Raw genomic sequence first — 57,671 nt, 5'->3', positions numbered from 1 at the left:
CTAAACCTACCGCTAATTGACGGCGATTGGGTGCAATTTCGTCAAATGCACCGATGGCAATCAATGGTTCAATATTTTCAACTTTCAACCACTTGCGGTCAATTCGCAAAAGAAACTCATCGAACGTTTTGTACGGTCCATTTTCTCGGCGTTCATTTAAAATATTTTGAATGAAATCTCGGCGGATTCCTTTTAAAGAACTAAAACCAAATAAAATTTGCTGTTGCTGATTTAGGTAAAAGCTGTAGTGACTTTGGTTAATTGACGGCTGCAAAATCGTCTGCTTGTTTTTTCTAGCTTCGCCAATATATTCTTTAATTTTTGTTGGATTATGACGAACAGAATGCAACAATGCGACATAAAAAGCACTCGGATAATGAACCTTCAAGTAAGCCATTTGAAAACCAATAAAGGAATAGGCAAATGCATGCGAGCGGTTAAAGCCATAATTAGCAAAGCGCTCAATATAATCGTACACTTGGTTAGCTGTCTCTTGGGGATAGCCTTGTTGTAGCGCACCATTAACAAAATGATTTCGTTCTTCATCTAGCACGTCTTTTTTCTTTTTACTAATAGCCCGACGTAAAATGTCGGCTTGCCCTAAAGAGAAGCCTGCCATTTTCGCAGCAACTTGCATAATCTGCTCTTGGTAAACAATAATTCCGTACGTATTTTCTAAAATAGGGGCGAGACTAGGCTCTGGATAACTAATTTGTTCCAAGTCTTTTTTCCGGCGGATGAAAACATCAATATTCTGCATCGGACCAGGACGATACAGAGCATTGACAGCAGCAATATCTTCAATGCTAGTTGGTCCTAATTTTCTTAATACATTCCGAATTCCAGCAGATTCAAACTGGAAAACGCCACTTGTTTCCCCTTTTCTAAACAAAGCCAGCGTTGTTTCGTCATCTAATGGAATCTGATTCAAACGAATGGTTTGATTATAGACGCGTTTAACAGCTGTGAGGGTGTCATCAATAATGGATAAATTTCTTAAGCCCAAGAAATCCATTTTCAGAAGACCAATTTTTTCAACATCATTCATAGTAAATTGGGTCAATAAAATTTCATTCGATCCTGGTTGTAACGGAACCAAATTCAAAAGATTTTCATCACTAATTACCACACCTGCTGCATGCGTAGAAACATGGCGAGGCAATCCTTCTAGCTGAACAGCTGTTTTATAGAGCAATTGATTATTCGGTGAAAAATTGACCAATTCTTGCATCCGTTTCGACTCTTGGTACGCTTCTTCTAACGTGATTTTCAGCTTGTTGGGAACAGCTGCTGACCACCGATTCGCTTCACTCTGGGACAACCCGAAAACACGTGCAACGTCCCGTAAAACCATTTTCGCAGCCATCGTACCAAACGTGGCAATTTGCGCCATGTGATAATGACCATATTTTTGACTGACATATGCTAAAACTTCCTCCCGCCGATTATCAGGAATATCTAAATCAATATCGGGCATCGTATAGCGTTCTGGATTCAAAAAACGTTCAAAAAGCAAATCATATTTGATTGGATCTACATCTGTAATTGATAATACATAGGACACTAAAGAACCCGCAGCCGAGCCCCGACCAGCGCCTGTAACAATTTGATTGTTATGACAGAAGTCCATCACATCCCAAACGATTAAAAAGTAATCATCAAAGCCCATATTGTGAATGATGGTTAACTCTTTTTCTAAGCGTTTTTGGTAGACTTCATTTAGATGAGGCACTCTTTCTGGTAATTTTTCTAAACACAATGTGCGTAAATAAGAACCTGCTGTTTGATTATCAGGCACAGGAAAATGCGGTAATAATTTTTGATGTAAAGGAATGTCAACTCGGCAATTTTCAGCTAACTGAATCGTATTCTGGACCACTTCTGCACCAGCTATTTGAAGCAGCTGTTCCATCGTTGTCTCTGCTTCACGCAAGTAATTCAGACCTTCAATTTCCGGTGTTTGGCTTGTAATATTTAATTGATTATTTTCTTTGATACTCTCAAGAACAGTTACAGCGAAGCCTTCTTCTCTTGTTAAATGACGCACCTCTTGCAAAGCCACGCCAGGCAATTGTTCTCGTTGGTAAAAAGAAAAGAGTGCTGGATTGCGTTGTTGATTCATTGAAAAAGAATGCTCAACAAATAATGACTGGGGATCAAAATATGAAGCAAGTTGTTGGAAAGCGTGAACCGCTTGTTGTTCATCTTCAAAAAATGTTTGGGCAACTTCTCCTCTTGCTGACAAAGTCACGGCAAATAAATCACTTAATAAGGATTGATGTTCCGCTAAGTAAAAGGGACCCTCTGTCGTCATTTTGCTGCTAGATAGTTGCATTAGTTGCTGATAACCTTTTAAGTTTTTAGCAAATAAAAGCAACTCGGAATGCCCTTCTTTTTCTACTGGGGTATATTCTAATCTTAAACCGATAATTGGTTGAATTCCCGCTTCTTGGCATGCTTCATAAAATTCAACCGCCCCATGCAAGACATTGATATCGGTAATCGCTAATGTTTGATAACCTAACGCTTTCGCTTGTTCTACATAGGAACGAATCCTAACCGTACTAGATAAAAGCGAATAGGAAGTAACGGTATGTAATTGTGGAAATGACATTGGACAGCTCCTTTTTGAATCCTTGCTATTTTTTCCTCTTCTCTTATTTTCCTATTGCGGATTCTTTACTTTTAAAGAAAATATGCTAAACTAAGAGCTAGAAAAGAGGTGCTCATATGCGTTATCTTGTTGTATTTTTCTGGACCTTCGCATTAGGCCAAGTCGTTGGATATATCGGCGGTGCGTTATCTGGTGGTTCATACGACTTTAAAATGACAACGATTCTATCGTTGGCAACAGCCGTGATTATTTTATTAATTGCACACTTTGCAGTACCGAAAGAAACCAAACCTGTTAAATAAGAAAAAACCAGTTACTAAAGTTATTGTAACTGGTTTTTTTATCTTTTCAACTGTTTATAGCTTTTTATTTAAAACTTTTCGGAAATTAAAGAAGGACAACCCAATGTTTCCTAAAACGAAACAAGCGGTTACCAGAAAAACAGAAGAATAGCCAAAACCATGGGCAACTGTCGACCCTACCATTGGTCCTAAAACTTGACCGAAATTACTACACATCTGATTGTAACTATAAACTCTACTTACGCCCTCCGTTGGCGTTATTTTACTAATTAACGTATTGATTGATGGCATTAAAGCGCCGGTTGAAAAACCTAAAAGGAACCGCAAAACGCCTAACTGAAAAGGTGTTTGCACAAACGCCATGGGAATGTAACAAATAAAAGAAAGAATTAATCCGCCTAATAAAACTTTTTGGTTCCCGATGCGGTCCCCAATTTTCCCCAAAGTTGGAGAAGAAATAATTGCTGAAACGCCGGCAATCGAAACAATCAAACCACTAACAAATAATACATTCTCTGTATCGCCACTTAAAGAGCGAATATATAGCGTTAAGATTGGGCTGATACTTGTAATTCCTAATTGTAAAATTAACGTAGTCACAAACAAACCAATCAACACTGAAACATGATCCATCTTACTAAAAATTTCTTTAGTCGTTAATAAATCCTTTTTCTCAACTGGTTGAAAATCTTCTTTAACTAAAAAGATCGTCAGCAATGTTGTAATGAATAAAATAACACCAGTAATAATAAAGACATTTTCCATTCCAAACCACTGTGCCAACGCACCGCCAATCGATGGCGCAATTAACGTTCCAGCAATTGCACCTGTTGATAATGTCCCTAGAGCCCAGCCGTTTTTTTCTTTTGGTGCCTGCGATGCAATCATCGCTGTTGCGTTAGGAATATAGCCGGATAAAATCCCGTTCATAAAACGCATAATCAACAACCAATATACATTAGGAACAAACGCTAAAGCCCCCATTGTGATTGTCATTCCTGCTGCAGCCCGAATCATCATAATTTTCCGACCTTTTCGATCAGCTAAATTTCCCCAAATCGGTGCAACAATCGCAGCAGCAAATGCCGTGACAGAAATTGCCAATCCAGAAAACAGCTCTACTTGACTCTTAGGCGTCCCTAATTGTTCAACGTATACTGGAATAAACGGCATAACTAAACTAATACTCGCCCCTGTAAAAAAGCAACCAATCCATGCGACTAATAAATTCTGCTTCCATTTTATTTTCATACTTTTATCCACCTTATCACCTCTTCACCTACCACTATACTCTAAAAAAGTGAATCTCTCAAAAGAAAATTCTTTTTAAAAAAAGTCTGGAAGAGCAGTCAAAACGACCAATCTTCCAGACTCCTTAACGTTTAAGCTTAAAATAAATAGCTGAACAAATACAACACCTTCGAAGCTAACCGCTGTTATCTCAGCCTCACTTCTGTTTACTATAAAATAGCTAAGATTACAAAGTTTAAGATAAACAACGCATCAATGACCCAAATAATTGGTGAAACTTCTTTGGCTTTTCCTTTGACTACTTTCACCACTGCATAAAAGATGAACCCAGCAGCAATCCCATAAGAGATGCTATAACATAATCCCATGAAAATTGAAGCAAAAAATGCTGGAATCGCATCTTCTAAATCCGTCCAATTGATGTCTTTGAAAGAAGCTAACATCATAATTCCCACTAAAATTAACGCTGGTGCCGTAGCTTGTGCTGGCACAATAGCAATAAGGGGTGAAAAAAGACTACTTAGGGCAAATAGAATTGCTACCACTACCGATGTCAAACCTGTTCGACCACCCGCACCGATTCCTGCTGCACTTTCTACATAAGTTGTCGTATTCGATGTACCAAAAATCGCACCGATAGATGTTGCAATAGCATCTGCAAATAGAGCTTTGTCCATTTTAGTGCTGAAGCCCTTACTATCTTCTAAAGCTAATTCATCTTCTTTAGAGAAGATCCCTGTTCGACGACCCGTACCGATAAATGTTCCAATTGTATCAAACGTATCTGATAAACTGAAGGCAATAATGGTCATTAAGACTTGAGGAATTTTTGAAGAATCACTAAACAATGACTTTAAGCCCTCAGCACCAAAAGCAGCGCCAAAAGTTGTACCTAATTCTTTAAATGAATTGCCCAGCGAATTAGCATGCCAATCAACCGAAGCAGTATCTACCACTCCCATTGGAATTGCGATTAACGTAGTAACCACAATACCAATTAAAATCGCGCCGCGAACATTTGTGACAACTAAAATCGTTGTTAAAACTAACCCAATCACCGCCAATATAATGGCTGGATGATCAAAATTTCCTAAAGCAGGCACGATACTCGAACCATTCACAACACCATTTTGAGGTTCTGCTTGTACTGTGAAACTCAGTAAGCCAGCATTTTTCAGCCCCACATAAGCGACGAAAATTCCAATTCCACCACCAATAGCATGTTGTAAACTCTCTGGAATTGCTTTAATAATCATTTTGCGAATTTTTGTCACTGTAATCAAAATATTAATCAAACCACAAACAAAAACCATCGCTAATGCTTGTTGCCATGTATACCCCATCCCAAAAACGACCGTAAACGTAAAGAAAGCATTGAGTCCCATTCCTGGTGCTTGAGCGTAAGGCACATTAGCAAACAGCCCCATAATTAATGTACCAATGATTGAAGCAATAATAGTCGCTAAAAAAACAGCCTGAAAAGGCATCCCTGTTTCTGAAAGAATGGACGGATTAACAAATAAAATATAACTCATTGCAAAAAAGGTTGTAATCCCCGCCATTATTTCAGTCGACACCGTTGTCTTGTTTTCCTTTAATTTGAAAAACGTATTCATAATTGCACTTCTCTCCCTTAAACTCCATGTTTTCGAATAATTACTCTTTAATTATATGAGAATCGCTGTCTTTTTACAACAAAATATTAACTATTATACAACTTTTTCTATATAATGTTCGTGTTTTCCAGATATAAAAAAAGAAAAAGCTTTAAATTGCTTCTTCTTTTCCTAATAATTGGATTAGCCCAAACAACAGCATCTGTAGAAACATCATTAATAAAATAAACATTAATTTTTGAAGGGACCAATCAAAAAAGATAATTTTCACTGTTTCAATTGGACTCATAAAAAGATAGACACTGTGTAATCGATCAAAACGTCCAACATAAATCGCCAAACCAGACAAGAAATGAAGGACGGCTTGAAAGACTACAATTGTTCTATAGCCGCAATAACTTTGCAATTTCTGACTAACAATTGTTACTGTTTTCATCCCTAAAAGTCCATATATAACAATCCCGCTAGTTAAGCAAACAAACGCCCACCAATCACCAATTTGGTTTGCAAAAATCGTATTAAAGCCTTGATAAATAGATAGCGTTTCTAAATGAAAAAAATCCGTAAATAGGTACGGCGCATTAGGATAAAAAATTAACCAAGCAAAACCTATCAACCAATCCCTTTTACGTTTTCCTGCGTTTAAAAGATAACTAAGTTCAATTGGAATATAGGCTAACAACACGTTCAACGCCATAAAATGAAAATGCGTAGCAAATAACCACATATAGATACAATAGATTAAGGTGATCACTCGTAAATAATTTCTAGAATTTCTCAAGATACTCTGCGCTCCTTTTCCAAACGGTTTATTTTAGTGTAGCATACTTCTTAAGCTTTTTTTTAAACCTTATAAATGAACATGCTTCTCCCCTTGATAATCTTCGGTTTTATGCTAGACTGAGTAAAAGGCATTTAGGAGGAATTTTTACTTGAAAAAATTAATTGCTATTGATTTAGACGGCACAACATTAAATGCACAGTCTTTAATCAGTCCAAAAACCGAACAAACACTAAAAAAAGCGATTGACAACGGTCATTACGTCAGTATTGCTACTGGACGTCCCTATAGAATGAGTCATCAATTTTACCAACAACTTGGCCTAACGACCCCTATGGTTAACTTTAACGGCGCTTTAGTCCACATTCCAGAGAAAAAGTGGGACTTGGAAAGCGAAGCCAATATTGAACGTGACCTAGTCTTTGACATTTTGGCACAGAAAAAAGAATTACAATTAGATTTTGTTGCTGCTGAAAACAAAGAAACATTTTATATTGATACGTTAGATGGATTCGATCCGAAATTTTTTGCTTCAAAAGCAACCTTAGATAATTTACTTACTGCTAAAAATTTACGAACAAATCCTACCTCAATGATGGTTCGGACCACACCAAACCAAGCTGAAAAAGTTGCTGATACATTGACAAAACAATATGGCGATTATATTGATGTCCGTACCTGGGGCGGTCCAATGCCTATTTTAGAAATGGTCGCAAAAGGAATTCAAAAAGCCCATGGCGTTGACCAAGTGGCAAACTTTTTATCTGTCAAACCAGCTGATATCATTGCTTTTGGCGATGAACATAATGACGAAGAAATGTTAAGTTATGCTGGTTGGGGTGTTGCTATGAACAATGCCACGGATAAAATTAAATCCGTAGCCAACGATGTCACTGAAAAAACAAATGATCAAGATGGTTTAGCAGATTACTTAGAAAATTATTTAGATCTATAAAAGGCTAAGACAATAGTATTTCTTTAAAAAGAACTCGCTTTGGTTTAGCTGTTAATCTTAAGATGACGAAAGTGGGGCATAAGTCGAAACGACTTATGCCCCACTTTCGTTTTTTTATTCCTTCAATGAATTTTGAAAAGTGCTGATTTTTTCAGCCAATCTTTGATAAGTAGTAAAAGACGGATGCTGTAGCTCTTGTTCTTCGTTAACGGATAAAGTTTGTTGTGTCGTAATGGCCTTTGTTAGTGCATCTACAAAATGAATAAAAGAATTGTTGGTTTGTTTATTGTATCCTGGTGAATAATATTTCGATTGACGATAAAAAGGACGCAGGGCTGTTTCTGTGATTTTTTCCTGTTCATCCGAAAAGTATTCATCATAGCTGACATGTTTTATTTTCTGCTCTTCTGTTATCACTTGAAGTCGACCGATTAGGCCATTACCTAAATCTTCTGCGTAACCGATATACGTTTCTTTCGATGGCTCTTTTAGCCAAGTATCCATCTCTGCTGCTAAAGGCATTAATCCTTCACGCGCAGAAGTTGATGAACCACGTACAGTATAAAAATTACCTGTGACACGATTTTCGTCACGCATTTGTTTTTCTACATAAGTAATACCATTAACAACGGTGACTAACGTATCGTCTGTGCGCGTGTTGCTTGCTTGAAATTCAGGATAATCCGACAGGCGTTTGTTGACACCCGAATAGCGTGTGTCATAATAAGGGTCACTAGCAAACTCTGTAAACTCAACATTCAGAATCCGTTGCGTTTCAGGTTCCGTAATAATCTCTACAATGCCGTAATTTCCGCCAGTAAATACACCTTCATTTTTATAATAGTTACCCGTCATTAATCCCAAAGGCGGTTGATTGGACCAAAACATTTTTTCCTTTTTTTCTTCTGGTGTATATTTTGCTGGTGGGGTTGTCCCAAAGGTCGTTTGCGTGGCACCTGTAACCACTTCGTACGTGTATTCATGAGAATCAAAAGTCAATTGATTAGCAATCAGTTCGTCATTTTTAGTCGGCGCTTGTTTTTCCACCGCAGAAGTTGTTTGATTGGTGACGGTAACTTGCTTCACTTGCTTTGTCTCTTGCGGACCACTTGTGGTTTGTTTCGTTGGCTCTTGATCTGGCGCACAACCAACCAAAATAAATAATCCGATAAAAACCAACATTCCTTTAATATGTTTCATTCACTTCTCTCCTTTTTATAAACGCTTAATTTCCTCTTATTTCAGTGTAGCAAACATTTATAAACCAAAACTAACGGAAAAATGAATAAATAATAAACAAAAACGCTAAGCCTCCTGCATCTTAAGAGACTTAGCGTTTTTTTATTTAATGGCTTGGCGCTTTTGGCTCAACCACTCTTCTTTGATGTGTTCAGAAAGGCGAATCATTCGTTTACCAACTTCACTATATTGGTTAGTCGCTAAATTGGCTAAAGAAATTCGAACTGACCATTTGTCACTCCCGAAAGCATCCGCTTTTAAAAGCATTAATTTTTCTTTTTCTGCTAACGAGGTTAATACTTTTGTAATCGTCCACGATTTCGTTAAATAACTTGAAAATTCTGGGCCATAACGTTTTTCTGTCCAGTCTCTAAAGTTAATTTCACAATAGTATGCTGTATTTAAACTTGCTAAAGGCTCTTCAATACCTAAGGTGCGGAACAAGAGCTTTTCACGCGTATGACAAATATCCATCACTTCGTCTTTATATGCTTGACCGTCTTTTAACAAAGCATACAAACTAAATAAAGCCATCATCGCTTGCTGAATAGAAGAAAGTCCCGCTGCATGGTTCAACGCAATATCGCGGCTGTCTGCGACTAAGCGACTGATAAAATTAATTTGGCTTGTGTCTGCATTCAATGTAGCATAACGTGCCTGTAATTCCATTTTTCGAGCCACTGGCAATTCTTTTAATAATTGGTCAAAGATGTTCTCTTGGCTGACCGCAATGGTCCCCACACGCCAACCGGTAGCACCAAAGTATTTAGAATAAGAATAGATACAGGCTGTATTATAAGGTAACTCCGTAAATAGTGAACGGAAAGCTGGCACAAAGGTTCCGTAAACGTCATCTGTTAAAATCATTAACTTAGGGTTATCCACTGCAACGATTTGTTTGATTTGTTCAATGGTAGGTTTTCCCATAGCATTGGCAGTTGGATTGCTGGGATTTACGACAAAAACCGCTTTGATGGACGGGTCTTTTAGTTTATCAATTTCCTTGTTTGAGTATTGATACGTCGTTTTTCCATCAATAATCATTTGCTCTGCTTTGATTTTAACCACGTCAAAATCATAACGTGGTAGTTCTGGAATTTCTAGATAAGGAGCAAACGTTGGCAATAACAACGCAATACGATCACCTTTTTCTAGTAAATAATTATTTGCCAACGTATCAAACAAGTAACAAATCCCTGCTGTACCACCTTCAACGGCAAAAATATCAAACGGTTGTGCTTCGCTGGAAAATAATTCTTGATTTAAATATGCTTTAATCGGTTGTTCACACGCCTTCAAGCAACGAACAGGATTCGGATAATTATCCCCAATCACATAGTCTAACATGGCATCTAACCACATTTCCTTATCCATCCCAAAATAGTTATGCTCTGCTGTCCAAATTTCTTGTAAGAAGGTTGCCCCTTTGCTAGGATTTTCTGCTAAAAAGTTTAAGAAGCGTTGCGTTCTACCAAAACTTGGCTGAATCATACCAGCCGTTTGTTCGCTCCCCTCTCTTAACGTTTCTTTTGTAGCAAATTGACCTAATAAAAAAAAGGCTTCCCTTGGTGTTGGCGCTGTCCAATTAGGATTGCCTCGCCCTGCATTTAGCAATGTTTCTAAATTATGATTTTCTTCATGTAATTTTTTCTCTAAAAATAGACTTAATTCAAACGGACTAAGGTTTTCTGTCAATTCATCACTGGTTATCATTTTATCCTCCTGAAACACATGCAGTCATTTAGTATGTAGTCTATACTACTCTTCTACCTCCAAATGTCAACCATTTAAGTGGAATATTCTGACAATTAATAAAAAAGAAACAATCCTTTATAAAAAATAAAGAATTGTTTCTTTTTTGCTGATTAACCAAAGAACCGTTGCATTTCAATTTTTGCTGATTGAACAGAGTCAGAAGCATGGATTAAATTTTTGGTGACTGACAACCCATAATCCGCTCGTAAGGTGCCACTTTCAGCATCTAACGGATTCGTTGCTCCAACTAATTTACGTACTTTTTTAACCACATTGTCCCCTACAACGACCATCACAACCACTGGGCCACTTGTCATATAGGCTAATAATTCAGGAAAAAATAGTTCATCTTTTAAATGCTCATAATGTTCCTTCACTGTTTCTACTGTCAGTCGTTCGAATTTAAGGTGCAATAAGTCAATACCTTTATCTTCAAAACGTTGAATGATTTTGCCAACTAACTTCCGTTCAACGCCATCTGGCTTAATAATTACTAAACTTGTTTCCTTCATTTTTTTCATCCCTTTCAAAACTTCCTTTTGCCCCTTCCCAAGGGGTAGCTACAGAATAAAATGAAAGCGGATACTTTGTCAATGATAAATTTTCTTTTCCTTTTGATTAAATAAAAAATTAAAGATTATGCACAAGGTTTGTGAATTGTTCTTTCAGTTCTGTATTACTTGTTTCTTTTAAAAGAAGATAAGGTTGCTCCGCTACTGGCTGTTCTTTACTCACATAGACTTTGGCTTCACCATTAACTAAAGTAAATAAATAGACATGCTTCTGGGCAACTTGTGTCGCACTGTCAGAGTATGCTGCCACTAGACAATAACCATCTTCGCTGCCTGTTTCTGACCAATTTAACCAAATGGGATTGTTCCCAATAGCTGGTTGTATTTTAGGTTCATAACTCAATAAATCATCAGGCACTTGAATCGTGTAAAAAGCTACAGAGTGACCTGGTTGGTATGCTTGATAGTTCTGATTGCGTTCTTGGCCCCAGGTTTCCATGTATTGTCCTAACTGTTTTGCTTTTTGCTGATTCCAAATCGTCCCTTCTTCTGTAACTAATTCAGTTAATTCTTGCGTTTGCGTTGTTTGCTCTAATTCCAACGCCGTGGTTTGACTAACTTTGGTTGCTGAAATCGCTCTTGTTTCTTCAGTATTTACATTGTGTGTTTGTACTTTCTGTGATTCTTCTTTTGATTTTTGCCAACCACAGCTAGATAAAACGCTTCCAACAACTACTATCATAATAATCCCGTTTAGTTTCATTCCTTAAACTCCTGTTTTTATTTTTATTCTATCGAAACAAGCCTAAAATCTCAATCCCTTTCTTTGGATAGTTGAAAACCATTTGGGAACTAGTAATTCTCCACAATTATAGTCCTCTAGTAAAGATCTCTTGATTTTTGGTAACTTTAAATCCGTTGACCAACCACGGTGAATAGCTTCAACTTTTTGCCATTGCTGAAACTCTGGAATCTTCTCAAACGCCCTCATTGCTTTCGCCTCATTTCTCTCTTGGTTTTAGTATACCAAAGAAAAAAAGCTGGAGACAATTTATTCCAAATTGTCTCCAGCCTTCACTGGTTATTGTTTTCTAGTTCTTCTTATATAAATCGTTCCACTCGTTACTAAGAAAGCTCCCCCTAAAACAATCCAGAAAGTACTCGGTACTTCTGCACCTGCTTTGGGTAATAATTTTTTGGGAAGCTGGTCTTGTTTCCCAACCATGCTTTTATTAGAAAAAGCATGCGTACTCTCTGTTGATTTGGTCCCCTGTTTTGCTGATGATTTCAGCGAATTATCTAAGGATGACTCACTAGTAGTTTTTCCAGCTTTGTCTGGGTTTTGGTTTTGGTTTTGGTTTTGGTTTTGGTTTTGGTTTTGGTCTTTTCCTTCGATTGGTCCTTCACTTGTTTTTGTTTCTTTGCCTTTATCTGGTTCGCCACTTGCATTTGGCCCTTTGTCTTTTTCTGGTTCGCCACTTGCATTTGACCCTTTGTCTTTTTCTGGTTCGCCACTTGCATTTGACCCTTTGTCTTTTTCTGGTTCGCCACTTGCATTTGGCCCTTTGTCTTTTTCTGGTTCGCCACTTGCATCTGGCTCTTTGTCTTTTTCTGGTTCGCCACTTGCATCTGGCTCTTTGTCTTTTTCTGGGTCTTCTACATGTGGTTGATTTATCTTGTGGTTATTTTCAAATAAAGCACCTAATTGTAGCAATGTTCTGTCTTCATTTAATGCACTATTAAATTGAATCCCCAAAGGCAGTCCTTCTTTTGAAACGTAAGTTGGTACACTTAATGCTGGATGTCCAAATAAATTTGCTTGTTGTGTAAACGGTGTATATGTGAACGCCGTCAGCCATTGGTCATAAATCAATTGTTTTTGTTCTGCTGGTGACAATTGATCAATTCTTTCCATCTGTGCTGCATGTTCTGGTTTTAGTAACGGATTATCAATACTAGGTGCCGTGGCAGCTGTCGTTGGTGTTAATAAGATAGGATACTGTTGATAAAATTCGTCCATCTTTTGTGCTTGTAAAGCAATATCTGTCCAAGCCGCAGTTGTCTCTTCACTCGTTATATTTTTTCCTGTTTGAAAAAGCGCCCATGTTAACAGTTCTACATCATTTCGTTCAAGCGGTCTTTTCAATTTCTGCCGCGCCATAAAATCGGCAATTCCTGCTGAGCCAGCAGCTACAGTATAATAATTTTTCATTAAACGCTCCCCATCAACAGGGTGCTTCACTTCAACCAATGTGTACCCTTGGTCTTTTAAAAAAGCAACAGCTTCAGCGACCGCCTCTTTTGCTTCGGCACTTACAGGGGTTCCAGCAGGGGATTCTGTTGTATAAGCAATGGGTTGCGCTTGACTTAAATGTCCCACAGGAAGATCTTTTTTGGTTAATAAAGTTTCAAATAATGCATTTGTATCCGCCACGGTTCGACTTAAACCAAAGTGAACAGTTTGACCTTTTGCACTATTAGAATTACCAATGATCACTCCTCTAGAAGGCTTCAAACCTACGGTGCCTGTCCAAGAAGCAGGGATACGGATAGAGCCGCCAGCATCACTTCCAGAAGCAACAGGAACAAATGCCGCGGCGACACTAGCCCCCGCTCCGCCTGAAGAACCGCCTGAATAATGGTTAGGAATCCAAGGGTTGACGGAAACGCCATATAACTTTGAATCTGAGATGTTCTTCCAACCTAATTCTGGATAATTCGTTTGACCAATGATTATGAATCCAGCATTTTGTAGCGCTTTAACAAAGGTCGACGTCCCACCAGCTACTTGGTCTTGGAGAAAACCAAAACCGTTCGTGTTGCTTTCACCTTTCAAGGATTGTCCTAACCCTTTCAGTAAGAGCGGCACGCCTAGAAATGGTTGACCTGTATCTTGTAAAGCTTTTGCTTCTGTCAAAGCCGCTTCTTCTCGTAAAGTAATGACCGCATTTAATGTAGGATTTTCACGTTTAGTGATGGCCAACGCAATTTTTACTAATTCTTCGCTCGTCACCTTTTTTTCTCTTACTAAAGTTGCTAATTCCAGCGCAGTTGCTTGTTTATAGTCTGTTTCTGAAAAAACATTCTCTGCAGAAACAGCTTTTTCAGCTGTATCACTATTTTGTATCTCATTTGTGGTTTCAGTGGTTACTGCAACCACACTTTTGCTACTGCTTTCCGCGATGGACGAAGCGGATTCTTTTTCCTGTATCACCGCTTGGCTAGTAGTTTCAGATTCCAAGCTAGCTACAGTCTCGCTGGTTTCTGTTGTTGCTGGTTTCGTCTCTGTTTGAATGGTTGTTTCTAATATACTTTCTTGTGCCAGCATTGGTACCCCTACCAGTGTTTGGCTAATTAATAAAATAATCCCTAACTTTTTGAACAAAATTGACTTCTTCATAAGTCACATCCTTTATCTATTAACACAGATAAAAAATCTGTATTACTCATAGCATAAATGAAAGCGATTAAAAAGTAAAGTTCTCTTATAAATTTCTGTAGTCAACTTTTAGGTTAGGTTCTTTTTATATGATAAAATAGAACAGAAACGGAGGTTTTTAAATGGAATGGATTAAAATTAAGCACGCAACACAAAATAATTTGAAGGATATCTCTGTCAATATTCCTAAAAAGCAACTAACTGTTGTTACTGGACTATCTGGTTCGGGAAAGTCCTCCTTAGTATTTGACACATTAGCCGCTGAATCGCGTCGCGAATTAAATGATACATTTAGTTCATTTGTTCAAAATTATTTACCCAAATATGGTCGTCCAGAAGTTGAAAAAATCGAGAATCTTCCTGTCGCAATCGTGATTGACCAGAAAAAAGTAGCAGGCAATTCTCGTTCGACAGTGGGAACGTATACAGATATTTATACGTTTTTACGTTTGTTGTTCTCACGAGCAGGTTCTCCATTTGTTGGTTATTCAGATACTTTTTCGTTTAATCATCCGGATGGAAAATGTCCCACATGTGATGGCTTAGGAAAGATTACCAAAATCAATCTTCATCAGCTAGTTGATTTTGACAAATCATTAAACGAAGGCCCTATCGATTTCCCAACATTTACAGTTGGCAACTGGCGGTGGAAACGCTATGCCCATAGTGGTCTATTTGATTTAGATAAAAAAATCAAGGACTATTCCCCTGAAGAGTTAGCATTATTTTTATATGCTCCACAACAAAAACTGGCTACGCCCCCCAAAGAATGGCCTCATACAGCTTTGTATGAAGGAATCGTCCCGCGCATGCAACGTAGCATATTGCATACAGACGAGGGTAAACGTCATCAAAAATACCTTAATCACTTTGTTACCGTAAAAAGATGTCCTGATTGTTTAGGAAGTAGAGTCAATGAACGTGTTCGTAGCTGTAAAATTAATCAGAAAAGTATTGCTGATGCTGTTGACATGCCACTCAATGAATTACATTCTTTTATTCGTTCAATGGACCTATCGTTAATAAAAAATATTCAAGAAGAGCTGCTTGTACGTCTAGAAGCATTAATTAATATCGGTCTCTCCTACCTTACATTAGGACGAGCAACTGAAACACTTTCTGGTGGTGAAGCACAGCGGATTAAAATTGCTAAATATGTAAACAGCGCCTTAAATGATATTATGTATATTTTAGATGAACCAAGTGCTGGCTTACACCCAAAGGACATCGAACGGATCAGTCGCGCATTGCTCAATTTAAAAAATAAAGGAAACACCGTGGTTCTGGTGGAACACAATCCACAATTAATTAGAGAAGCTGATTTTATTGTCGATATAGGACCTTTTGCAGGCGAAAATGGTGGCCATGTCCAGTTTTCAGGAACGTATGACGCATTTTTAGCCTCCAAAACCTTAACTAGTCAAGCGCTTCAAGAGCCGCTCCCTTTAAACGACCAACCAAGAAAAGCAATGAAGTCTTTAACAATCGAACATGCGACACTGCATAATTTAAAAGATCTATCTGTCGAAGTTCCTTTAGGTGTTTTGACTGTTATCTGTGGTGTCGCTGGTTCAGGTAAATCATCATTAGCGGAAGAAATTTATCAAAAAGCACAAGCTGATAACCAAGAAATTATTCATCTTTCACAAAAAAGCATTACTGCAAATTTACGCTCCACGCCAATGACCTATCTCAATATTTTTGATAAGGTCCGCAAGCTATTTGCTGAAGAAAATCATGTTAGTCCAGCTTTATTTAGCTATAATTCCAAAGGCGCCTGTCCTACTTGCAAGGGCAAAGGAATAATTGTCTCCGATATGTCTTTTATGGAGGATGTTACTAGCGTTTGCGAAACCTGTCACGGAACGCGTTACAAAGAAGAGGTGCTTCAGTATCTATATAAAGGAAAAAATATCGTTGAAGTACTAGCTTTAAGCGTTAAAGATGGCTATGATTTTTTCAAAGACCAGGCTTTTGCTCTTTCATTAAAAAATTTACTGGAAGTTGGTTTAAGCTACCTTAAACTCAATCAATCGCTCTCAACATTATCCGGCGGCGAATTGCAAAGGGTAAAATTAGCAGACACACTTCACCAAAAAAAGGTTATCTATTTAATGGATGAACCTACAGATGGTTTACACTTAATTGATATCCAACAAAGTATTCAACTTTTCAATCGAATGGTAGAAGAAGGAAACAGCTTAATTTTATTAGAACATCACATTGATGTGATTAAAAGTGCCGACTGGTTAATTGAAATAGGTCCCGAAGGTGGAGAAAAAGGCGGACAGCTTCTCTTTACAGGAACGCCAGCAAATATGCTAAATTCCACTCATTCTATTACTAAAGGCTATCTGTAAAATAAAAAGTACAAATGGTGCAAACAACAAGCACCGTTTGTACTTTTTCTATTTCAACCCAACTTCCATCTTCACAGGTTGGTGATCTGTATATTTAAATTGTTCGTCCTTTGTTTTCACGCTATGAACAGCCACGTTATCAGAAACAATAAAGCCATCAATTACATACACTTGGGATGTTTCATAAGAGCCAGTGTAAGGTTTGTTAAGCACCCGCACAGTCGGCTGTTGATCATCATAAGCAAGTGAAAAATGTTTGGGTAAGTCTGCAGGATCAATTTCTCCTGGTACCCAACCAGCTTCCCCTAGGTTAGGATATCGATGACTGCCTTTGAAAACTTGATTAAAGTCACCTCCAGCAATTACGTAGTTTCCTTTAGCGTATTCTTGGGATAATACGTCCGCTAACTTTTTACTTTGAGCAATCTTCCCTTCCCCATTGTCATAGGCTTCCAAATGTAAGTTAAAAACCACTAATTCTTTCTCTGTGCCTTCAATTGGAAAACGCGTTTCTAGAAGCGCTCGTTTTAAGTTACTAATGCTAACGGGCCAACGAAAGGGATTGGGTAAAGCAATTCGTTTAGCCTCTGTTATTTTTTCATTGGTTAATGTTAATAAACCACTTTCTACTCGTCCAATCGGCGGCCAAGGAATGGGCACATAATCTACCTTAAAATTATAAGCAAATACGCTGTTCAGCTGCAGTTTTTTTTGTAATTCTTGCTCTTGATTGACTTCATAGGAACGCTGCGAACGACGATCGACTTCTTGTAATAAGTAAATCATCGCTGGTAATTCTTTTAAGGTTTCTTCAATGCCTGTTAAATTCTGTTGGACCATTGCCTTATTAACTGGTTGGACAGTTTTGCCACCATCCATAAAAAAATCTTCTGTTTGTCCTAGACCAGCATAGCCTATGTTATACGTGACTAAAGAGATGGGTTGTTTTTTTTCAATGGTTTTTTCTGAAAAATTTTTATTTATAGCAACTGGTTCAACCGCTCGTGGTCGAAACTCTCGGAAGGTTAAATATCCTATCAAAATTAAAGCTATGCTTAGAAGAAGGACAATCAAGCTACCGAGATATTTAAAAAACTTTTTCATTGGTTCCGATGTTCCTTTCCGATTATGTCAAACCAAAAGTAGCAATTATCTTCGTTGCTACTTCTTCTGGTGTCATGTTTGAATTATTTACTTTCGTTATTTTTACATTTGGAAATGTACTTTCTAGTTCACCTTCGTGGCTTACTAACCGATGTTCTTTGAAGGTATTGAGTAATTCTTTTCGAGAAAAATCGACATCGCGTTTTGAAGGTTTTGCCTCTAGCCGCTCTGGATGAACATTTCGTTCTAGGCGGATTTCTGTTGAAGAGACGAGTTCGACGAAATAGACGGATTCATGTTTATTAAGAAAAATTTCTGATATTTCTTCTAAAAATTGAAAATCCTGTTCTTGATCAAAAGCAATCACCACTGTAAAAATAATGTTTTTTGTTGTATTTGTGGCTGGATTTTCTACAAAGGCATGAAAAAGTTCCTTTCTAACGGAATCAGACAATTGAAACGCACGTTCCGTATACCCAAGATAGTTTGCAAATAAGTCAATGGTTTGATGATTAAATAGTAATTTAGCATCTAACTGCTTTTCTAAAGCCTTGCCAACGGTCATTTTCCCGACAGCTTGGGCACCAATTAAAACGATTAAAGACATCAACTTTCCCTCCTCTAGCCTAATTTTCAGGTGACTATCTTCTACTATATCACACTATATTACAGCACCTTACAAAACTGTTCGGAAAATTTTCTGTTTTTTATTACAAAAAAAAGACAAAAGACTCTATAATGAGAGAGGACTCGATTGATTATAGATGAGATAGGTGACGGAGAATGGCAATAGAAAAATATTTTCAAACAATAGATGGCAGTCAAATTTTTTATCAAATTTTTGGCAAAAAAACAAATTACCCCCTTGTGTTACTTCATGGTAATGGCAATGATCATACTTTTTTTAATTATCAAATTTCTTATTTCTCCAAGGAGTATCAAGTTATTGCGGTGGATACCCGCGGACATGGACGTTCCACCAATACACAAAGTCAATTAACTTTTCCGCTTTTGGCAGAAGATTTAGCTGGGATTATTCAACAAGAACACTTAGCAAAAATTAATTTATTGGGCTTTAGTGACGGAGCAAATATTGCCATGGTTTTTACCCATTTATATCCTGATTTCGTCAACAAACTCGTCTTAAATTCTGGAAATGTCACTATGTCTGGTCTAAAAAAATATGTAACAATCGCCACCTATTTTCAATATTGGTTTAGTCGTATTGGTGCTTTCTTTTCAAAAAAATTGCGCGCACGGCTCCCTATCGTGGCTCTGTTATTTGAAGATACTGGACTGACAAAAGAAGATTTAGAACACATCCCCTGTCCTACTCTTGTTATTACGGGCAGTCGAGATTTAATTGCACTTTCCCATTCACGTGCGATTGCTGATGCCATTCCTGCTGGCAAATTGGTCTTGGTAAATAAACAGGGCCATTTATTTGCCAAAAACTCACCAGATATTTTTAATAAAACAATCGAAAAATTCTTGAAGGAAATGAAGGTGTCTAAATGAAACAAATTATTCATTGGATCAAAACACATACAGGATTACTAAAAACACTGTTTGTTATTGCGGTCTCAATTATTGTTGTTGCCCAACTTTTATCAATTGGTAAGACAATCTCATTTGAACAATTAAAACAGATTTTTGATGAGATTCCGCTATGGAAATTGTTATTGATGATGGTTATCGGTTTAGTTTCCGTTACTCCGATGCTAAATTATGACTTAACATTAAATCGCATTTTAAACTTGAAAGTCTCAAAACGGGAACTCCTTGAATCTAGCTGGATTGTCAATACAATTAATAATGTTGGTGGGTTCGGTGGTTTGGTCAGCATGGGACTTCGTTCTGAATTTTATGGAAATAAAACAGAGGAAAAGAAAATTTTACCTGCGTTAACCCATATTTTACTTTTTGTGTTATCCGGTCTATCTATTTATAGTATTCTGTGCTTTTTCCTTGTTCAGTTCGATCCAAAGATGGCTTATTTACAGCAATATTGGATTTGGTTATTAGGTGGTGGTCTTTATTTCCCATTACTTTATCTTATTTTACATTTCCAAAAAAATAGTTCCTTTGGTAACCTCGATGCTAAAAATCGCTTATCTTTAGTTGTTTCTTCGTTTTTAGAATGGACAGGTGTTTTAATTACCTTTATTAGTATTGGTTACTTATTGGATGTGCCGATTCCTTTAATTGATATTGTTCCTTTATATGTAGCAGCTTCGATTATTGGGATTGCTTCGATGATTCCAGGGGCTTTAGGTAGTTTTGATGTTATGATGATTTTAGGACTAAGCAACTTAGGTGTCGATCGTGAAATTATTGTTTTGTGGTTATTGCTCTATCGCTTATTCTATTATATTATTCCTTTCTTAATTGGCTGTTTGTTCTTTACAAAACACTTGAGCCAAAAGTTAGATACTCATTATCGTCAATTATTGAAACAAATTACTTTGGAAATTGCCCACAAGCTAGAAGTGATTTTACTTTATTTTTCAGGAATTATGATGGTGCTCTTAGCCACTATTCCAGAAGCCTTCACGCAAGTGCATTGGTTAAGAGATATTAACCCCTTCCGTTCACATATTATTATTCAAATTCCGAGTATTGTGCTAGGCTTTGCATTATTAATTATGGGACGTGGGATTGCTGATCGTGTTAAAAGAGCCTATTATCCAACGATTATTTTATTAATTGGTGCTATCTTGTATTCATTTGTGGTTGACTTTAGTATGTTTTCCATTTTCTATTTAGCTATTTTATTATTTATCGTTATTTTTTCAAAATCAGAATTGTACCGTGAACAACTGGTTTACTCTTGGGAGTGGATGACGATTGATGGGTTTATTTTTGGCTTGTTGACCTTGTTATACCTAGTCATTGGTGTTTATAATTTACCGAACTTCCCACATCATCGTCATCATTTTGTGGAATTTTTCTTGTTCCCTTCAGAGCGGATCTGGTTGTCAGGATTTATTGCTATCCTCTTAGTTATGAGTTTTAACTTTCTATTTGTTCGCTACCTTCAAGGGAAAAAACACCAAGTTGGTGAGTTTCCAGAAGATAGTATCTTGCATAATATCCTAACAACTTATGGCGGGAATATTGACAGTGAACTTGTCTTTCTTCATGATAAACAGGTTTTCTTATATCCCAAAGAAGAACCGACTGTCTTTTTACAATTCAACACCATTAATAATAAATGTGTTGTGATGGGCAACCCTTCTGGGAACAAAGAAGATTTTCCTGCGGCAATTGATGCATTCCTTAAAGAAACAGATCATTTCGGCTATGTACCCGTCTTTTACGAAACCAATGAAGACAGCGTGATGTTATTACACGAATACGGCTACGAATTTATCAAAATGGGCGAAGAAGCCTTAGTTAATCTAGAAACATTTACGATGTCTGGGAAAAAATTCAAAGGTACCCGCGCAGTGTTTAATAAAATTACCAAAGCCGGCTATTCATTTGACGTACTCCAACCTCCTTTTAGTGCCGAACAAATGCACGAATTAAAAGCCATTTCGGATAGTTGGTTAAACAATCGAAAAGAAAAAGGCTTTTCACTGGGATTTTTCGATGAAGCTTATCTTCAAAGAAACCCAATTGCTGTTGTCCGAAATGCCGAAGGAGAAATGGTTTCTTTCGCTAACATCATTCCTAGTTACACAAATGAAGTTGGTACCATCGACTTGATGCGTCACCATAAAGAAAAAGCCCCTTCTGGAAGTATGGATTTCTTGTTTATTCATTTATTTGAATATATGAAAACAGAAAATATTCATTATTTCAATTTAGGGATGGCTCCGTTAGCCAACGTTGGTCAATCAAGAAAAAGTTTTATTCAAGAACGAATTGCAGCGTTAATTTATGAATTTGGCTCGGAAATTTACTCCTTCCAAGGATTACGCGAGTACAAGGAAAAATTTGCTAGCAAATGGCAACCACGCTATACACTTTATTCTAAAAGTAGCTGGATTGTCTACGTGATGATTGCTTTACTCATTGTCGATCAAAAAAATATTGACTAACAAAAAGAATCCCAATTAAGTATGAAAAGCTTGGCAACCTCACTACATTTCAGTGAAGTTGCCAAGCTTTTTAATTTCTTTCATCTAGTTTTTCTTTAATTAAAAAGGCTGTTTCTTCGACAGATTTTGCGGTTACATCAATCACTGGGATGTCATACTTCGCAAAAATTTCTTCGGCATAGGCTAATTCTTGTTCAATCCGTTCAACATTGGTATAGCTGGTCTCATTACCTAAACCTAAGGAAGCCAACCGACTGCTACGAATCTGTCCTAATGTTTCTGGTGAACAAACTAAACCAATCATTTTTTGTGGATCCATTTCTTCCAATATTGTCGGCAATGGAACTTCTGGAATTAATGGTAAGTTAGAAACGCGGTAGCCTTGATTCGCTAAATACATGCTGACTGGCGTTTTTGAGGTCCGCGAAACGCCTAACAACAATACATCGGAATCTAGAAACCCTTGAGGATTTTTGCCATCATCATATTTTACAGCAAATTCAATCGCTGAGATTTTATCAAAGTAAGCACGATCTAGTTGGTGGCGTCGTCCAGGTTCTTCAATAGGATCTACTCCAGCTTTCGCTCTAATTAATTCAAAAAATGGCGCCATTAAATCTAAATATAACAACCCTGTTCGTTCACTAAAATCTTTGGCCGCTGTAATTAGTTGTTTACTTACTAATGTACTGACAACTAAGGCTTTATCTTTTAAGGCATCTTTTAAAATCTCCAATAATTCTTCTTCTGTTGTAACAAAAGAAAAATTGTAACGATTAAGAAAAGAAATATCTGGATATTGTGCACTTGCTGCAGCTAACAATTTTTGTGATGTTTCTCCAAGTGAATCGGAAATAGTATAAACAATGATTTCTTTTTTCATAATTAAGCTCCTTTATCTGTTTTGTGCGGCTTCTTTCGCTTGTTGCGTAATATAGGTTAAAATTTTCGTTTTCGTAATTTTTCCAATAACTTTTTTAGGATTTTCTTTTTCAACGACTGGCAAAGAATCCACTTCGTATTTTTGCAAAGTGTCAGCAGCTTCAAGAATAGTAAATTCTGGTGTGCAGGTTTTCACATGTGGCACTCTTGTCATACAAACAGCAACAGGTGTGCCATCAATATTTGTATTTAAAGAGGCCCGCAATAAATCTTTTCGTGACAAAACCCCTAATAATTCTTTTGCTTCATCCATGACATAAAGAGAACCGACATCATACATAAACAAGTTGGTAATCGCATCTCGAATTGAGGTGTCTTGAGCAACCATCAATGGTGGACTCATAATCTCCTGAACTTTTGTTTGAAAAACATCAAAAAAGAAAAAAGCCTCCATATTATCACTTTCGTAAGTATAGCCAACTTTCGGACTTGCTTTTAAAATTCCTGAAAGTGTTAAAAAAGACAAATCAGAACGCAATGTCGCACGTGATACGGCTAGAATATCTGAAATGCGTTCACCGCTAACTGGCTGATGCTCTTTTACAACAGCGATAATTTGCTCTTGTCGTTTACTTAATTTCATCATTTCCTCCTCAATTCCTCTTAAATAAATTGTGCATTCGCTTACAATTATACACATATTTATTGTTTTTTCAACATATTGACAGGAAACTTTTTCTATTGACAAACTTATTCCCGTCTATTATGATGTTTATTGAACATATAAGACACATATTAAACGGAGGTCACTCATGAAAAAGTTTATTTATTCTTTTAACGAAACACACAATGAAGGAAAAGAAACCCTTGGTGGTAAAGGAGCGAACTTGGCAGAAATGACTCGCTTAGGTTTGCCGATTCCGCAAGGGTTCACGATCACAACCCGTTGCTGTATGGACTATTTGGCAGATGCTACTTTCTTTGAAGAACACTTACAATCAGAAATTTTGAAAGCGGTTAAAAACCTAGAAGCTGAAACAGGAAAATCTTTTACCGCGGACAATGAGATTCTCTTAGTTTCTGTTCGCAGTGGTGCTGCCTTCTCGATGCCTGGTATGATGGATACTATTTTAAATTTGGGTTTAAATGATCAACGTGTGAAAAAATTTGCGACCTTAACCTCTCCTGGTTTTGCTTTTGATTGTTATCGCCGACTTATTCAAATGTTTGGAGACGTCGTCTATCACATTCCCAAAGAATTATTTGACCAACAAAAAGAGCGCTTGGAACAAGAGCTAAACAAAAAAATTACCGCTTTTCAAGAAGAAGATCATTTCGCCTTGATTATCCGCTACCAAGAAGTTTTTGAACAACATCATGTGGTCTTCCCGCAAGACCCTGTCGCACAACTTTTCGAAGCAATCAAAGCTGTTTTTGATTCATGGAACAATCAACGTGCGGTGGTTTATCGAAACTTGCATCATATTGCGCATGATTTAGGTACGGCTGTCAATATTCAAGAAATGGTTTTCGGCAATCGTGGACTAGACAGTGGCACTGGCGTTGTTTTCACTAAAAATCCGGTCACAGGGGAAAATCAATTGTTTGGAGAGTTTCTTTTGAACGCGCAAGGAGAAGATGTAGTGGCTGGTATTCGGACGCCAGAACCAATTCATCGTTTACGTTTGAGTATGCCAAAAGTTTATCAAGATTTTCGCCATTACGCAGAGCTTTTAGAATATCATTATCGTGACATGCAAGATATTGAATTTACCATTGAAAATGAAAAATTATATATTTTACAAACAAGAAATGGGAAACGAACCGCCGCAGCTACGGTTAAAATTGCTTTAGACTTAGCCAAAGAAAATCGCATCACTAAACAAGAAGCACTGTTGCGTGTGACACCTGATACGATTGATCAATTAATTCATCCCGTGTTTGATCAAGAGAAACGACAACACATGGAACGCTTAGCTATAGGACTTCCTGCTAGTCCTGGTGCAGCAAGTGGCCAAATTGTTTTTACAGCAGAAAAAGCCAAAGAACTGACCAATCTAGGAAAGAAAGTCATTCTTGTTCGTCAAGAAACTTCACCAGAAGATATTGAAGGCATGGTTGTAAGCGAAGCAATTGTAACCAGTCGTGGCGGAATGACTTCTCATGCCGCCGTGGTCGCACGAGGAATGGGAACTTGCTGTGTGACTGGTTGCGAAAGTTTAACCGTCAATGAAGAAACCAAGCAACTACACTGCGGACCACAAGTCATTTTAGAAGGAACAATCATTTCCGTCGATGGCTCAACGGGAGAAATTTATCTTGGTGAAATTCCCACAATTTCTGCTGACAATAATGATGACCTTCAAGAGCTCTTGTCTTGGGCAGATGAGTACGCTGATTTAACTGTTCGTGCCAATGCAGAAACTACACAAGATTTAGAGACTGCCATCCGTTTTGGCGCAGCGGGGATTGGTTTAGCGCGAACAGAGCATATGTTTTTCGGTGAAGAGCGTGTCTTGGAAATGCGTCGCTTGATTTTAGCAGAGTCTGAAAAGGAAGCAACCTATGCGTTGGAACAACTTCTACATTTTCAACAGGAAGACTTTTATCAAATGCTGAAAGTAGTCCAAGACAAGCCCATGGTGGTCCGCTTATTAGATCCGCCGATGCATGAGTTTTTACCTCATGAAAAGAATGATATTCAATTATTAGCGAAGCAACTACAACGGTTCCCAGTGACCATCGCCAAACAAATTGAACGGTTACAAGAAACCAATCCAATGTTGGGCCATCGGGGTTGTCGCTTAGGTGTGACCCAACCACAAATATACAAAATGCAAGTTACAGCCTTATTTACTAGTGCCATTCGATTAGTCAAAGAAGGAATTACTGTTTATCCAGAAGTGATGATTCCTCTAATCGCCGAAAAAGAAGAACTTCTCTATCTCAAACGCATTTTAAAAGAAACGATTGACGGTCTCTTTGAAGAATATAAAATGACTCCTTTCCCTTACGAAATCGGGACAATGATTGAGCTACCTAGAGCTTGTCTGATTGCGGATCAGTTAGCAGAAGAAGCAGACTTTTTCAGCTTTGGAACAAATGATTTAACACAAATGACCTATGGTTTTTCTCGTGATGATATCGGTAAATTCATTAATACGTATCGGGAAAAGAAAATCATTACCCAAGATCCGTTTCAATCACTAGATCAAACAGGTGTTGGTCAACTGATTCAATTAGCTGTAGAGAAAGCGCGTCACACTAAACCAAACATGAGTATTGGCGTATGTGGAGAAGTCGGTGGTGATCCGCAATCCATCACATTTTTCCAAACACTTGGCCTAAACTACATCTCTTGCTCACCTTATCGGGTACCAATTGCGAAACTCGCAGCCGCCCAAGCCAAAATTTTAACCGAACCGGCTGTGACTGAAGAACAAATGGTCCTTCTTTAATTTAACGTATGTAACAAATGATTCATCCTTACAAGATAAAAAGTGCTAGGAACATCAGTCGCAACGACTGATGTTCCTAGCACTTTATTTTAAGATTAATGCTTGTACTCTGGTTATTTTCTTATAAATGCGGCATCTTTTGTCAAGGGGTCTGTTATATCTGATACATATCTTTCTACTTTCATATGCAAATCATATTTTTCTCTAAGTTCCGTAATACAGGCCATCATTGGAGAAGCGTGGTGTTTGTCTAATGCTTCCTGATCTGTCCAACTATCAATCAGCAGAACTGTTTCTTCATCGTCCATTGGAAAAAAGTATTCATAGCGGCTATTCCCTTTTTCTGCACGAATCGCCTCTACAATTCCGCTGGCAATCATTTCTTTGGCAAATTCTCTTGCACGTCCATTTGTTCCACTATAATAAATGTTTATGGTAATCGCCATCTGTCTCCCCCCTAAATTTGCTTGCCTTTTTACGTTCCCGACTGGAATTGAACCAGCGACCTACCGCTTAGGAGGCGGTTGCTCTATCCTACTGAGCTACGAGAACAATCTGTTTTAATTTTAGAAGTCTTCACTACATCTGTCAATAGACAAAAAGAAAGTATCTCGCATAATTGTTTATGCGAGATACTTTCTTTAAGTGAAACACATCGTTCTTTTATCTATTATTTTTTTGCCGCCGATCAAGAATCATTTTCCCTAAATAATAAAGTCCTGTCGCAATAGCTATATATTGCCCAATTTTATTATTGCGTGCAACTTTTTCTTGTTTCGTTTTCGCCATTGTCCCCATCACCTTTCTAAAATAATTCTTTTTACATTTTTATTATAGTAGGTTCTGTCATTTTTTGCGAATAAACACACTTTTAAAAATAATCTTCTAAAATTGGCATGCCTTTGACTAAACGTTGGCCTAAACGTTGAACTGTCGTTGCGTCTCCTTGCAAGCGTTCATAAAAAGATAACGTCTCTGCTGAACGATAGCCCAAGAATAGTTGGGTCCACGTTTGGATATCTGCTTTCAAATCAGCAGTCCCTTCTTTTTCCACAGCACCTTTAATAACTGTCGCTTTTCCTTGTTCGTCAATTGTTATTGTCCAAACGCCTTCATTCCATGGCCCATAGGAATCTTCAATCTCTAAAGAATACGTTTCTTTTTCTCCTGATTGAAATGGATACTTTTCCAGAAATGTTTGTAACTCAACGATTCGTGCCATCATGTAAGGTAAAATTTTTACAGAAGCTGCTGGCGTTGGCATTAAATCATTTAAATCTTTTCCAGCAAAACCATTAATCCAATGGAACGATTGAACGGAACCACTATGTGAGCCAATAAACCCAGCTAACGCTTTAAAAGCTGTATTAGTTAAATAGTTCCATTCTACGATTTCAAAGGTTCCGGCAGCTATCCGATAAATCACATAACCTTCCGCTTTCCCTTCTGGTGAATAATAAATCGCTTGATTATTTGGTTTACTTGCACGATTCAGCGTATAATCCAGCCACCAAGTTTCACGGATCACACCACCAGAGTGCGCTCTTTGATTTTCAAGGTATACGTCTTTAATGACCTCTTTACCGTCAGTCCAAGAAACTCGTTTAATGGTACCCGGAACTCGTTTAATACGTGGCCAATCTTCCGTTTTAATTGTATACTCTGCTTGTTCAAATGTTTGTTCATAGCCATATTGACGATAAAATGGATATGAAAACGGTGCTAAGTAAGAAAGGGCAACCTTTTGTTTCGCTAAATCAGCCAACATTTCTTTCATAATAGCAGAAATGCCGCCTTCACCACGATATTCTGGATAAGATGCCACATAGCCAATTCCAGCCATGGGATAGCGGACACCATGAAAATTTACTTGAAAAGGCGTCGCCATCACTTGACTTGTTAATTGCTCATCAATTAGGAAGCCATAGCTTTGAGTATGTGACAACAATTTTTCAAAACGTTCTTGGCGTTCCGCCGTGGGTTCCTGATTAAAAGCATAGATGACAAGATTAAACATCTCTTTCATTTCTTCTTTGCCCATTTTTTTGACTCTTTTAGTTGTCATTTTCTTTCCTCCTCGCACATTGTATCAATTCATTTTATCACAGAAACGGTTCTCTTTCTAAAAGCCGTTATTTGCTGTCATTTCTTTGAACCAACGACCGCTTTTCTTAATGGTCCGTTTCGCATCATCTTCTAAATCCACAGCGATAAAGCCGTAACGATTTTTATAGGCATTAAGCCAAGACCAGTTATCCATGCACGTCCACATATGATATCCTTGAACATTACTACCTTCTTGAATCGCTTGGTGGACCCATTTCAAGTGATCTTGCACAAATTCAATTCGATAATCATCTTCAATGACTCCTTGTTCATTGACAAAGCGTTCTTCTCCTTCTACGCCCATGCCATTTTCTGAAATGTAGCAGCGAATGTTGCCATAATTTTCTTTTAGATTCATTAATGTATCATAAATGCCTTTTTCGTAGATTTCCCAGCCACGGTAAGGATTCATTTTTTTGCCAGGCATATCATAGACATCATAAAAATCTTCTGGAAGTAAGCCTTCTGGTCGTGTTTCAACAGGTGTTTCTTTTGCTTTGGCACGACGTGGTTGATAGTAGTTTACCCCTAATAAGTCTACAGTATTTTCAGCAATTATTGCTAAATCTTCTGGCGTAGTTTCTGGCAACAAGTCATTTGCTTTCGCCCAGGCAACCATATCTTCTGGAAAATGGCCTTTAACAGCCGGATCTAAAAACGAACGGTTAAAGAAACCATCGACAAATTTAGCCGCATTTACATCGGCTTCATTGTGCTCATCACGAGGATAAGTCGGCGTTAAGTTTAAAATAATGCCAATTTCACCTGATAAGTTCATAGAATGATAGACGGCAATTGCTTTGGCACTAGCTAAAGCTTCATGATAGAGTACTTGAATCCCTTCTTTTAGATTCACTTTATCAGGATAATGCCAGCCATAGAGATAACCACCTTCAACTGGTACAATTGGTTCATTGTGCGTAAACCATTTTTTCACGCGATCGCCAAACAATTCAAAACAGGTTTTGGCAAAGTCAACATACAAATCAACCACTTCACGGCTTTCCCAACCGCCTTTTTCTTGAAGTACCATCGGCATATCAAAATGATACAAGTTCATAAAGGGCTCAATCCCGTGTTCTAATAAATCATCAATCACTTGATTATAAAAATCAACTGCTGTTTGATTGACTTTTCCTGTTGTAGGATCTGGAATTAAACGGCTCCATTGAATGGATGTTCGAAAGGAGTTATGTCCTGTTTCTTTCATTAACTGAATATCTTCTTGGTATTTTTTATAAAATTGTGAGGTCTTATCTGGACCGACTTGTTGAAAAAATTTTTCTGGCGCTTCTTGATACCAAAAATCCCAAATATTTTGACCTTTACCATCACCTTCAAAAACGCCTTCTGTTTGAGGACCGCTGGCTGCAGAACCCCACCAAAAATTTTCTGGAAATTGATATTTCATGTTGTTTGCTCCTTTACGATTTAATCATTAAAAAAAGGATTGAACCCTCCGTAAGAGTCCGGACGATTCAATCCTTCGATTTTTTACTCAGCTGCTTCTGCGGCTGCTTCTTGTTTCAAGTATTGATCTGTTGCTACTTTTACGAAAGGCATGTAGATCAAAATAGAAATCAATAAGTTAACAGCTGCTAAAACTCCGCCGGCGATACTCTTCGTTGCTAAAAATCCGCCAATAATTGGTGGTGTTACCCAAGGTGGCATAAAGGTTGCAGCTGGCACTAAACCAGTTGCTGTCGCCACATACGCAACAGTTACAAGAACCATTGGGACTAAAATGAATGGGATAAACATAATTGGGTTTAAAACAATTGGTAAACCGAACATGACTGGTTCATTAATATTAAATAGTCCTGGTGCTAAACTTAAGTTTGTAATGACTTTGTATGGTTTGTTACGACGACCTACGATAAAGATAGCAATTAACAGACCTAATGTTGCCCCTGTTCCACCTAAGTTTACAAATGAATCAAAGAAAGGTTTGTTTACAATGTAAGGAATTGCTTTACCTGCTTCTAAAGCTTTAATGTTCGCATCAATCGCTGGTACATTGATTGTTTGCATTAATGGGTCAACCATGTTGGCACCATGTAAACCAAAGAACCATAAGAATGGTGTAATGAAAGCTAACAATAATGCTGATGGGTAGCTGTTTGCAAGTCCCATAAATGGTTGTTGAACTGCTTCATAGAATGAAATAACGATATTGTCAATTCCTAAAGCAAATAGAATTGATGTAATTAAACTAAATAAACTGATTGTAATCATTGCTGGTAATAATGCCGCAAATGATTTTGCTACTGCTGGTGGTACACCATCAGGCATTTTGATAACTAATTTAGGATTGCCAGATAAACGTTGGAATAGTTCTCCTGAAATAAGTGCAATAATCAAAGCAATAAATAATCCAGTTGCGCCCATGCCTTCTAAGCCGCCAACTGCGAAGAATGAAGCTACAGAAACTGTACCGGCTGCAATGCCGTCTTTTCCATAAGATTTAACTAAATTGTGTGCTACTAAAAAGGCTACTAAAACGGCAAAGATTGCGAATGTGCCGTTCCAAATGTTGCCACCAAAGCTTTTCCAAATTGGTGCATCGTTATACATCATTGGGAAAATTTTGTTTAAAAAGTCCTCATATCCTGGAATTGGAATATTATTAATTAATACCGCCAAAGCCCCTAAAATCATTAATGGCATCGTTACGACAAACGCGTCACGAATTGCTACCAAGTGCCGTTGCGCTGCGATTACTGACGCTTTCGGCATAAAGTGTTTCTCCATCCATTGAACAAATCCGTCCATTGTTATTCCTCCTAATTAACGCTTTCTCAAGCGCGTTTTTCTTATAAGACGTATTGACAACGAGATTACTCGTTATCAATACGGCGATAAAGATCGATAATTTCTTTTGCTAAATCTGTAAATGCAATCGCAGTCATTAAATGATCTTGACTGTGCACTGTTAACAATGTTACTTGCATGTTATTGCCTTTTGCTTCTTCTGTTAACATTCCTGTTTGCGAATGATGTGCATGTACAAGTGATTCTTCTGCATCTGCAATTTTTTTGTCTGCTAATTCAAAATCCCCCGATTTTGCTGCGGCAATCGCTTCCATTGCATCGCTTTTAGCATTTCCGCCATACATGATTAAACCCATGATTGCTTCTAAGTTCTGTTGTCCGTCCATTACCTCTACCCCATTTTCTGCTCTAGTTTGATGATCCCATTAATGAAATTGCTTGATCTAAAACTTTTTCGCCATTCATCATGCCATAATCTGCCATGTTAATGACATCTAAAGGAATCCCTTTTGGTTGTAATTTTTGTTCAAATTGCCCTTTCATGAAACGAACTTGTGGGCCTAATAGTAAAACATTTACCTCTTTATTTTCCAAGTTTGTATCTGCTTCAGAAGCCGATACTGCAAAGATGTCTGCTTCCATACCACGATCTTCTGCTGCTTTTTGCATTTTTGTTACTAATAAACTCGTGCTCATTCCTGCGGAACAAACTAACATAATTGTTTTTTTTGCCATTTTCCTTCATCTCCTAAATTCTCTTTGTTTTGCTTTACACCTTTATATAAGCAAGAAGCGTGCCAAGTTTTAACATATTAAAAACCTTGATAAGACAACGTTTCTTGATATAGAAAGCGTGTACACACTAAAAATAAAACGATTACACACAGCTTTTTTGTGTGCGTTTCCAAAATAATATGCAACAAAAGAAAGTGAGCGATAAGTCGAAACGACTCATCGCTCACTTTCTAAAGCTGAAGAGAATCAACTGGACAAAAGCCGCTTTTTCCCTTTAAGCAGTTTCCATCATTTTAAGCATTTTATAAAACTGCTTCTTTTTAAAATAACTTAAAAAGATACCTAATACTGCATCATTCAGTTTTTGTAACGCCCCATAAGAAACCATTGTTTCTGTATAACGCAGTTCACAGCTTTTTTCATCAATTGGCTGGAGCTCATACCGCACCGAGAAATCATTTTTAGTTGTGGATGTTCGAAATTGATAGGTCTTATTTTCTACAGCTTCTTCAATAACTATTTTCGCGCGACTATTTTTACTATATTCTTTGATGTATTCAAACTTACGCAACTGCTTTCTTGTAAGAGTTTTGCCTGTTTGCTTACGGATATCAAAAATAACAGAATTCATTAATTGCGTGTAAAATTCATCTGCTGAAATAGTTAATGTTTTCGTAATTTCCATTACCGTTTCACCTCATCCTTTGTCGCCTCTTCTTCAGCAACTTTTTTTCCTTTAAAAAACAGGTAACCACCAAGTCCAATGAAAAAAATCCCCGTTGTCAGACTTAATAAATCATAGTTTAAGGAGCTGGGATTCAACGAATACAAAACAATCAAGAAGCCAATACTACATAAAAATAATCCATTTCTAATCATTTTCATCCATCCTATCTTTTTAGACTACCGTTGCTTGGAAGTATAAAACGCCACCCCAAGGTTGTTCCTTAATCAGCTGTTTTGCAACTTGTGCAGCAGTTTCAGGGTCTCCTTCAACTTCAAAAAATAACTTAATACCATTCTTTTCTTTAAAAGTAAATGTTTCATTTTCCCCTTGATATGCCTCTAATAAAGTAATAATTTCCTCTTGCTTCATTGCACTTGCAATCGAAATCATGCCGCTCGCTCCTTTCTATACAAGTAATTGCTGTTTTTATTGCCTATTGCTCACTTTCGCCTAACGCAGGATCCATTTTGTTAGCAGCGATAACAAACGGTGTCCAAATCAAGAAAGTGACTACCATACATACCAACGCTACGATTGGTGCGCGCCAGTCGGCACCTGTCGCTAAGAAAGATAATAGCAACGGCGGTGTCACCCATGCGACTTGTTGAGAAACTGGAGCTACAAACCCAAGATACGTTGCAACCCAGCCAATGGTAGTAGCAACTAATGGCGCAATTACAAATGGAATAAACATAATTGGATTCAGAACAACTGGTAAACCAAACATAATCGGTTCATTGATATTAAAGATTCCGGGTCCTAATGATAATTTACCGACTGTTAAATAATCTGCTCGTTTGGAGAATAACAAGATTGCAATAATTAGGACGATTGTACCGCCTGAACCACCAAACCAAGCAAAAGCATCAAACGAACCACGGACCCACATGTAGGCTTTACCGTCGTCAATAGCGGCTAAAACCGCAGCTGTTCCTGTTTTTCCTTCATAACCTTTTTGGAAAATATCAATATTGATTAATTGTGCTTGTCCCCAAATTCCTTCAAGAACTGGTGCCAAAACGTTTGGCCCATGAATACCAAAGAACCAGAAAATTTGAACAAAAACTGTTACGATTAACACAGCGCCTAGTCCTTGTGATAACCCAAGAAACGGTTCCGCAATATATTTTTGAATTAAGTCAATTAATAATTGACCGCCTGAAAGTTTTGAGACAGTAAAGTTAATAATTGCTACGACATACAACGCGATTGTTGCTGGTAAAATTGCCGCAAACGCTTTTGAAACTGCTGGCGGAACAGAATCAGGCATTTTTATTGTTAAATCTGCTTGCATTAATTTACAAAAAATAATGGTTGATAAAGCGCCCATAATCATCACTGTAAAGAAAGCGTTACCATTTAAATGATTGAGATTTAACCAACCCCATGGATTGACAGTCAATTGATTATTAGCAATTGACGCACCAATTTCTGCACCATTAATTGCGTTGGCAATCTTTTCTGGCACTTTTACAGCTAATTCAGCTGTGTTATTTGGTGCAAAAGCAACACCTGAAATTAAGGTAGCTAAACTGACAATCCCACCAGCTAGCTCATTCACATTGTATGCTTTCGCTAAGTTATAGCCCCAAGAAAAAGCGAAAATCAAACCAGCGATAGCCAATGTACCATTCCAAACAAAACCATTAATCCCAATGATGACATTCAATACTGCAAAAATACCTTTGTCTGCTTCCAAACTTGCCGCATAAGTTGAGACAAACTCTTGGGGAAGATCTCGAATAATTGCGTTAATCATTACGGCGACTGATCCAGCCATTGTCGCAGGTAATGTACCAATAAAAGCATCCCTTAGTGCCACCAGATGTTTCTGTGCACCAATTTTTGCGGCAGTTGGTAAGATATATTTTTCCATCCATGCCATTAATCCGTTCATTTTTATTCCTCCTGTATCCATTTATATTTATTAAAAAGGCAGTAGCCTCATTAAACGAATGAATCGAGCGTACAAAATAAAACCTTTGGTAACATGCACTATCCTTATTTGCTATTCACTTTTCTTAAACGTTTTAATTTCTTATCCCATTAATGAAATTGCTTGATCTAAAACTTTTTCGCCATTCATCATGCCATAGTCCGCCATGTTAATTACATCTAAAGGAATCCCTTTTGGTTGTAATTTTTGTTCAAATTGCCCTTTCATGAAACGAACTTGTGGACCTAAAAGTAAAACATTCACCTCTTTATTTTCCAAGTTTGTATCTGCTTCAGAAGCCGATACTGCAAAGATGTCTGCTTCCATGCCACGATCTTCTGCTGCTTTTTGCATTTTTGTTACTAATAAACTCGTGCTCATTCCTGCGGAACAAACTAACATAATTGTTTTTTTTGCCATTTTTTCTTCATCTCCTTAAAAGTTATGACGTTATACACTTTATTTATAGCAATAATTGTGCCAAGTTTTTTCCTCATTAAAATACTGATATAACAGCTTTTGTCATCGAAAAAAGCGTGCACACACTAAAAGAAAACGCTTACACACATGAATTTGTGTGTAAGTTACCAAAAGAAAACATCAAGAAAAAAGAGAGCGTTTTCTCATTTCTTGATGTTTTTTTATTTATTATTGTTTACTTTTAATTTCATTTTCTAAAAACATTTGGGTAACATGCGCAACTTCTGCTTCCGGGATCGTCACACGATACGCCCGTTCAATTAACATAAAATTCGTGCGTACGACATCGATTTCTAAACGATGTGTTTTAACATATTCCGCTAAGTTTGGAAAAGTTCTTGCTTCTTCTCCTTTAATTAAAGCATCTACCAGAAAAGCCAAATGAATCATGATTCCGGCATCCACCCCTGGTTCAACAATAATATGCATGTCTGTTTGTATTTGATGAACTGTTTTTTGTAACATGAGAATTAATTTTTGTAAGGAGTCCACAGAAGTAATAACGCCACTTAGTGAATGAACAATTGTATCAATCGCCACTTCATCACTAGCAATCCGTTTCAGTACATTTAATTTTTCATCATCAAAAATATCATAGACAGAAAAGAATGGAATATTTTGATATTCAACATCCACAGTTCCCGCAATGGCCTTAATTTCATATTCTTCCATCAAGTTGTCGATATGCTTTTTAAACGTTTCTCGTTCAATAAATTGCATTTGAATCAGTTCCACTTTTGTTTCATCAATAACTGGTAAGATTCGTTGGTATAGTTTTGCGGCAACCCCTTCTCCTGTAAAGCACGTCACGATTACTGCTTTTTTAACGTTTTGACGTTTTTGCAGACTAGAGCGAAATTGTTCTCTCACAACGCTTTCAAAAGAAAGTTGAATATTTTGGTAAATGTCCTCTAAACTTCGTCCCACGCTTGCCATTCGAATAGCTTCTAAGACAATCATTGTGCTCGTCATTGTAATCGCCTTCGTTCGGATACCTGTTTCTTCAAACAACATATTTCCAAACGAATTTAATGAACCCATATCCGTCAGTAACAAAATCCCATTATTTAACGATTCTTTTTGCGCAATTACTTGGTTTCGTAATTGTTCATACATCGTTTGAACTTCCATCGTTAACGGCATATTCATCGCTGTTCCGATTGATGTTCCTAAAAGTTCTTGGGCGGTTTTCAACATACTTGAGGCAGTAGAATCCCCATGCATTAAGACGAACACACCAACATTATTTTCTGGAGTTCTTTCTTCTTTACCGACATTAATAGATAAAAACATACTAATAAAGCCAATTTCATCGAAAGGAATCTCTATGTTGTTCTCTTCTTCAATAATAGAAGATAAATCTAAGGCTACTTGAAATTCTTTTTTCATATTTTTACGGACATTATTTAAATCAGGATGAACAATCACATGACCTTCTTTGACACGTTCAATCGTACTTTGTAAATGAAGTGCAAAGGCAAAGCGCGCTGTTTCATTGTACGTGTGTTCCAAACGCTCTTCTGCGATATCATAAAGACGATTCGTTAAGTCCCAAATAGCTTCTGGTAGTAACTCCTTATGTAAAGAATGTTGGGTTAATTCTTCGACATAATTTTTAAAATACGCATTCATATCTTTAGAAATCAATTCTTCTAAATCAACATTTTCTAGGTCAGCTTCGGACAAGTCAGCGACTTTTTCTTCAATTTCATTGTACACTTGCATGTCTCTAGCTGGATCTTGCGACCAAACAATTTTGTTGGTACCAGGCTGAAAAGATAAATAATTACTTTTACTATCGACAAATTGATCTAAGCGCTCAGGTACTTCTTTAATTTTTAATAATCCTTTTTGGACAGGTAACGATAAATCCCGTTTACGGATAACCAAGTGTTCTAAATTGTGCGTCCGATAATAAAGAAATGACTTAGCACAAACTAATTTTAAGTCCCGCTTCACCTGACCAATATTTCCTTCTGCATCGTATAACATGAACGCCAACACTGCTTCGCGTTCGATATCAATTTGTTGGCCCAAACGTGTTGCCTCTTGCTGAATAAATAACGAAATGATGGCATAACGCTCATCTAGCGTCCGTGCATCTAAAGATGGCAATGTAATCGACATCGGAATCCGCCGATTAAAAGTGGTTAAAAAGTTTTCTGATGATTCCGTTGTCGCACCAATAATTTGAACAGAGGCTTCATAGGTTTGGCCACTTTCTCCTAATGGACGGTACACGCCTTTATCAATAAAAGTAAAGAGCATTTCTTGACCTTCTGGCGGTAAGCGATGAATTTCATCTAAAAAGAGAATCCCGCCATCTGCTTTTGCCATTAAGCCTGGACTATCTTCATTCGCACCAGTATAGGCACCTTTTTTTACACCAAAGATATGACCAAATAATAATTGTGGGTTTTGCGCATAATCAGCACAATTAAAAGAGACAAAAGGGGCATCTTCATCTAAGGTTTTTGAATCAATTGCAAAACGGTACATACATTCAGCAAAAAGAGATTTCCCTGTTCCTGTTTTCCCAAAAATAATCGTATGCAAACCTCTTGGTGGATATAAAATAGCCGCCTTAGCCTGCTGAATACTCACTTTTAAAGAATCATTGGCACCTACTAATGTATCAAAACTAACAGCTGTGGACTCATCCACATGGACTTGTTCCCCTTCATTGATTGTTGGCACTGAATAGATGACAGGACGTCCAGTACTTCTAGTAATTTTCTTTTCTTTGAATAATTCATTTAAATAACGGCTGGCATTACTACGGTCAATCATTAACTGTTCTGCTACCGCTCCTGCCGTTAAGCCAGTTTCATTTTTTTGAAGTAACGCTAAGATTTCTTCCTTCCGAGATTTCATGGAATCCTCCTCGATACAACGTTCTGCTTGAAGCTCGTAAAGCGTTATTTCTTCGCTTTACGAGCTCCTTTGTTTTTCGTGTTTTTCTTTTTGTTTTTCTTCTTTTTACGTGTTTCTTGCGGTTCTTTGACGCCATGATTTACTGTTTCTGGTTTTCTTTCTTTCGTACTCTTTTTTTCTGAATACGTATCTTTGGCTACGTTCTTTTTTTCTAATTCATCTTTGGCTTTTGGCTGCTCATGAAGTGCACCATCATATAAAAAGATTTCCTGATAGGGAATGGCTAATTGTTTCATTAAACGTTGATAATCTCTTTTAGTGCCGTCATTGATAAACGTAATCACTGCCCCTTGTGCACCCATCCGTCCAACGCGACCAGCGCGATGAATATAGCTCTCTTCAGTTAAAGGAACATCTACGTTTACGACGTAAGGGACCCCTGTGAAATCTAAGCCCCGTGCCGCAATATCCGTGGTTAGTAACAACTTCACTCGTTCTGCTTTAAATTGATCGATTGCCAATTTACGCAACTGTTTACTTTGATCTGAAGCCAGACCAATAGCTGGCACATTCTCGTAAACTAATTTTTCTTCTGCTGCACCTAAATCAGCAACTTGATTGAAGAAGACCATACTTCTGAATGCTTCTGTATGTGCCAAACGACGTAAGTAATCGGCTTTTTTTCTTGGCGCTAACCGAATAAAATAGTGGGCGACTTGACCTGCTGAAGTATCTTCTTCCGTCACATCAATCACCTGTAATTTTTGACTTAAAGATTGCGCTTGATTCACAACACGGTCAGCGGTAGCTGAATAAAAAACAAGTTGGTATTCGGTTGGTGTGTGTGTCAAAATTTGTTTGGTTAAACTTAGCTCTTCCTCTTGGAAAAGTTGATCAACTTCATCCATTACGATTGTTTTTAACAACTGAGCTTTGACTTTTTTATTCTTCATTAACTCTAAAATCCGACCCGGTGTTCCGATTAACACTTCGGGGCGTTTTTTTAACTTGTCAATCTGGCGTGAAACATTGGCCCCACCGATTAACGTTTGAACCGTTAATTGAAGTGGCTTAGCCCAAGTCCGAGCAACCTCAGCAATTTGCATAGCTAATTCTTGAGACGGAGCAATAATCAACAATTGATTTCCCTGTCCTTTTTCAACAGTTAAGAGTAAAGGCAGCATGTAAGCAAGTGTTTTTCCAGTTCCTGTCGGCGAAATTCCTAAAACATTTTCTCCTTCGCGAAGGGGCGTAAAACTTTTTTCTTGAATCGTTGATGGTTCGTTAAAGCCAGAAGCTTGCCACTGTTCTTGCCAAGCCTCTGGAAGTTGTTCTAAAAATCTCATATTGTTCCTTTCCTATCGCTTAATTCTTATTTATCAGCATCAAAAATAATGCCGGCACTATGACGTAAATCAGTGACTACTTTATTGACATTTCGAGCAAGCTCAACCCATTCTTCATACTTGGTGCCCCAATACTTATCTGTTGGGTTATTTAAAACTGCTGCAAAATCACGAGCTTCTTCAATCATTGGATTATCGGCTACTTGAATATCTAAGACATCACGTTCTTCATGTGCGCGATCATGGTACTCAGCCGAAGAAATAGCATTGACACTATCTAAAATCAAGGTCCCGTTTTCAAAGTAAATTTCGGATGGCGCAAAAGAATCACTAATTTTCCCAGTGTTTAACGTCACGTCAAACTGATCATAACGTAAAATAATTGTTCCTAAGCCATCGACACCTGTCGCAATTTTACTAGCAAAATAATGGCTTTCGTTTGGTACGCCAAACCAGCCCAAGGCTGCATAAACTAAATAAACGCCTAAATCTGCTAAGGCTCCCCCAGAAAAATGAGGAGAAAAAATATTTGGCTCTTTGCCTTCTAATACTTGATCATAGCGAGAAGAATATTTCATATACGTAAAATTCGCACCTAAAATTTGGTTTTTTAATGGCAATAATTCAGCAATTTTTTGGAAACTTTGCTCATGAATATTACGGGCCGCTTCAAAGAAATACACACGATTTTTATTCGCTAATTCAATAATTTCTGCCATCTCATCAGGCGTTGAAAAAGCTGGTTTTTCAACAATTACATTTTTTTTCGCTAAAATTGCTTGTTTCGCTTGTTCAAAATGTAATGAATTTGGTGAGGCAATATAAACCGTATCCATATGTGCAATACCAAAAAACGTCTCTAAATCAATTGCATATTCCACATCCCCATAGCGAGAACCAAATTCTTGTGCCGTTGCTAGTTTCCGAGAATAAACAGCCGTTAAATCATACGCACCCGTTTCTAAAGCTGCTGCAACAAATTGATGACTAATCCAATTGGTACCAATTACGCCTAAATGTATCATAATCAAAAACCTCCATTTTTTGTTTATTTACTCTCTTTATAATAGTAATCTCTCGTACAAAAGTCACGTAATTACCCTGCCTTAAAGTGCTAGGAGTTCTTCAAGTTATTTATTAGGATCATCAAATGCCTGTAATAAATCAAAGGTTACCTGTGACTTAAGTTCAATCGTTGCTGGTGTTACGTGGCAATTGTAAGCAAGGACTTGCACACCTTGATCAATTGCAGCACCCACATTTTCAGCAAAGGCGGGTTGCATCTCTTGGTGAATCGTTGCTTGCTTAATTTCTTCAAATTGGACCACAAACAAAATGTAACAGCGGTAACCCGCTTTAGTTGCAGCCATTAGTTCAGTGACATGCTTCAAGCCACGAAGTGTTGGCGCGTCAGGAAAAGCACCAACGCCTTTGTTTTCTAAAGTCATGCCTTTCACTTCGACAAAAGCTTGTTCGTCTGCATCCGTTTCCACGAGAAAATCAAATTTTGAATGTGCAAATCGTTGCTCACGTTTAACAGTTTGGATCGTACCAACTAAACCAGGAAGCACAATTTGACCATTTTTTAACGCTTCATTGACTAATGTATTCGGTACTTGGCTATCAATATTAATCCAAAAAGAACCTTTTTTTACTGCAATCAAATCGTAATCTGTTTTTCTTTTAGGCGATGGTTGATAACTAAGCGCCACAATAGCACCTGGTAAAAAGACTTCTTTCCCTCTGCCAGTATTTTTGACATGTGTGACCACTTCTTCATTCGTCTCCATTTAACGACAGTGTGCAATAAACCGATTGGGTCGTTCGATAAAATAAGCGAGTTGGACATTCGGGTACTTCATACACAGACTTCCTTTCTTACACACTATACCATAAAAAAACAAGGAAAAGTATAGACCAAAACCAACAATTTTACTATCTTGTGTCAATCATTAAATATTTGTCAATTCTCAGCGATTTAGTCGAATATTTTAGACAAGTTCTATATAATAAAAGTAACGAAGACGAATAAATGAAAATGAAGGTTAGGAGGAATTTCTTTGAAAAAACATTGGACTTTCTTGGTTGGTGCATCTTTACTTACTGGATTAGCAGGCTCTATCCTCTGGAAAAAAAACAAACAGCTCCCTTCCCCACAGGAGCTTCAACACAATTATACTGGGCATTGGTGGTTTGTAGACGTGAAGAAAGCCACGCAACACACCTTGGAAATCACCTCATCTTTCAATGTTTTCATTGATGGTAAACAAATGCATGCCATGCTTGTTGAATTAAGTCCTAAACGCTTAGTTATCTTAGACAAGTTAGGTTATCATTTAATCATTCAATGTGAAAATGGTGTCCCTGCAACGCTTTACGATGAAGCCGACGACGAAACCTACACACTAGAACGTGCCATTTACAATTAACAAATCACCCACGCACATGAAATTAAGCATGTGTCGTGGGTGATTTGTTTTTTGCATCCCTTGCAAAAGCATTCAGAAAGTTTTCTTACAACTTGAATATTATTAAATAGTCAAATGCGCCTTTTTCTGATAAACTTAGGATGATGTTTTTTTGAAAGGATGAGCCCCTATGACACCAAATCGCGAAGACTATTTAAAATTAATTTTTGAATTAGGTGGCGACGAAGTTAAAGTGAATAATAAACAAATTGTTTCTGGACTAGATGTTTCGGCAGCTTCGGTTAGTGAGATGATTTCAAAGTTAGTAAAAGAAGATTTGGTTGAGCATTCTCCTTATCAAGGGGTACAATTAACTGAAAAAGGCTTAAAAAAAGCGAGTACGTTAATTCGCAAACACCGAATCTGGGAAGTCTTTTTAGTAGAGCACTTAAATTATACTTGGAATGACGTTCACGAAGAGGCAGAAGTTTTAGAACATGTTACTTCACAAACGCTTGTGAACCGATTAGCGGATTATTTAAATCATCCAGAATTTTGTCCACACGGTGGTGTTATTCCCGAAGATAATCAACCCATTCATGAGGAAAAACGCCAAACGCTAACAGACTACCCTGTTGGCACAAAAATTCGTATTGCGCGTGTCTTAGACGAAAAAGAATTACTGGATTATTTAGTTTCCATTGATTTAAATATTCAAGAAGAATATACAATTAAAGAAATTGCTGCATATGAAGGACCTATCACCATTTATAATGAACACAAAGAACTATCCGTCAGCTTCAAAGCAGCAAACACAATTTTTGTTGAGCCGTTGATTAGAGAAAGTGAGGAAAACTAATGAATGAAAAAGTAGCTTTATTTACTATTTTCGGGGGGACAGGCGATCTTGCCAAACGCAAATTGTATCCTTCCCTGTTCCGCTTATATAAAAAAGGATTATTAGCTGAGCGTTTTGCGGTGATTGGTACTGCACGTCGGGAATGGACAGACGAATACTATCGTGAAATCGTTCGTGAAACCATTCAAGACTTAAAGCCCACGGCCGAAGAGGCGACTGAATTTTCTAGTCATTTCTATTATCAATCACATAATGTGAATGATACGGAACATTATAATACCTTAAAAGAATTATCTGATCGTCTAAATGAACAATATCATTTAGAGGGCAATCACGTATACTATTTAGCTATGGCCCCTCAATTCTTTGGAACCATTGTTAATCACTTGAAATCGCAACATATTATTTCGGAAGAAGGCTTTGATCGTCTAATTATCGAAAAGCCATTTGGTTCTGACTATGAATCTGCCTACGAATTAAATGAAGAGATTCGTGCTGCATTTCCTGAACAAGATATTTTCCGAATTGACCATTACTTAGGCAAAGAAATGATCCAAAATATTTCAGCCATTCGTTTTGCCAATAATATTTTTGAATCACAATGGAACAATCGTTATATTGATAATGTCCAAATTACCTTCGCTGAAAGCTTAGGTGTCGAGGATCGTGGCGGCTATTATGACCACAGTGGTGCACTAAAAGATATGGTTCAAAATCATATTTTACAAGTCGTTGCTTTGCTTTCTATGGAGCCTCCTGTTGCCTTTTCTGAAAAAGAAATTCGGACTGAAAAAGTAAAAGCTTTACGTGCTATCCGCCTTTATTCTGAAGAAGAAGCCCTTCAAAATTTCGTGCGTGGACAATACGGCGAAGGTCAGCTAGCTGATCAAACATTTGCAGCCTATCGTGATGAACCGAATGTGGCAGAAACTTCATCCACTGAAACTTTTGTTGCTGGTAAATTTTTAATTGATAATTTCCGTTGGTCTGGCGTCCCTTTCTATGTTCGCACAGGTAAACGATTAACTGAAAAAGGCACACGCATTAACATCGTCTTTAAACAAGTACCTATTAATGTCTTCAAAGATGATACGTGTGAAGAATGTGATAAAACCGATTTACCACCGAATGTTTTAACCATCTATATCCAACCAACTGAAGGATTTTCATTAACCTTAAATGGAAAAGAAATCGGTCAAGGCTTCAATACAACACCAGTGAAACTTGATTTCCGTCAAAGTGCTGAAATGACTGAAAATAGTCCAGAAGCATACGAAAAACTTCTATTAGACTGCCTAAATGGCGATAGTACAAACTTTTCTCATTGGGACGAAGTTGCCCAATCTTGGCGCATTGTTGATATTATTCGACATGCTTGGGATAAAACAGACGTTTCTTTCCCTAATTATGCTGCTGGCACAATGGGCCCGCAAGCTGCCTTCGACTTATTAGAAAAAGATGGCTTTACTTGGGAATGGCAACCAGATAACTGGTATCGTGACCGCGGTCAACTTGATCAATAAACAAGAAAAAAGATCCGCTAGTTAACGACTAGCGGATCTTTTTTCTTGTTTATTCGAATCCTTCAGCAACCGCTTCTGGATAATTTTCTTCCACAATGTGTGCGCAACGGCCACAAAGTGTTGGTAATTTTTCATCTGAGCCGACATCTTGACGAACGGAACGACAACGGTCACACGTTTCGCCTTCTGCTTTTTCAACTAAAATAGCCATGTCTTCAAATTGAACAGCTTCACTAGGTGCTACTTCTTTGGATACTTCAAAGTCGGAAACAATTAGTAATTGAGCAATATCTGCATCAACAGCTGTCATTAATTGATGAATTTGTTCATTTGGATAAACGGTCACTTTGGCTTCTAACGATTTACCGATTAATTTAGAATGACGAGCTTCTTCCAACGCTTTTAAGACATTGTCACGGAAATCCATAAAGGCTGCCCATGTATCCATCAATTCTTCTTCATTAGTAAACGTTTCGTAACCTGGGAATTCAGCTAATTGCACATACTCTTCTTCTTCTTGTAAGAAACTCCAAATTTCTTCCGCTGTATGTGGAATAATTGGTGTCAATAGTTTTGTTAATGAAACCAATGTTTGGTAGAAAACAGTCTGCATACAACGACGTTGATAATCATTTTCTGCTTCAATATAAACGACATCTTTCGCAAAGTCTAAATAGAAAGAAGATAAATCTACCGTTAAGAAGTTCATAACTGTCCGATAAATATGCATGAAATTATATTTTTCATACCCATTTTCACGGATTTCTTGAATGACTTGATTTAAACGAACCGTCATGTATTTATCTACAGAACGTAAATCAGCATAAGCTACAGTATGCTCAGCTGGATTAAAATCACTCGTATTCGCTAACAAGAAACGCATAGTATTACGGATTTTCCGGTACACTTCAGATACTTGGTTTAAGATATCCATTGAGACACGCACATCGGCTTCCGCGTCAACACTACTTACCCACAAGCGTAAGATATCTGCCCCCATTTGGTTGATAACTTTTTCAGGTAAGATAGTATTGCCTAACGATTTACTCATCTTACGGCCTTCGCCATCGAGAACCATCCCTTGAGAAATGATTGATTTATAAGGCGCTACCCCATTGATAGCGACACTTGTTGTAATGCTTGAGTTAAACCAACCACGATATTGGTCAGAACCTTCTAAATACATATCTGCTGGGAAAGTTAACTCTTCTCTTTCTCGTAAAACTCCTTCATGTGAAGAACCTGAGTCAAACCAAACGTCCATGATATCTGTTTCTTTGGTAAACTCGCCATTTGGTGAACCTGGATGTGTAAAGCCTGCTGGTAGTAACTCTTTTGCTTCACGCATAAACCAGATATTTGATCCATGTTCTGCAAATAAATTCGCTACATGTTCAATTGTTTCTGGCGTAATGATGGCTTCCCCATTTTCAGCATAGAAGATTGGTAATGGCACACCCCACGCTCTTTGGCGAGAGATTACCCAATCACCACGGTCACGAATCATATTATACAAACGTGTTTTTCCCCAAGGAATTAGCCAGTCAACTTTCTCAACTTCATCTAAAATATCTTGACGGAATTTAGAGATTGAAGCAAACCATTGTGGCGTTGCACGGTAGATAACTGGTTTTTTGGTACGCCAGTCATGTGGATAACTATGCGTAAAGAAATCTAATTTTAATAACGCGCCTTTTTCTTCTAATAACTCAGTAATCATTGGATTCGCTTTATCATAGAAAATCCCTTCAAAGCCAGGTGCTTCATCTGTAAAGACTCCTCGACTGTCAACAGGAGAAATAACAGGTAGATCATATTTACGGCTAACGATATAGTCATCTTCACCATGTCCCGGTGCGGTATGAACTAAGCCAGTCCCGGCATCTAGCGTCACGTGGTCGCCTAGCATAACAAGTGATGTTCGATCATAGAATGGATGTTGAGCTGTCATACGATCTAATTTTTCACCAGAAAATTCTCGCAAGACTTCTACTTCTTCCCAACCAATCGATTCTTTAACTGTTGCTAATAAATCTTTAGCAATTACAAATTTACGACCGTCTGCCTTCACTTCAACATACGTAAAATCAGGATTAACTGAAATACCTAAGTTGGCTGGTAATGTCCAAGGGGTTGTCGTCCAGATTACAAAGGCTGTCTCGTTATCTAAAAGACCTTTACCATCGACCACATTAAAAGCTACATAAATAGAAGGTGATTTTACATCTTTGTATTCAATTTCTGCTTCTGCTAAAGAAGATTCGCTTGAAGGAGACCAATAAATTGGTTTTAAGCCTTTATAAATATAGCCTTTTTCTGCCATCTTACCAAAAACACGAATTTCTGCTGCTTCATACTCTGGATCTAACGTAATGTATGGATGTTCCCAATCGCCTGACACACCCAAACGTTTAAAATCGTTACGTTGTTTATCGACTTGTGATAAGGCATACTCTTTACATTTTTCGCGATACTCAGCGACAGTCATTTCTTTACGTTTAACCCCTTTATTGGTTAACACTTGCTCAATTGGTAAACCATGGGTATCCCAACCTGGCACATAAGGAGAACGGAAACCGGACATTGATTTTGAACGAATAATAATATCTTTACTGATTTTATTTAAAGAATGCCCTAAATGGATATTTCCGTTTGCATACGGAGGTCCATCATGTAAAACAAAGGTTGGTTTTCCTTCGTTTAGTTTTTGACGTTGTTCATATAAGCCTTTTTCTTCCCAATCTTTTTGCCATTCTGCTTCACGGTTAGGCAAGTTTCCACGCATTGGAAAAGCTGTTTTTCCTAATTGCAATGTTTCTTTCATTTTCATATGCATTTGCCTCGCTTTCATTTTATTGATTTAATTGTGTTATTCATACTAAAGATGAACGATAGCTGATAAAAGTAGATAAAAAAAGAGTACTCCATCCCAAGGGACGAAGTACTCGTGTTACCACCCAAATTCAAAGTAGAGTTACCCCTACTTTCTCTGAAATTGATAACGGTAATTATCCGGCAGTTCCTACTCAAACGTTCAGAACTGCATCTAGGATAGAGGATCTGTTTAATGCCAGTGTCTGTCAAACTTTCACTATCATTGACTCGCTGCTAAGAATAAACATTAAACGTTCTGTTCTATCTATTTTGATTCTTCTTCAATTGTTTCTTCAGTGACTTCAATTACAGGCTTTTTTTCTACTACAGCATCTGTGTTCTCTTCAGAGTTTACAACAGTTTCATTTTCGTTGTCAAGGTCTTGTTCATCAAGAATTTCCTTAACTGCTGTATGTTTGTCTCCGACATAACTAGAAAAAGGCTTTAAAATCTCTTCCCACTCTTCACTCTTTACTTGCTCTAATTGAGTTTCAAGCATTAAGCTTAAGCGTTGATGGAAGACACGTGTTTTCTTCTTCAAGTCTTCTGTTTCCCCAGCTAATTGACGGGCACGTTCAATTGCTTCTGCTAAAATTTGTGTTGACTTCGCTTCAGCATCTGCAATCATTGCATTTGATTTACGTTCTGCTTCTACCAAGGTTTCTTTGGCTTGGTTATCTGCCGAAGTGATAATCATTTCTGACTCTTTATTGGCACTTGATTTCACTTTATCAGCGGTATCTTGTGCAACAATAATTGATTGGTTCAATGCATCTTTCAATTCATTGAAGTATTGTAATTTTTCTTCTGCGTGTTTTAATGATTTCTCAAGTTCACGATTTTTTTGTAATGCATCTTCATAATCACGTGTGACTTGATCTAAAAAGTCATCTACATCGTCTTGATTATAGCCTCTCATTTTTGTTGAGAAGTCTTTGTTTTGAATATCTAATGGAGTTAATGCCATATTCCTTCACCTCTTTGGATTATTTTTGTAAAACCCCTTATGAACACATTCTCATACTAATCCTGAAATAGCAAATATCTTACTTTTTTTATTATACACAACTTCGTCTGAATGAACAGCCAAAATGGTTTTCTTAAACAAAAGTTCGAGATTATTTTCTCAATACCCCTAAGAGGACACGGAATTTTTCTTTCTTTGTTTTTCCTTCTAACTCTTGAATCTGAAGGCGCCCAAATCCTCGTATCGAAACAATATCTAATAAGTCTAAGGCAAAATCTGGTCGTGTCGTTTCTGTCCAATTGACTTTTACTTTACCAGATTCGATCAATTGTTTTGATCGCTGCCTTGAAATATTAAATACGGCGGAAATCACACTATCCAGCCGCAAAGAGCTCATAGTCGTTCGCTCTTCTTGCCAACCATCCTTCGGTATCAAAATTTGTGTATAATCCCGCGCTTCTAAGCGAACAGTAATTTTACCAATTTTGTCGACTTGGTTAACAACGAAGCCAGCTACTTCTTGTGCTATAAAAACCTGCCACTTATCGCCATCGGAAATAATATCTCCAAAGGCTTCCCTACGAACCCCAACATTCATCAAGGTGCCTAAAATTTTCCCATGAGATAATGTCGCAAATTTAGATGGATAAATAATTTCAAATAATACAACACCAAAATCTGTCTCTTCTGGTATGTAATACGCTGGATAAATCAAGCAGCGTTTTCGTTCTGCTTGCTCATAACCACCATAAAAAGTAAACGATAAATCACTGTTTTGTCGAATCAACGTTTCCAAAATATACGCCTGTCTAGGATCAAGAAAGTCTGTCAAATAAGGCGCGTATTGCATCTCTACTTGCTCTAGCCAACCCCCGACAGTGTCAATAAAAGGATGTTCATCTTTGCGGAAATGTTGATACACATTTGCGTTCATAGATAAATCATCCTTTCTAAAAGTTATTAATAAACAATAGCTCGTAAAATGACTGCTAAGCCACCCGCTGCTAGGTTAAGGACAATAATCCCTACCATTACGTTAAATCCAACCATTCCAATCCTTAAATTCAAACGGTCAAACAAACTTAAGTATGGTTCACAAATTCTAGAGAGCAAACGCCCGAAAGCAGAATCATATGCTCCTGGAAACCATGAAAGTAGCGCGTAAATCACTAGTAATCCTGAATAGATTTGAACGCCTTTGTATAATAGAGTAATCAGTGTTGCGATAATAACACCTCCCTAAGGCTTAGAAATCAAAGAATTGTTTGTTGGCTAAAGATTGTGCTGTTGCACTATCAATTTCCATATTCGCTGGTGTGCATAAGAAGATTTCATTGCCAACGCGCTGAATATCTCCGTCTAAAGCATACACAGTACCAGTTAAGAAATCAACGATGCGTCGTGCTTGGTCTTCTTCTACTAATGTAAAATTAACTAGCACGGCTTCTTCAGCAAATAGATGTTTCGCAATGCTCATTGCTTCTGAATACACACGTGGTTCAATAATAGTAATTTTATGTGTTTTTGCATTGGCGGTGCTTTCTTGTGCTCGTCTTGTGTTCGTAGTCGCTGATTGATTAGAACTACGCATAGAAACCACTTTTTTCTCTGTGTAAGCAGCTTGTTGTGTGTCTCTTTCTTGATGCGTTTCAGCAGAACGATAGCGTGCAGAAGGTTTTTCAACTACAGGCTCACTTTGTTGTGTATAAGCTGGCTGACTGTAACTTTCCTGTTGTTGAACAGGGCGTTGTGGTTTAGGCCGAGCTGCACGACGTGGTGGTTCATTAACTGCTTTGCGCTCTTCATATTCTTCGTAGTTATCATAATAATCATCTTCTTCGCCAGATAAGCCAAAAAAGCTCGATAACGCATCCTTGTTAAAAATTGACATAAATTCCTCTCCTTTACGCATCTCTGAATAACGCTGTTCCGATTCGTATAAAAGTTGCACCTTCTTCAACTGCGATTGGGAAATCGTTACTCATTCCCATACTAAGTTCTGTACAAGGAGCAAAAGATAAATGTTTCTCATTTACGGTCATTTGCAGCTCTTTTAATTCTCTAAATGTTGCATGTAATACTTCTTCACTTGCCCCAAAAGGTGCCATAGTCATTAGACCGACGATTTGAATTTTGTCCAAATCAGCAAGTTCTTGAATGAAAGGTAAGACGTCTTCTTTACGAAAGCCGTGCTTGCTTTCTTCCCCAGTTATATTCACTTCAACAAAACAACGAATAACTTTCGTTGCTCTTTTTTGAATTTCTTTGGCTAGACTCAGACTATCTAATGCATGAAAATAATCTATCTCATTAATAATTAATTTTACCTTCCTACGTTGTAAATTACCAATTAAATGCCACTGAATATCATTAAATTTTTCCAATCCAGCTTTCTTTTCTAGTAACTTATCTACTCGGTTTTCAGCTAAATTCTGGACACCAAGCTGAACAAGCTCTGCTGCTTCCTCAATTCCTACTGATTTAGTGACGCCAATCATTGTCACATCAGCAACAGAGCGCTGTGAGCTTTTGCATGCTAGCTGAAGTTGATTATTAATATTTGTTAAGTTTTCAGCTATCATTTCTAATCGATGCTCCTTATCGTTTTCTGCGGAAAAATGGTGGCGTACTTAATTCGTCATCATTGTGATTTGGTTCTTCACGGTGGAATGTGTCAAATTCTTTTTTATCTACTTGTTCTAATGAAGATTCATCAACTTTTGGACGTGTATTTTGTTCTCTGCGAATATCCCAATCGCCAAAAGCACTTGCTTCTTCTTGTGATTTTGGTTGATCCATTTCCACAGATTGAGTTGTTTGTTGCATTGGTTGAACCGCTTGTCTCGTTTGACGGTGCGGTTTTCTATCCTTTTTTGATTCATCAATACCTGTAGCGATTACTGTTACACGAATTTCGTCGCCTAAATCTTCATTGATTGATGTACCTAGGATAATGTTCACATCACCTGAAGCAGCATTTGTAACGATATCTGAAGCATCTTGCGCTTCAAACAAGGTCATATCTAAACCACCAGTAATGTTTAATAAGACTTGTTCCGCACCATCGATTGATGTTTCTAACAATGGTGAAGAAATAGCTTTTTTCGTTGCTTCAATTACACGTTCTTCGCCGCTCGCTACACCAATTCCCATTAAAGCTGTTCCTTGGTTTTCCATCACTGTTTTCACGTCAGCAAAGTCCAAGTTTACGTAACCTGGAGCTGTAATTAAATCAGAAATGCCTTGAACACCTTGACGTAAAACGTTATCTGCTTCTCTAAAAGCTTCAAGCATTGGTGTTTTCTTGTCAACGACTTCTAATAAGCGGTTGTTTGAGATAATTAATAGTGTATCAACATTTTCTTTTAATAAGGCAATTCCTTCAGCGGCAAAACGACCACGTTTTGGACCTTCAAAACTAAATGGACGAGTTACTACACCAACTGTTAAAGCGCCTAATTCTTTAGCGATTTTTGCAACTACTGGCGCAGCACCTGTACCAGTTCCGCCACCCATACCAGCAGTAATGAAAATCATATCAGCGCCTTGTAATGATTCTGAAATCACTTGTTCACTTTCTTCTGCAGCTTTTTGGCCAACTTCTGGTTGTGAACCAGCACCTAAACCACGAGTGTATTTAGGGCCTAATTGAATCACTGTTTCTGCTTTTGAATGTTTTAATGCTTGAACGTCTGTATTGGCTGTGATAAATTCCACGCCTTTAACGTTCTCTTCGATCATACGGTTTACAGCGTTTCCGCCGCCGCCACCTACACCGATAACTTTAATGACTGCACCGTTGTTAATGTTATTGTCTAATGAAAATTCCATGATATCGTATCCTCCTGTTTGTGTGATTAGTCGAAAATGTTCGAGAAGAAGTCTTTGATTTTGCCGGTCATTTTTTCACCAGACTCACGTTCGTTGAATTCTTCGTATTCTTCTTGAGGCTGTTCAGCATATGTGTCATAGCGAACTTCTTGTTGGACAGCGACTGACTGTGCTGGTTTCGATTTTTCACCAGGGATTGCATATTTGGCAATGTGATAAATATCGTTTAGTTGCGCTGAATATTCCACAATGCTAATGACATTAGCAAAGACTGGGTTACGTAAGCCCATGTGATTTGGTACGTATAGTTTTACGTTGGCTTCAAAAATCTCTTGCGCCAAATCAACAATACCTGGCATACTAGCGGCGCCACCAGTTAACACAACGCCTCCAGGTAATTCAAACGCATCAATTTCATCCAGAACTTCTTTTGATTTTCTCAAAATTTGTTCTACACGCGCTTCGATAATTTCTGAAAGGTAACGTTCGTCCACTCTTACAGGCTCAGACTTACCGATAACATCAACAGGAAATTCTTCGTTCGCTGAAGTTCTTTCCGGATAAGCATCCCCATAATTAATTTTTAAGGCTTCGGCGTTGTTAAAAGAAGTATTCAACACGATTGAGATATCTTTCGTGATGAACTCGCCGCCTTCTTGGTTAACATGAGTAAATTTCAATTGTTTGTCATGAATAACAGATGTCGTTGTTTGACCGCCACCCATATCAATGACAATCGTTCCAAAGTCTTTTTCGCCATCTGTTAAAATTGTTTCCGTTAAAGCAAGCGGCGTAATCACTAATTCGTTAATTCCTAAGCCAGCTTTTTCAACACATTTACGGATGTTATGGATGATTGTTTTTGGTCCAGTATAGACAACGCCAAACATCTCCATGCGAACGCCAAGCATTCCACGTGGGTCTTTGATGCCTTCAAAGCCGTCGACGGTAAAGTCTTGCGGTAAGATTGCAACAATTTGACGTTCAGGAGGAGTTGAACGAACCAAAGCTGCAGATGCGACGTTGCGCACATCCTCATCTGTAATTTCTTTTGATTCACTACTAACAGCTATCATTCCTTGACAGCTTTCTACTTCTAATAAATTCGCTGGTAATCCAACATTTACGCTTTTAATTTGAATGCCGGCTTTTTCTTCGGCTTGTCGAACGGCCCGTTGGATTGCTTGAACTGTTTGATCAATATCGACGACAATCCCTCGATTCAAACCGTCTGATTTTGCATTTCCAACGCCGATGATGTTCATTTGACCTTCAATATATTCAGCGACAACTACTTTGACAGAAGTTGTACCAATATCGAGGCCTACATACATTCCTGTTTTTGCCATGAACGGAATTCCTCCTCCTATTAATTCCAATATCTAAGCGGACAAAGGCGTCCGTTTAACTATCTCTTTTTTAGTATTATTCACTTCTTCCAATTTTACCATAAAAATGGGGGTTTTAGAAAGCAGATTATACGAATTTGTTCGTTAATTTTTGAAACATTTTTGTAAAAAACTTATTCTGCTTGTTGCACTTCTTGATTTTCTCCATTTGTCGGCGTACCGTTATTCGCTTCATCCGTTGCTACGCCTGCATTTTGGTCTGCAATTTCTTGATTTCCAACCGCTGAATCTTCGGAAACTTCACTGCCCGTCTCTTCACTTTCTTTTTCATACGGATAAGAAAAAATGCCGACTTCCATATCAACGATTCCAGGTTTGTCCATTTGCTCGGCTACTTGTGAATAATAAGCCATTTTTTCACTTAAATCAGAAATATTAACAATCACTCGATTTCCATCATTCATATAGACATTAATCAAGTCTTTATTGGTTTTGGATGGTGCATATTTAATTTCTGAAATTCCTTGTTTAATTTCTTGAGGCAATTTGTTGTAAGAGGCCATTAATTCAGGGATTAATTTATCCTCTTTAAAATTCTCAAAAATTGGTTTGCCACTTTCAGCAGCTTTGGTGGTTTCCGCCAAAGTTTTACCATTCTCTAAAATCGGATGATAGCCGCCTTTAGTCGCAGCAAGCGCGACAATTTGATACTCTTGAATATCAATTTTAAATGAATTAATACCATTTAACTTAATGTTCGCCTTTTTTATAATTGGAAACTTTTTCTGAATATTTGAAGAAAAATAATTTCGATTCGAATACTGCTCCCATAAACCACTGCCCGTTTCAAGTTTTGACTGCTGAATAATCGCTTGGCTTTCAATACTTTTGTTCCCTGAAACTGTCACTTCACTCAATCGACTAAGAGGCGAAACAAAATACAGTGCCACTAAAATAGCTGTCCCTAAACAAGTTAAAATAAAGGCTAAACGCCTGTATAACCGCTTGTTCCGTGTTTTCTTAACGTTCGGTAAACGATCTGCAAAATGCTCCTCTTCTTCCACTGTTTCTTGTGGAAGATGTTGTTGAGGCTCTTCTTGACTTTGTTCTTGTAAAGTGATGGTGACTTCTGCTTGTTCCTTTTCACCTTTTGAAGCAGCTTCTTCCGCTTGTTTCTTCAAATATTCTTGGTTTTGTTTTTGCCAAGGTGTCAGTTCAGGTTGAGACTCTTCCGATTTTTTTGGAGGTAATGGTTTTCTTTTTTTGAATATATCGTTCTCGTTACTAATCTTCCACACCTCCTATCTCAGACTAACGTTTTCACAACTTGATACAAACGATCACTTGCATCTGGGATGCCTTCCCCTTTGGACGCCGTTGCCATCTGTTGTCTTTTTTCATCGTTTAATAAAATATCATCAATTGCCGCAACCAAACGAGCGCCGGTCAATTCTGCATCTGGAATCATTTCAACAGCACCAACTTTTACTAAGCTTTGCGCGTTTTTCGTTTGATGATCATTAGTGACGTAAGGACTCGGAATTAAAATTGCTGGTAATCCTAATGCGGTGAACTCCGCAATCGAGGTTGCTCCTGCACGTCCCACCATTAAATCGGTATTAGCCATCACTTCAACCATTTTATCAATATACGGTTGCACACTTATGTTTGTCAATTTCTTTTCAGAAAGCTTTAGACTTTCTTGAAGTTCCTGATAATATCTTTCTCCTGAAGCGTATAAAACTTGATACTCTCTCTCTTCAAACAAAGGAAAGGCCTGTTCAAACGCTTGATTGATTTTCAAGGCACCGCGACTTCCGCCAAATAAAACCACCGTTTTCTTTGCTGGATCCAAGCCAAACTCTGATAAAATAGCTGACTTTTCCACCGTTACGACTTCTTGTCCCCGCGGGTTCCCTGTTAAAATTGTTTTTTCTTTCGGGAAAAAACTAGCGACATCCGGAAAACAAATCGCAATTTTATCCACATAACGACTTAAAAATTTATTTGTCATTCCAGGGATACTATTTTGTTCATGAATAATTGTCGGTATTTTTAATTGATGGGCTGCATAAACGACTGCACCAGAAACATAACCGCCTGTACCAATGACCACATCTGGTTGAAATTCCCGAATAATTTTTTTCGCTTTATTAATGCTTGTTAAAAACAAATAAATTGTTTTAAAATTTTGAGGACTCAGTGAACGCTTGAATCCTTGAATTTTAATCGTTTTAAATGGAATTTTCGCCTTTGGCACAATTTGACTTTCTAAGCCATTTTCTGTTCCCACATACAAGAATTCTGTTGCAGGTGCTTCTTTTTTGACGTGTTCGACGAAGGATAACGCAGGATAAATATGCCCACCTGTGCCACCACCAGTTACTAGTATCTTCATTTTCTCACATTTCACTTTCTTTTAATTGTTGAACAGCTTGCATAAAGGCTTCCCCGCGTACTTCAAAATTCGGGTATTGGTCCCAGCTTGCACAAGCAGGTGATAGTAAAATAGTATCATCTTTTTCCGAATAATCAAAGGCAATGCTAACCGCCGTTTGAACATTTTCAGCAAATAAAATTGTTTCAATGTTCGCTTTTTTAGCAGCTTCCGCTAATTTTTCTTTGGTTTCTCCAAATAAAACAATTGCTTTGAGTCCTAGCAGAGCAGGAACCAATTCATCAAATGAGTTGCCACGATCCAAGCCGCCAGCAAGTAAAAGTAGCTTTTGGTTGTCAAACCCACTTAACGCCATCTCTGTAGCTAAAATGTTGGTTGCTTTTGAATCGTTATAAAAACGTCTTTGCTGAACTTCACCAACAAATTGCGTTCGATGAGGAACGCCCGAAAAGTTTTTCAATGTTTGTCTAATCTGAGCATTCGATACATTTTTTAATTTAGCTACACAAATCGCTGCGAGTGCATTTTCAATATTGTGACTGCCAGGAATCCCTAGCTCATCGGCGGGCATAATATATTCTTCATTAAAATATAATTTCCCATCTAAAAGATAAGCTCCTTCTACTGCTTCTTTCGTTGAAAAAGGCAATACGTTAGCAGCTGTGGTTTTGGCTAACGTTTGAAGCTCTACTTGATTCCAATTTAAAATCAAGGTGTCGTCTGCGGTCATGTTTTTTTGAATGGCCCATTTGGCAGCAACATATTCTTTCCGCGAACCATGATAATCCAAGTGTGCCTCAAAAATATTTGTAATTACTGCAATTTGTGGGTGAAACGTCTCAATTCCCATCAACTGAAAACTAGAAAGTTCCATTACAAGATCATCCTTGGCTGTTGCTTCTTGAGCCACCGTACTCGCTGGAAAACCAATATTTCCCGCCAAACGTGCCTCACCAGCCGTTCTGTCAGCGTTTAGCAATAAACCAATCATCGTAGTCGTGGTTGTTTTGCCATTGGTGCCCGTAATGCCGACAATTGGACATTCGGCAATTTGACCTGCTAATTCCACCTCAGTTATGATAGGAATTTCCCGAGTTAGTGCTTCTGCCACAAGTGGATTTGTATAAGGAATACCAGGATTTTTAACGATTAGTTCAAATTCTTCATCCAACAATTCAATTGGATGCCCCCCTGTAACAACACGAATACCCAAGGTTAATAAATCTTGGGCGTCAGGGTTTTGATCAAATTGTTTTGCGTCATTAACGGTAACGAGCGCACCTAACTCATGTAAGAGTTTCGCTGCGCTGACACCACTTTTAGCTAGTCCTAAAACCAACACTTTTTTGTTTTGATAGGTTGTTATTTTTTTCATTGTCAATTTCCCCTTTGATAGATTAGAAAAGAATCCATAATGTGATTCCTGAACAGATTAAGCCAACAGACCAAAAGACAAAATCAATTTTCCATTCAGACCAACCACACATTTCAAAATGGTGATGAATTGGTGACATTTTAAAAATCCGTCGACCAAATAATTTAAAAGAAGCAACTTGTAAAATAACACTTGCTGTTTCGCAAACGTAGACAAGTCCAATTAAAAGTAGCGTCCATTCTTGATGCAAAATAATTGAAATTGCTGCTAACAATCCACCTAATGCTAATGAACCAACATCACCCATGAAGATTTTTGCTGGTTTTCTATTATAAGGGAAAAAGCCAATCAGCCCACCAATCACACTTAGGCAGATAATCACAACATCAAATTGTTGTTGTTTCCAGGCAATGATTGCATAGGTACCAAAGGAAATTGTTCCTAAACCAGCAACTAGGCCATCAATCCCATCTGTCAAATTCACGGCATTAGAAAAACCGACTAACCAAAAAATAATAAACACGCCATAAAAAATACCTAACGGAACTTCTGCTAATCCAAACAAGTCTAAAGTGTCTGAAAAGCCTTCACTTCGATAAACAAAGTAGAAAACCAACCCACCAAAAATTTGACCAATTAATTTTTGACGAGAATTCAAGCCCATGTTCCGTTTTTTAAAGACTTTAATGAAATCATCTAAATAACCTAGCAAACCGTATAATACTAAAATAAATAGAATAATTAGTAGAGACGGCGTAAATTGGTGGAAAAACAACCCCATTGCTAGCGAAGTAATC

Annotated in this window: 49 protein-coding genes, 1 tRNA gene and 1 pseudogene (2 of these 51 only partly in view); 9 read left to right on the top strand and 42 right to left on the bottom strand. The window is 37.7% G+C overall.

Annotation, left to right across the window (positions count from 1 at the left end):
* Positions 1-2,614, bottom strand: partial view of a DNA polymerase III subunit alpha gene (dnaE, locus tag IGI87_RS04265; RefSeq protein WP_438736316.1) — the 5' portion only. It extends 716 nt beyond the left edge of the window; only the first 2,614 of its 3,330 coding nucleotides appear in the window; it begins with the start codon at positions 2,612-2,614; its stop codon lies off the left edge, out of view.
* A gap of 116 nt (positions 2,615-2,730) precedes the next feature.
* On the opposite strand from dnaE, the gene IGI87_RS04260 reads away from it, so the two are divergent.
* Positions 2,731-2,916: a YjzD family protein gene (locus IGI87_RS04260; RefSeq protein WP_002355945.1), complete on the top strand. Its 186-nt coding sequence runs from the start codon at positions 2,731-2,733 to the stop codon at positions 2,914-2,916.
* Between the two features lie 54 nt (positions 2,917-2,970).
* On the opposite strand, the gene IGI87_RS04255 is transcribed toward IGI87_RS04260, so the two are convergent.
* The 3 genes from IGI87_RS04255 to IGI87_RS04245 form a co-directional block, all read right to left on the bottom strand.
* A complete protein-coding gene (locus IGI87_RS04255; RefSeq protein WP_002381323.1) occupies positions 2,971-4,167 on the bottom strand; it encodes a multidrug efflux MFS transporter in 1,197 nt (398 codons plus the stop codon).
* Between the two features lie 209 nt (positions 4,168-4,376).
* Positions 4,377-5,783 (bottom strand): NCS2 family permease, encoded by a 1,407-nt coding sequence (locus tag IGI87_RS04250; RefSeq protein WP_438736315.1) that lies wholly within the window; start codon positions 5,781-5,783, stop codon positions 4,377-4,379.
* A 151-nt stretch (positions 5,784-5,934) separates the two neighbouring features.
* Complete coding sequence (locus IGI87_RS04245) at positions 5,935-6,510, bottom strand: DUF1361 domain-containing protein (RefSeq protein WP_438737394.1); 576 nt, start codon at positions 6,508-6,510, stop codon at positions 5,935-5,937.
* A 205-nt stretch (positions 6,511-6,715) separates the two neighbouring features.
* On the opposite strand from IGI87_RS04245, the gene IGI87_RS04240 reads away from it, so the two are divergent.
* Positions 6,716-7,519 (top strand): Cof-type HAD-IIB family hydrolase, encoded by an 804-nt coding sequence (locus IGI87_RS04240; protein WP_002355941.1) that lies wholly within the window; start codon positions 6,716-6,718, stop codon positions 7,517-7,519.
* A 114-nt stretch (positions 7,520-7,633) separates the two neighbouring features.
* Here IGI87_RS04240 and IGI87_RS04235 read toward each other — a convergent pair whose 3' ends face one another.
* The 5 genes from IGI87_RS04235 to IGI87_RS04215 form a co-directional block, all read right to left on the bottom strand.
* Complete coding sequence (locus IGI87_RS04235) at positions 7,634-8,719, bottom strand: hypothetical protein (protein ID WP_438736314.1); 1,086 nt, start codon at positions 8,717-8,719, stop codon at positions 7,634-7,636.
* Positions 8,720-8,860: 141 nt separating this feature from the next.
* The gene (aspD, locus tag IGI87_RS04230) at positions 8,861-10,471 is read right to left on the bottom strand and encodes an aspartate 4-decarboxylase (protein ID WP_438736312.1); all 1,611 of its coding nucleotides are present in this window, start codon (positions 10,469-10,471) and stop codon (positions 8,861-8,863) included.
* Positions 10,472-10,623: 152 nt separating this feature from the next.
* Positions 10,624-11,034 carry a nucleoside-diphosphate kinase gene (ndk, locus tag IGI87_RS04225; protein WP_162782647.1) on the bottom strand — a complete coding sequence of 137 codons (411 nt, stop codon included), beginning with the start codon at positions 11,032-11,034 and terminating at the stop codon, positions 10,624-10,626.
* Positions 11,035-11,143: 109 nt separating this feature from the next.
* A complete protein-coding gene (locus IGI87_RS04220; RefSeq protein ID WP_438736311.1) occupies positions 11,144-11,788 on the bottom strand; it encodes a DUF4767 domain-containing protein in 645 nt (214 codons plus the stop codon).
* 318 nt (positions 11,789-12,106) lie between these two features.
* Positions 12,107-14,425 (bottom strand): amidase family protein, encoded by a 2,319-nt coding sequence (locus IGI87_RS04215; RefSeq protein ID WP_438736310.1) that lies wholly within the window; start codon positions 14,423-14,425, stop codon positions 12,107-12,109.
* 161 nt (positions 14,426-14,586) lie between these two features.
* Here IGI87_RS04215 and IGI87_RS04210 point away from each other — a divergent pair, with 161 nt between their 5' ends.
* Positions 14,587-16,824, top strand: a complete 2,238-nt coding sequence (locus IGI87_RS04210; RefSeq protein ID WP_113795038.1) for an ATP-binding cassette domain-containing protein — start codon at positions 14,587-14,589, stop codon at positions 16,822-16,824.
* Positions 16,825-16,872: 48 nt separating this feature from the next.
* Here IGI87_RS04210 and IGI87_RS04205 read toward each other — a convergent pair whose 3' ends face one another.
* Together IGI87_RS04205 and IGI87_RS04200 are read right to left on the bottom strand one after the other, a co-directional pair.
* Positions 16,873-17,928, bottom strand: a complete 1,056-nt coding sequence (locus IGI87_RS04205) for an endonuclease/exonuclease/phosphatase family protein (protein WP_438736309.1) — start codon at positions 17,926-17,928, stop codon at positions 16,873-16,875.
* Between the two features lie 22 nt (positions 17,929-17,950).
* Positions 17,951-18,535 carry a hypothetical protein gene (locus IGI87_RS04200; protein ID WP_104854876.1) on the bottom strand — a complete coding sequence of 195 codons (585 nt, stop codon included), beginning with the start codon at positions 18,533-18,535 and terminating at the stop codon, positions 17,951-17,953.
* 176 nt (positions 18,536-18,711) lie between these two features.
* Here IGI87_RS04200 and IGI87_RS04195 point away from each other — a divergent pair, with 176 nt between their 5' ends.
* A complete protein-coding gene (locus tag IGI87_RS04195) occupies positions 18,712-19,446 on the top strand; it encodes an alpha/beta fold hydrolase (RefSeq protein ID WP_104854875.1) in 735 nt (244 codons plus the stop codon).
* Positions 19,443-21,974, top strand: a complete 2,532-nt coding sequence (gene mprF / locus IGI87_RS04190; RefSeq protein WP_104854874.1) for a bifunctional lysylphosphatidylglycerol flippase/synthetase MprF — start codon at positions 19,443-19,445, stop codon at positions 21,972-21,974. The genes IGI87_RS04195 and mprF overlap by 4 nt, the downstream gene beginning before the upstream one ends.
* Positions 21,975-22,044: 70 nt before the next feature.
* On the opposite strand, the gene IGI87_RS04185 is transcribed toward mprF, so the two are convergent.
* Both IGI87_RS04185 and IGI87_RS04180 read right to left on the bottom strand, forming a co-directional pair.
* Positions 22,045-22,857: a pyruvate, water dikinase regulatory protein gene (locus IGI87_RS04185; protein ID WP_104854873.1), complete on the bottom strand. Its 813-nt coding sequence runs from the start codon at positions 22,855-22,857 to the stop codon at positions 22,045-22,047.
* A 12-nt stretch (positions 22,858-22,869) separates the two neighbouring features.
* Positions 22,870-23,499, bottom strand: a complete 630-nt coding sequence (locus tag IGI87_RS04180; protein ID WP_002355926.1) for a helix-turn-helix transcriptional regulator — start codon at positions 23,497-23,499, stop codon at positions 22,870-22,872.
* Between the two features lie 169 nt (positions 23,500-23,668).
* On the opposite strand from IGI87_RS04180, the gene ppdK reads away from it, so the two are divergent.
* A complete protein-coding gene (ppdK, locus tag IGI87_RS04175) occupies positions 23,669-26,314 on the top strand; it encodes a pyruvate, phosphate dikinase (protein ID WP_438736308.1) in 2,646 nt (881 codons plus the stop codon).
* Positions 26,315-26,427: 113 nt separating this feature from the next.
* Here ppdK and IGI87_RS04170 read toward each other — a convergent pair whose 3' ends face one another.
* The 17 genes and pseudogenes from IGI87_RS04170 to sfsA form a co-directional block, all read right to left on the bottom strand.
* A complete protein-coding gene (locus IGI87_RS04170; RefSeq protein WP_104854478.1) occupies positions 26,428-26,760 on the bottom strand; it encodes a putative quinol monooxygenase in 333 nt (110 codons plus the stop codon).
* A gap of 32 nt (positions 26,761-26,792) precedes the next feature.
* Positions 26,793-26,866 (bottom strand) — tRNA-Arg (locus tag IGI87_RS04165).
* Between the two features lie 111 nt (positions 26,867-26,977).
* On the bottom strand, positions 26,978-27,103 hold the full coding sequence (locus IGI87_RS04160) for a hypothetical protein (protein WP_002414508.1): 126 nt from the start codon (positions 27,101-27,103) through the stop codon (positions 26,978-26,980).
* Between the two features lie 82 nt (positions 27,104-27,185).
* Positions 27,186-28,379, bottom strand: a complete 1,194-nt coding sequence (locus tag IGI87_RS04155; RefSeq protein ID WP_438736307.1) for a GNAT family N-acetyltransferase — start codon at positions 28,377-28,379, stop codon at positions 27,186-27,188.
* A gap of 57 nt (positions 28,380-28,436) precedes the next feature.
* Positions 28,437-29,831, bottom strand: coding sequence for a glycoside hydrolase family 1 protein (locus tag IGI87_RS04150; protein WP_113795032.1), 1,395 nt, complete (start codon positions 29,829-29,831; stop codon positions 28,437-28,439).
* An 83-nt stretch (positions 29,832-29,914) separates the two neighbouring features.
* On the bottom strand, positions 29,915-31,192 hold the full coding sequence (locus tag IGI87_RS04145) for a PTS sugar transporter subunit IIC (RefSeq protein WP_002355920.1): 1,278 nt from the start codon (positions 31,190-31,192) through the stop codon (positions 29,915-29,917).
* A 65-nt stretch (positions 31,193-31,257) separates the two neighbouring features.
* Positions 31,258-31,578 (bottom strand): PTS lactose/cellobiose transporter subunit IIA, encoded by a 321-nt coding sequence (locus IGI87_RS04140; RefSeq protein ID WP_002355919.1) that lies wholly within the window; start codon positions 31,576-31,578, stop codon positions 31,258-31,260.
* Between the two features lie 22 nt (positions 31,579-31,600).
* A complete protein-coding gene (locus tag IGI87_RS04135) occupies positions 31,601-31,927 on the bottom strand; it encodes a PTS sugar transporter subunit IIB (protein ID WP_002355918.1) in 327 nt (108 codons plus the stop codon).
* Between the two features lie 274 nt (positions 31,928-32,201).
* Positions 32,202-32,612, bottom strand: a complete 411-nt coding sequence (locus IGI87_RS04130) for a DUF3284 domain-containing protein (RefSeq protein ID WP_002355917.1) — start codon at positions 32,610-32,612, stop codon at positions 32,202-32,204.
* On the bottom strand, positions 32,612-32,812 hold the full coding sequence (locus IGI87_RS04125) for a DUF3188 domain-containing protein (protein ID WP_002355916.1): 201 nt from the start codon (positions 32,810-32,812) through the stop codon (positions 32,612-32,614). Before IGI87_RS04125 ends, IGI87_RS04130 begins: the two co-directional genes overlap by 1 nt.
* 13 nt (positions 32,813-32,825) lie before the next feature.
* Positions 32,826-33,044: a hypothetical protein gene (locus IGI87_RS04120; protein ID WP_002355915.1), complete on the bottom strand. Its 219-nt coding sequence runs from the start codon at positions 33,042-33,044 to the stop codon at positions 32,826-32,828.
* A 43-nt stretch (positions 33,045-33,087) separates the two neighbouring features.
* On the bottom strand, positions 33,088-34,551 hold the full coding sequence (locus tag IGI87_RS04115; RefSeq protein ID WP_113795029.1) for a PTS sugar transporter subunit IIC: 1,464 nt from the start codon (positions 34,549-34,551) through the stop codon (positions 33,088-33,090).
* Positions 34,552-34,692: 141 nt separating this feature from the next.
* Positions 34,693-35,010 carry a PTS sugar transporter subunit IIB gene (locus IGI87_RS04110; RefSeq protein ID WP_002355913.1) on the bottom strand — a complete coding sequence of 106 codons (318 nt, stop codon included), beginning with the start codon at positions 35,008-35,010 and terminating at the stop codon, positions 34,693-34,695.
* A 228-nt stretch (positions 35,011-35,238) separates the two neighbouring features.
* Complete coding sequence (locus IGI87_RS04105; RefSeq protein ID WP_113795028.1) at positions 35,239-37,944, bottom strand: sigma 54-interacting transcriptional regulator; 2,706 nt, start codon at positions 37,942-37,944, stop codon at positions 35,239-35,241.
* Between the two features lie 44 nt (positions 37,945-37,988).
* Entirely contained in the window at positions 37,989-39,290 is a 1,302-nt protein-coding gene (locus tag IGI87_RS04100; RefSeq protein ID WP_438736305.1) for a DEAD/DEAH box helicase, read from the bottom strand.
* A gap of 26 nt (positions 39,291-39,316) precedes the next feature.
* On the bottom strand, positions 39,317-40,315 hold the full coding sequence (locus IGI87_RS04095) for a Gfo/Idh/MocA family protein (RefSeq protein WP_002355910.1): 999 nt from the start codon (positions 40,313-40,315) through the stop codon (positions 39,317-39,319).
* 105 nt (positions 40,316-40,420) lie between these two features.
* Positions 40,421-41,152: pseudogene (sfsA, locus tag IGI87_RS04090) on the bottom strand (DNA/RNA nuclease SfsA).
* Positions 41,153-41,350: 198 nt separating this feature from the next.
* On the opposite strand from sfsA, the gene IGI87_RS04085 reads away from it, so the two are divergent.
* The 3 genes from IGI87_RS04085 (at position 41,351) to zwf (ending at position 44,080) form a co-directional block, all read left to right on the top strand.
* Entirely contained in the window at positions 41,351-41,719 is a 369-nt protein-coding gene (locus IGI87_RS04085; protein ID WP_104854485.1) for a DUF4828 domain-containing protein, read from the top strand.
* Between the two features lie 169 nt (positions 41,720-41,888).
* Entirely contained in the window at positions 41,889-42,557 is a 669-nt protein-coding gene (locus IGI87_RS04080; protein WP_104854486.1) for a metal-dependent transcriptional regulator, read from the top strand.
* On the top strand, positions 42,557-44,080 hold the full coding sequence (gene zwf / locus IGI87_RS04075; protein ID WP_104854487.1) for a glucose-6-phosphate dehydrogenase: 1,524 nt from the start codon (positions 42,557-42,559) through the stop codon (positions 44,078-44,080). Before IGI87_RS04080 ends, zwf begins: the two co-directional genes overlap by 1 nt.
* Positions 44,081-44,129: 49 nt before the next feature.
* On the opposite strand, the gene ileS is transcribed toward zwf, so the two are convergent.
* From ileS to mraY, 12 genes are all read right to left on the bottom strand, one after another.
* Positions 44,130-46,910, bottom strand: coding sequence for an isoleucine--tRNA ligase (gene ileS / locus IGI87_RS04070; protein WP_438736304.1), 2,781 nt, complete (start codon positions 46,908-46,910; stop codon positions 44,130-44,132).
* 309 nt (positions 46,911-47,219) lie between these two features.
* Positions 47,220-47,921, bottom strand: coding sequence for a cell division protein DivIVA (divIVA, locus tag IGI87_RS04065; RefSeq protein WP_002355904.1), 702 nt, complete (start codon positions 47,919-47,921; stop codon positions 47,220-47,222).
* Positions 47,922-48,072: 151 nt separating this feature from the next.
* Positions 48,073-48,855: an RNA-binding protein gene (locus IGI87_RS04060; RefSeq protein WP_438736303.1), complete on the bottom strand. Its 783-nt coding sequence runs from the start codon at positions 48,853-48,855 to the stop codon at positions 48,073-48,075.
* Between the two features lie 26 nt (positions 48,856-48,881).
* Positions 48,882-49,139, bottom strand: coding sequence for a YggT family protein (locus IGI87_RS04055; RefSeq protein ID WP_002355902.1), 258 nt, complete (start codon positions 49,137-49,139; stop codon positions 48,882-48,884).
* Positions 49,140-49,167: 28 nt separating this feature from the next.
* Positions 49,168-49,812 carry a cell division protein SepF gene (locus IGI87_RS04050; RefSeq protein WP_010713807.1) on the bottom strand — a complete coding sequence of 215 codons (645 nt, stop codon included), beginning with the start codon at positions 49,810-49,812 and terminating at the stop codon, positions 49,168-49,170.
* Between the two features lie 13 nt (positions 49,813-49,825).
* The gene (locus IGI87_RS04045; RefSeq protein ID WP_002358890.1) at positions 49,826-50,503 is read right to left on the bottom strand and encodes a YggS family pyridoxal phosphate-dependent enzyme; all 678 of its coding nucleotides are present in this window, start codon (positions 50,501-50,503) and stop codon (positions 49,826-49,828) included.
* 16 nt (positions 50,504-50,519) lie between these two features.
* Positions 50,520-51,752 carry a cell division protein FtsZ gene (ftsZ, locus tag IGI87_RS04040; protein WP_002355899.1) on the bottom strand — a complete coding sequence of 411 codons (1,233 nt, stop codon included), beginning with the start codon at positions 51,750-51,752 and terminating at the stop codon, positions 50,520-50,522.
* A gap of 26 nt (positions 51,753-51,778) precedes the next feature.
* Positions 51,779-53,101, bottom strand: a complete 1,323-nt coding sequence (ftsA, locus tag IGI87_RS04035; protein WP_104854490.1) for a cell division protein FtsA — start codon at positions 53,099-53,101, stop codon at positions 51,779-51,781.
* Between the two features lie 173 nt (positions 53,102-53,274).
* Positions 53,275-54,399: a cell division protein FtsQ/DivIB gene (locus IGI87_RS04030; RefSeq protein ID WP_438736301.1), complete on the bottom strand. Its 1,125-nt coding sequence runs from the start codon at positions 54,397-54,399 to the stop codon at positions 53,275-53,277.
* Between the two features lie 8 nt (positions 54,400-54,407).
* Positions 54,408-55,499 (bottom strand): undecaprenyldiphospho-muramoylpentapeptide beta-N-acetylglucosaminyltransferase, encoded by a 1,092-nt coding sequence (gene murG / locus IGI87_RS04025; protein WP_438736300.1) that lies wholly within the window; start codon positions 55,497-55,499, stop codon positions 54,408-54,410.
* Positions 55,500-55,503: 4 nt separating this feature from the next.
* The gene (murD, locus tag IGI87_RS04020; RefSeq protein ID WP_438736299.1) at positions 55,504-56,874 is read right to left on the bottom strand and encodes a UDP-N-acetylmuramoyl-L-alanine--D-glutamate ligase; all 1,371 of its coding nucleotides are present in this window, start codon (positions 56,872-56,874) and stop codon (positions 55,504-55,506) included.
* A 22-nt stretch (positions 56,875-56,896) separates the two neighbouring features.
* Positions 56,897-57,671: the 3' portion of a phospho-N-acetylmuramoyl-pentapeptide-transferase gene (gene mraY / locus IGI87_RS04015; RefSeq protein WP_002368238.1), read on the bottom strand. The gene runs 191 nt beyond the window's last position; 775 of the gene's 966 nt are visible here — the last part of the coding sequence; its start codon lies off the right edge, out of view; its stop codon occupies positions 56,897-56,899.

It is taken from the genome of Enterococcus sp. DIV1444a, from assembly GCF_051712125.1.
GTDB classification, from domain to species: domain Bacteria; phylum Bacillota; class Bacilli; order Lactobacillales; family Enterococcaceae; genus Enterococcus; species Enterococcus faecalis.
Note: the sequence above shows the minus strand (reverse complement) of the source record. Positions and strands in the feature narration are given on the sequence as shown.

Coding starts and splice junctions, on each gene's coding strand:
- IGI87_RS04125 (WP_002355916.1), bottom strand. CDS start 32,812: ATGAAAATGATTAGAAATGGATTATTTTTATGTAGTATTGGCTTCTTG.
- IGI87_RS04205 (WP_438736309.1), bottom strand. CDS start 17,928: ATGAAAAAGTTTTTTAAATATCTCGGTAGCTTGATTGTCCTTCTTCTA.
- IGI87_RS04215 (WP_438736310.1), bottom strand. CDS start 14,425: ATGAAGAAGTCAATTTTGTTCAAAAAGTTAGGGATTATTTTATTAATT.
- IGI87_RS04095 (WP_002355910.1), bottom strand. CDS start 40,315: ATGATACATTTAGGCGTAATTGGTACCAATTGGATTAGTCATCAATTT.
- IGI87_RS04140 (WP_002355919.1), bottom strand. CDS start 31,578: ATGGACGGACAACAGAACTTAGAAGCAATCATGGGTTTAATCATGTAT.
- ftsA (WP_104854490.1), bottom strand. CDS start 53,101: ATGGCAAAAACAGGAATGTATGTAGGCCTCGATATTGGTACAACTTCT.
- aspD (WP_438736312.1), bottom strand. CDS start 10,471: ATGATAACCAGTGATGAATTGACAGAAAACCTTAGTCCGTTTGAATTA.
- ppdK (WP_438736308.1), top strand. CDS start 23,669: ATGAAAAAGTTTATTTATTCTTTTAACGAAACACACAATGAAGGAAAA.
- ftsZ (WP_002355899.1), bottom strand. CDS start 51,752: ATGGAATTTTCATTAGACAATAACATTAACAACGGTGCAGTCATTAAA.
- IGI87_RS04180 (WP_002355926.1), bottom strand. CDS start 23,499: ATGAAATTAAGTAAACGACAAGAGCAAATTATCGCTGTTGTAAAAGAG.
- IGI87_RS04120 (WP_002355915.1), bottom strand. CDS start 33,044: ATGATTTCGATTGCAAGTGCAATGAAGCAAGAGGAAATTATTACTTTA.
- IGI87_RS04255 (WP_002381323.1), bottom strand. CDS start 4,167: ATGAAAATAAAATGGAAGCAGAATTTATTAGTCGCATGGATTGGTTGC.
- IGI87_RS04170 (WP_104854478.1), bottom strand. CDS start 26,760: ATGGCGATTACCATAAACATTTATTATAGTGGAACAAATGGACGTGCA.
- IGI87_RS04135 (WP_002355918.1), bottom strand. CDS start 31,927: ATGGCAAAAAAAACAATTATGTTAGTTTGTTCCGCAGGAATGAGCACG.
- IGI87_RS04250 (WP_438736315.1), bottom strand. CDS start 5,783: ATGAATACGTTTTTCAAATTAAAGGAAAACAAGACAACGGTGTCGACT.
- IGI87_RS04130 (WP_002355917.1), bottom strand. CDS start 32,612: ATGGAAATTACGAAAACATTAACTATTTCAGCAGATGAATTTTACACG.
- IGI87_RS04145 (WP_002355920.1), bottom strand. CDS start 31,192: ATGGACGGATTTGTTCAATGGATGGAGAAACACTTTATGCCGAAAGCG.
- IGI87_RS04050 (WP_010713807.1), bottom strand. CDS start 49,812: ATGTCAATTTTTAACAAGGATGCGTTATCGAGCTTTTTTGGCTTATCT.
- IGI87_RS04200 (WP_104854876.1), bottom strand. CDS start 18,535: ATGTCTTTAATCGTTTTAATTGGTGCCCAAGCTGTCGGGAAAATGACC.
- ileS (WP_438736304.1), bottom strand. CDS start 46,910: ATGAAAATGAAAGAAACATTGCAATTAGGAAAAACAGCTTTTCCAATG.
- IGI87_RS04105 (WP_113795028.1), bottom strand. CDS start 37,944: ATGAAATCTCGGAAGGAAGAAATCTTAGCGTTACTTCAAAAAAATGAA.
- IGI87_RS04160 (WP_002414508.1), bottom strand. CDS start 27,103: ATGGCGAAAACGAAACAAGAAAAAGTTGCACGCAATAATAAAATTGGG.
- IGI87_RS04115 (WP_113795029.1), bottom strand. CDS start 34,551: ATGAACGGATTAATGGCATGGATGGAAAAATATATCTTACCAACTGCC.
- IGI87_RS04150 (WP_113795032.1), bottom strand. CDS start 29,831: ATGAAATATCAATTTCCAGAAAATTTTTGGTGGGGTTCTGCAGCCAGC.
- murD (WP_438736299.1), bottom strand. CDS start 56,874: ATGAAAAAAATAACAACCTATCAAAACAAAAAAGTGTTGGTTTTAGGA.
- IGI87_RS04235 (WP_438736314.1), bottom strand. CDS start 8,719: ATGAAACATATTAAAGGAATGTTGGTTTTTATCGGATTATTTATTTTG.
- IGI87_RS04080 (WP_104854486.1), top strand. CDS start 41,889: ATGACACCAAATCGCGAAGACTATTTAAAATTAATTTTTGAATTAGGT.
- divIVA (WP_002355904.1), bottom strand. CDS start 47,921: ATGGCATTAACTCCATTAGATATTCAAAACAAAGACTTCTCAACAAAA.
- IGI87_RS04110 (WP_002355913.1), bottom strand. CDS start 35,010: ATGGCAAAAAAAACAATTATGTTAGTTTGTTCCGCAGGAATGAGCACG.
- mprF (WP_104854874.1), top strand. CDS start 19,443: ATGAAACAAATTATTCATTGGATCAAAACACATACAGGATTACTAAAA.
- IGI87_RS04155 (WP_438736307.1), bottom strand. CDS start 28,379: ATGACAACTAAAAGAGTCAAAAAAATGGGCAAAGAAGAAATGAAAGAG.
- IGI87_RS04185 (WP_104854873.1), bottom strand. CDS start 22,857: ATGAAAAAAGAAATCATTGTTTATACTATTTCCGATTCACTTGGAGAA.
- IGI87_RS04210 (WP_113795038.1), top strand. CDS start 14,587: ATGGAATGGATTAAAATTAAGCACGCAACACAAAATAATTTGAAGGAT.
- IGI87_RS04220 (WP_438736311.1), bottom strand. CDS start 11,788: ATGAAACTAAACGGGATTATTATGATAGTAGTTGTTGGAAGCGTTTTA.
- IGI87_RS04060 (WP_438736303.1), bottom strand. CDS start 48,855: ATGAACGCAAATGTGTATCAACATTTCCGCAAAGATGAACATCCTTTT.
- IGI87_RS04245 (WP_438737394.1), bottom strand. CDS start 6,510: ATGTGGTTATTTGCTACGCATTTTCATTTTATGGCGTTGAACGTGTTG.
- murG (WP_438736300.1), bottom strand. CDS start 55,499: ATGAAGATACTAGTAACTGGTGGTGGCACAGGTGGGCATATTTATCCT.
- IGI87_RS04195 (WP_104854875.1), top strand. CDS start 18,712: ATGGCAATAGAAAAATATTTTCAAACAATAGATGGCAGTCAAATTTTT.
- IGI87_RS04260 (WP_002355945.1), top strand. CDS start 2,731: ATGCGTTATCTTGTTGTATTTTTCTGGACCTTCGCATTAGGCCAAGTC.
- IGI87_RS04100 (WP_438736305.1), bottom strand. CDS start 39,290: ATGAGATTTTTAGAACAACTTCCAGAGGCTTGGCAAGAACAGTGGCAA.
- zwf (WP_104854487.1), top strand. CDS start 42,557: ATGAATGAAAAAGTAGCTTTATTTACTATTTTCGGGGGGACAGGCGAT.
- IGI87_RS04045 (WP_002358890.1), bottom strand. CDS start 50,503: ATGATAGCTGAAAACTTAACAAATATTAATAATCAACTTCAGCTAGCA.
- ndk (WP_162782647.1), bottom strand. CDS start 11,034: ATGAAAAAAATGAAGGAAACAAGTTTAGTAATTATTAAGCCAGATGGC.